Below are 57,671 nucleotides of genomic sequence, written 5' to 3' on the forward strand. Positions count from 1 at the left end.
TTTACAACCAGCTTGGTTTAACTGTACCAGCAGTTGTTAAAGAAATTTCCGCTACGGGCACGGGCAACTGGAATGCGATTCCGCTTGAGAAGCTAGCGGAGCTTGATGCAGAACATATTTTCTTAATTAATAGCGGTACGGAAACAGATTCACAAGCGCTGAGCGATCCGATTTGGAAAAACATCCCCGCTGTGAAAAACGGCAAGGTATATGAATATCCAAGCACATCCAGCTGGCTGTATGCAGGTACAATAGCATATTCCCAAGTGATCGACGATGTATTGGAAAGCATTGTGAAATAAGAGCGTTAGTAGCTAAAAGGACTGTAGTTACAGGCAATTATTGCTGTGACTGCAGTCCTTTTTTTGTATGTCCAGCCTTTATTACCACTCTATATCCATGTATAATCGTGGAAGCAAGTATGCTGGTGTGAGTGTTATACGTTGAAGTAAAAAGGAGCCTGATTAAATGGGATTCTCATCGCTGCTTTTAAATAAGCTTTTTGTTGGCATGCCGCCGATAGCGATTGACCATCAGGAGAAAGAAGCCTATGAACGGCTTATTCAACATACGGATATCCGTGCTGGAGTCGCTAGCATTATTTATGATTGTCCATATCCGAAGCATCGCTTTGTTGCGTATATGGCTGAGCAGAAAGGTATGCTCGTTCATGGCTCTAACAATCAAGCGATCACAAATTTCGAGACGAGGCGGCAAACGTTATATAACGGAAAATATGTAAATGCTGTATTTGCAACGAAGGATGCGATTTGGCCGATTTTTTATGCTGTATTCAATCGTTCTAAGCTGGTTGGAAACTTTCGAAACGGTTGCTTGCGCATCAAAGCTCATCCATACCGATATTATTTTTTCTCGTTGACAGAGCAAACGTTTAGCAACACTCCCTGGACAAGCGGAACTGTCTATTTTTTGCCGCAGCAATCCTTTGTTAGAGCAAGCAGCGCTTCCGTCTACTTCGATGAATGGGTAAGCGAACAAGAAGTATCTCCGCTTTTCAAAATGGAGGTAGGTTTAGAGGATTTTCCGTTAGTTTCCATGGTTACAAGCCACGTTAGCGAAGAATCCATTCTGAAAACGTGGCTCCTGTATAAACGTAGATTGCGAGGAAAACTTTCGGCAATTTCGAATGGAAACAGACTTTAACCTAAAGTTGGGAGGATATCATATGAATCAAATAACTAGACAAATCGCGATGGAAACGGCCATTGCGGCTGCCTACGAAGCGGGTCGGCTAACCCGGGAACGATTTGCTACGCTGGATCACTTTGAAGAAAAGGATGACCATGGGGATATTGTAACGGAAGTGGATTATTTGGCAGAGAGCCTTATCCTTAATAAGATCAGGCGGATATTCCCCACCCACCAGATTCGATCTGAGGAGGCAGGCGAGAACGGGCTTCTGAGCGATTGGCTGTGGTTGGTCGATCCGCTAGACGGTACTAACAATTTTGCAGTGGGACTCCCTCTCTTTGGCATATCGATTACGCTGGCCTATAAATATGAGCCTGTACTCGCGGTTATTTATGAGCCGATGACAGATCGATTATATGTTTCAAGCAAGGGCGAGGGAATGACGTGCAATGCACTTCCACTTAAGCAGCGTGAAGTGAAGAGCTTAACTAAAGCAAGAGTCGGCTGGATACAAGGACATGCTGTGCAAAATGAGCAGAGAGCCGTTAAGCTCAGAAACTACGTAGATGTCCATACGAAGCGGATGATGCGTCTATGGGCGCCAACGCTGCAGTGGACGATGCTCGCTAGAGGCGATTTGGATGCCATAATCGTTTATAATTCAGAAGGAGAGGATCTATACTCCGGTATTTTAATGATGCAGGAAGCGGGAGGGATCGTGATTGACTATAACGGTCGGCCGTTTAAAGGGATGATGGAACAGCCTTATTTAATTGCGTGCCGGCCGGAGCATCAGTCTTATTTTATGAACATGGTTAAAGAAGGTTTGGCATAACGCATAACAGAGAAGAGCGGTGAAAGGCTTGGCAGAGGTTAAAACTCAAATCTTTATACAAGCGCCGATTGAGTATTGCTTTGATCTGGCGCGAGATATTGATGTACATACGAAAACGGTGTGGAAGCATACTCGTGAGCGAGCAGTAGCTGGTGTGACGTCAGGTCGCATTCAAGGTGGAGAGCTGGTTACGTTTGAAGCTACGCATTTTGGGGTTAGGCAGCGGCTTACTTCAAAAATTACCGAGTATAACGCACCCTATTTATTTGTTGACGAAACCCAAAAAGGCGCGTTCAAGAGCTTAGAGCATATTCACTTGTTTGAACAGCAGGGCGAGGGTACCTTAATGAAAGATATACTTAGATTCGAAGCGCCGCTTGGGGTCCTTGGCTGGATCGCTGAGCGGCTGGTGCTCAAAGCTTATATGACTAAATTTTTGGAGCATCGGAACGAGCAGTTGAAACAATTGGCGGAACAAGGCTTGCCGGATGCATTTAGGGGTTAACGTGCAAAATAAGGAATAAATAGAAACTTCAAGTGAATAAGGAGAGAACGTATGGCCGAAGCGCTAATTGGAAGCTTTATTTCAGCAATGGCGACAGTGCTTGGCGCGATCCCACTGCTGTTTGTCAAAAGCCTCTCTGAGAAATGGAAGGATATCCTCATTGCCTTTACGGCAGGCATTATGGTTTCTGCCTCTACCTTTGGATTGCTGCCGCAGGCGCTCAATGAATCGGGTTTGATACCTTTGACCTTAGGGCTGCTTATTGGAGTAATTGCGCTGGATCTCATTGAAAAAAATATTCCCCATATCGACATTGAGCAAAAAAGAGGCATCAGCTCATTTGACAACAAGTCTCTGCTCGTCATTTTTGCATTGTTCATCCATAACATCCCTGAGGGATTAAGCACCGGTTTTAGTTATGCCAGTACAAATGGAGGACTTGGACCGATGGTGGCGATTGCCATTGGCGCGCAAAATATGCCGGAAGGACTTGTGCTTGCGATTTTTCTAATCCACTCCAAAGTTAGCAAGCTAAAGCTGATGCTCATTGTTACGTTAACCGGATTAATGGAAGTTGTGTCTGCGATTGTCGGTTATTTTGCTGCTAGCTATGTGGAAGGGCTTATAGGTTATGGACTTGCTTTTGCCTCGGGAGCAATGTTGTTTATTGTGTATAAGGAGCTTATACCGGAAACGCATGGCCATGGATTCGAGCGATCAGCGACGTATTCCTTCATCATTGGTTTGCTGGTCATGATTTACATCAGCCATTTCTTTGGTTAATGTTTACAAAATAGTGTTGAATTTTCAGCGGAAAGCATAATTCTTCAATTACGGCTTGGAATTAACCTGCTCTTTCGTTTACAATGAACGATAGCAAAGGGAGGAATTATGACATGATGGAAAAAAACAGGCTTTTGCTTGATGTAGATACGGGAATTGATGACGCTCTAGCGATTTTATATGCGTTGCTTTCACCCGAGATTAGGGTAGAGGGCATTACCACCGGTTTCGGCAATACGGATGTGGACCAAGCGACGGAAAATACGCTGCGAGTTATTCAGGTCGCGAACTGCGGCTATGAAGTGCCTGTAGCGAAAGGGGCAGCGGGTCCGCTTAAACGGGTATTCCCGGGAGGAGTACCTCATATTCATGGCAATAATGGAATCGGCGACGCGGAGCTGCCATCGTCCAAGCAGCAGCCCCTTGAAGAAACAGCAGCCGAGTTTATCGTTCGCAAAGTAAACGAAAGCCCAGGTGAGCTCATTTTGGTTACCGTTGGCAGGCAAACGAATTTGGCGCTCGCTCTGCAGCTAGATCCATCGATTGTTACGAAATTCAAGAAGGTTGTCGTTATGGGCGGCGCAGTATTCGTGCCAGGCAATATCACGCCGGTAAGTGAAGCGAATTTGTATGGTGATCCAGAGGCCGCTGCAATCGTCTTTGAATCCGAGCTGCCGCTTGTGATCGTCGGTCTGGATGTGACGCAGCAAACACGTTTAACCAAGCACCATATGGCTCATTTGGCTCGTGAGGTCGCTGAAGATAAACGCGACGTGTTAGCCTTCGTCGAAGCATCGCTAGAGCGCTATTTCGATTTTTATGCGTTTTCTAACGGATTTGACGGTGAATGCTCGATGCATGATCCATTAGCGGTTATCGTAGCTATTCATCCGTCACTGGTCAAGACGCAAATGCTAAATGCCGTCATAGATTGTGGTGCCGGTTATACGGCTGGCATGGTCATTACGGATCGCAGAGTACGCTCACTTGTTGGAAGACCTGTGGAGTTCTGCTTAGAAGTTGATTCGGCAAAAGCGATTGAGGAATTATTATCTGTATTTACCAAAGGGGAATAATAAACGATGGAACAACGGTATTCACGCGAATCCAAGTGTTACAAAACAGCAAGGGTATTTCCGCCGGATGTAAACAATCATAATACGCTGTTTGGCGGAAAATTAATGGCCTATATCGATGATATTGCTTCGATCGCTGCGACCAAGCATTGCCGGCGTTCCGTTGTTACGGCATCTACTGATTCCGTGGATTTTCTTCATCCCATCAGGCCTTCGGATTCCGTTTGCTTAGAATCCTTCGTCACTTGGACGGGTCGTACCTCTGTAGAAGTTTTTGTTAAGGTCATCAAGGAAGACTTGCTTAGCGGTGAACGCAGGGTTGCTGCGACTTCCTTCTTAACTTTTGTGGCATTGGATGAGAATCGCAAACCTGTGCCAGTACCAAACGTAGTTCCGGAGACGGAAGAGGAGCTTAAGCTTTATGAAACTGCGCCGCATCGTGCGGAAATGCGCAAGATCAGAAGAGATGAAAGTAAAAAATTCGCCGGTTTTCTCACCGTGAAGCATCCTTGGGACTAATTCCATTGATCATCGACATGAAAATGAAGCGGGAAATCGCTAATTTAGCCAATTTTGTTAAAAAAAATGCCCAAAATACTCCATGGGAATATTTGTTCTCGTTCGTTTGAGGCCGGACTTAGCCAATATGGTTCCTTTATTCGTTTTTGACTTCATTCCGCATGAAAAAGAGAGATTTTTATGGAAATGGCCAAAATACGAATAGAGAACAAATGTTCGCATTGCAGGAAAGCCCCTTAAAAGGGGCTTTTTTGATGTGTTGAATGGGTTAAACTACTCCACGATTTCATTCTCTTGAAATGAAGTGTTCGCTGCACTATAATATGTAGTGGAAGGAGAGACCTATGGAAATTAAAAATTTTAAATACGGCGAAGTAGGGTTGAATCGCTTCTTCGGTTCACTTGAAGCTAAGATTATGGACATCTTATGGGAAGTCGATGAACTTAGTATTAAAGAGGTACAATTGCGGTTAGAGAAGGACAAGCCGATCAATTTCAATACGGTCATGACCGTTATGAACCGTTTGTTAGATAAAGGCGTTTTGCAAAAAAGACTGAAGGGGCGGCTTTCATTGTTCCGCCCAGTTGAATCAAAGGAAACCTTTATTGAGCAGCAGTCCAAGCTGTTGACGGAAAATTTGTTGGATGAATTCGGCGGTGTAGTGATTAATCACATGATTGACGCGCTGAAGGATGTTGACCAATCTTTGCTTGAGAGATTGGAGCACAAAATCCAGCAATTGAAGAAGGATAAGCCTTCATGAGACTTCGGAAAAAATCTACCGTCGTCCTCACTCTAAGCTTGTTGATTGCTGTTATGGTATGGAGCCAGATGGGCATGTACCTCGCTCATCTCTTGTTTGGCGTTAACGTGAAGGTAAACTTCTTCCGCTTTTGCATCAGCTTGTTTAAAGAAAATACGCTTTATTATTTTTTAGTTATTACTTTTTTAAATTCATTGATTGCCTATGCCATTTTAATTTCGATGATCAAAATAACGCAGCAATTTTTTCTTTCGAGAAGATTTAAAGCCAGATTGATGTCAATCAGAAATATTAGCTTAACCGCTTCGGTGTTCCAAGACTTTCAACCGCAAAATCAAAATATTATCGTGATCGACCATGAGCGGGCTATGGCCTTTACCGCTGGCTTCCGGCGGCCGCTTATCGTGATTTCGAGTGGTTTAATGAACATGCTTGATCATATGGAGCTGCGGGCGGTCATTGAGCATGAGTCATTCCATCAACAAAAATTCGATGCTTTGAAAATTTTTGTGCTGCAAATTATCTCGCAATCGCTATGGTTCGTTCCCGTTACCAAATGGAGCTATAGCAGCTATAAGCTGCTAAGTGAGCTGCTAGCCGATCAATATGCCGTACAAAAGACTGGCAGTGAGCTTGGACTTGGAAGCGCATTGTTGAAGTTGATCAAGAAAGGCTTTAGCGATAATCCGACGCCTGTGTTGGTACATTTTAACGATGGCGTTGTAAATTATAGACTGCAGCAGCTTGTAGATCCAGATCAAGTGATGCCTGTACGGCTAGGCTTGATTACTATAGTGATTTCCGTTCACGTCCTGCTTTTGTTTATGGGTATGGTCTTGCTCGCTATCACTTAGTTTTTTTAAGAAAAAGCACTACGGAATGTAGTGCGACGAAGGGGCAGATATCGGAATGGAAGAACACTTGCTATTGCACGAACAAACGGGGTCTACGTATTTTTTATTGTACACAGCAGCAGTCATTTTATTATTGGCAGTCTTGGGATACTGGTACGCTTCAAAGTGGAATAAGGAAAATACGAGCCGTTTAAAAAAAGAAGAGAAAGCAGCTTTGAGAAAGAAAACGAAAAAAATGCGTTTAGCGGCTCATCTATTCTTGAGTTTATCCATCATCGTAGTTATTGTTCACTTTGCAATAGATATGGGCAAAGCCTACAATATCGATACTTTAAATCTTAAGGCAGAGATAGAGGTCAACGACGATCAGAACTATGGAGCAGAGCACTCCGACGATCCTGTTGAATATGAGATGAAAATTCCAACTTCAGGAACGCATAGCCCGCATGACATTCAATTTGGTTTTTACAAAGAAAAACCTCGTAATGAGTTGTTGGTTCACAATATGGAGCATGGGGATATTATTATCCATTATCCTAAGGATGCCAAACCCGAAATTATCGAACAGCTTAATTATTTCGTTAATTTTAGAGAAGCGGGAGCGGGCGTATTGGCGGTCCCTGACGAGAATATTCCAGAAGGCAAAGCCGTTGTTGTAACCGCATGGACCAAAACGATGGAGCTGGATGAATACGACGAGCAGAAGGTAGCGACGTTTATTTATACGTATATTAACAAAGGGCCTGAGAAGATACCTGCTCAAATTCGTCGCGGCGGCGGGACCATGTAAGCAGATCATAAGAACATATTCGAAAGAACCGGGACTGCCTTGCTGCAGCTCGGTTCTTTTTTATAGCGCTTCGCAAAATTTTTATTGCGTCTATAACCCTCAAAGAGTGTACTTTCCTCAAAAGTTTAGCTAATCTTTAGGTTACGCTTATGTAATTTTTAATGTGAAATTATATACTTATACTATCAGCCAAGATAGGAGTGAGTATAATGAATGAGCAAGTATTAGCAGGTCAAGTTCAAATATCAGAGGCTGTGGTCTCTAAAATAGCAGGTCATGCAGCACTTATCAAAAGCGATGTCGCCGTATTAGTCGGCAGCATCTCAGAAGGAATAGCGAAACGTCTCGGCGGTAAAAATATTCCCAAAGGTGTATCTGTTTCCATGGATGAACATAAGACGGCGATTGAATTGCGGGTTATTATCGCTTACGGGTCCGATATTCGCCGCGTTTGCCGAGAACTGCAACATCATGTTCATGAAGCGGTAGAGATGATGACAGGCAAATCCTTTATTGAGGTTCATGTTAAGGTGGAAGGGGTTTCGTTCAAAGGAGCATCGAAAGAAAACGTTGTACATAAGGAGATATGATGAGGTATACCATACTAATTGCTGATGACGAACCTGAAATCATGGAATTGCTTCAACTTTATTTAGAAAATGACTATGCCATTCTGCAAGCCAAAGATGGCATTGAAGCGCTGGAGCTTGTCCAAAAAGAGAAGATTGATTTGGCTATCCTTGATATTATGATGCCTGGTCTGGATGGGCGCAGCCTATTGAAAAAAATTAGGGAAACCCGAACGTTTCCTGTATTATTTTTATCCGCTAAGAGCCAGTATCATGACAAAATACTCGGACTAGGTTTAGGGGCTGACGATTATATGTCTAAGCCGTTTAACCCGCTTGAGGTTGTTGCCCGCGTACAAGCGCTGCTGCGGAGAGTGTATCACTTTGATGCTGCTGATACGAGCTCTAGCCAGAGCAACGTTTGCAAAGTTGGAGAACTCAAGCTTGATCGAATCCGCTGCTCTCTTTTCCATGGGGAGGAGCCTATTTCTTTAACATCAACCGAATATAAAATTATCGATTTATTAATGAAGGAGCCAGGTCGTGTCTTTACCCGCAAAAAAATTTATGAGTCAGTCTGGGATGACTATTACGTTCATGAGGATAGCGCCATTATGATGCATATTAGCAATTTACGCGAGAAAATTGAACGGGACCCGAAGCAGCCCGTCTATATTAAAACGATTAGAGGGTTGGGATATAAAATTGAAGCGCCAAGGGAAGAGTAGTAAAAACAGGAAACTGCGTACTTCGCTCATTTACGACTTCTTATGGTTCAACATCCTTTTGCTTCTTTTGCTTGGTACCATGATCGTTATCGGAATTATCGATTTCAGCCATCGAGCCGACCCGGCTGCTGTTAATAATAGCAGCTTGGTTTATGTTATGATCTGGGTAGCGCTGATGGCTGTTCTTATTTTTGTATACAGCTATTGGGTCGCCAGGCGAATCAACAAGCCACTGCAGCAAATTTCTATTGGATTAAAGGAAATGATTGAGGGAGATTACAGTACGCGAATTGCGTTAGAAGGGGAAAAGGAATTCGTACAAATACGCGACACCTTTAATTATATGGCAGGCATTATTGAAAAAACGGCAGCGGAAAAACAATATGCAGAAGACAGCAAACAACGGCTAATCGTTGATCTTTCCCATGATTTGAAAACGCCGATCACGAGCATACAGGGCTATGCACAGGCTTTGTATGAAGGAAGAGTAGAGGACGATGAGCGGCAAAAAAAATATTTAAGCTATATTTATTACAAATCAGAGCAAGTGACCAAGCTCATACATAATATGCTGGATCTGCTCAAAACAGATTCTCCCGATTTTCGAATGAAATTAGAGCGCAATGAAATCGGAGATTTCCTGCGTGAGGTAGTGGCGGATTTGTATGGCGATATCGAAAAAAAGGATTTTGTGCTGCAATTGAACATAGCAGAGGAAAATGTGTATGCCGTATACGATATCGATTTGCTGTCCAGCGTGATTCGTAATCTGATTGCCAATGCACTAACCTATAACCCGACACGCACCCACTTGAGGGTAGAGCTAATTCCGCAAGCAGAACATGTAATTATTGAAATCGCAGATACGGGCATAGGCATTCCAAAGCAGCTGTGGGGCAACATATTTGAACCGTTCGTACGCGGTGATGAAGCGAGAGCCGGCGAAGCAGGGACAGGCCTCGGACTATCCATTGCAAGAAAAAACACAGAAAAAATGGGGGGCATGCTAAAGCTTCGCGAACAGGCCGGGGAGCCGACCGTTTTTTCCATCCATCTGCAAAAATAATACTAAAAAGGTCAAGGAGAGACTTGTATGCTTTCATTAAATCGTTTTATTCGCTGGTGTTTGGCCATTATGCTCGTACTAGCAAGTGTTTATTTGGCCTCGCTCGTTGATTTTATATTTAAACCCATTCTTTCACTGGTCAATATTGTGATGATTCCGCTTATTTTGTCGTTTTTCGCTTATTATATGCTTCGTCCGATCGTGGATTGGATGGTACGCAAGAAGACTAACCGTACGGTGGCAATTTTAGTGATCTATCTCGTCATCGCCTTGATCGGAGTTGTCTTTCTTACCGGCGTGTGGCCCTCTTTGCGTGAGCAAATCAATAATTTGTTGAAGAATGGACCGAGCATCCTTTCAGAATTAAATTTTCAACTGCAGGAGTTAGAGAAAAATGAATTTCTCTCTGCGTATATCCCCGCTGATTTCTCTATCGTTACACAGGTTACAGATTTCTTAAGCCATGGTTTTGCATTTCTAACGGAATACATCAAAGGACTATTTTCATTCATTTCGAATATGGCGATTACCTTGTTTGTATTTCCAATCATCTTATTCTATATGTTAAAAGAAGGCGGCAATTTTGGAAAAGTGCTCGTTCGGGCGCTTCCAAAACGATTCCGTGCGGAAGGGGAAGAGATTACGGGTGAGGTTGATAAAGTATTAAGCGGCTTTATCCTCGGGCGAGTGCTCGTTAATCTTGCGCTTGGAGTACTCATGTACATCGGCTTTCTGATTATTGGACTGCCTTATGCGCTGCTGTTAACCGTAGTAGCTGTGATTATGAACTTTATACCTTTTTTTGGAGCTATATTGTCCGCTGTTCCCATCGTTATTATCGGTTTCATTGAATCGCCTTCAGTTGCAATATGGTCGATCATTATTATTTTATTGGCACAGCAAATTCAAGATAATGTGATTGCTCCTTATGTTTTTGGAAAACAGCTCAATATCCATCCGCTTACTACGATATTACTTGTATTAGTAGGGGGCGATATTTTCGGCATCATTGGGATCATTATCATTATCCCTGTATACATGATCGTGAAAATCGTGGGGGTAAAGGTTTACGAATTGTTCTTCAAACATTCATGGGAAAATATTTAAAATCGCACATCGCATATCATAATAAGAAGGAGTTTGCTGTGATTGCAAATTCCTTTTTTTATAAAAGTTGACAATTTAATTATAAGTGTTAATATATACCATCTACAGTCGAATCATAAATCTGTTAATTATACGAACATTTGAAGAAATACCAAGTTCTATGGATCCGCGGTTTCCGGCATTTTATACTCTTATTGCAGATTAAGAGGAGGTAAAAATGAACTCCAAAAATTTCGAAAAGACGCCACTGAGGATACGTTTTATACTTGGAAGTCCTTCTTTTATATTCTTAATTATAGTTTACGTTAGTTTATTCTGGCTTGCTCCACTGTTTGTTGAGCTGGGAATCCAACCTAAAGATCGTTTTGTTATTATCGTTGTAGTAATGGTTACTTTCTTAATTGGTCTTTTCACCGGAAAGCTTATTTCTTATCTAGAATCGAAATTTAAATGAATTTCTTAGTTGAAAGTCCCATGAGGCGATACCTCAGGGGACTTTTTTTGCAAAATTACCTTAACGGGAGCTTAATTGTTTGACATAGATACGTAATAGAATTAAGGCTTAGGTAACCCCTTGTTACACAGGATCTAAGGATGACTTGTTAGAATAAAGAAGACAAAACATAAGGGGATGGACAGACACATGAGAAAAACGTTGAAAGTTATTTTGAAAGTCATTGGAGCAATATTGCTAGTATTTATTCTTTTTCTGGTCATTGTTTTTGCGGTTAACAAGATTTGCAATAAAATCGAAAAAGGAAAAATTGAATCCTATGGACAGCTCGTGCCTGTAGACGGGAAAAATATGAATGTTACCATTCAAGGTACTGGCGAGAAAACGGTCGTCATGCTTCCGGGATTTGGCACAGCGTCACCTGCGCTTGATTTTAAACCGTTAGTGGACGAGCTAACTCCGTATTACAAAGTAGTCGTCATTGAGCCTTTTGGCTATGGTTTGAGTGATGTGTCCGATAAGGAAAGAACCATTGAAAATATAGTCAATGAGATTCATGAATGCTTACAAGCTTTAAAGATTGACCAATATATTCTGATGGGCCACTCCATTGCCGGCATTTATGGACTGGATTACGTGAACAAGTATGAGAACGAAGTCAGCGCATTTGTCGGAATTGATACCAGTGTTCCTTCGCAAGACAATTCGGATCCATTTCCGTCAGAAATGTATAAAGCACTTAACAATTCAGGATTCTACCGATTGATTATGAAACTTAGCCCAGATCAACTAATCACACCACAAGTAGATGAGGAAACTAGAGAGCAAATCAGAATGATTTCACTAAAAAATTCGTTTAATGCCAACATATTAAGTGAAGGAGAACATTTTGAATATAATTTTAAAGCCGTTGAAAATACAACATTCCCCAAAAATCTTCCGCTTATCTTCTTTTTAGAAGCGAATAACACGGATGTTGAAGGATGGGAACAGAAGCATGATGAACAAATTAAAGATTCCGTACATGGAAAAGTGATAAATTTTGAAGGCGAGCATTATTTGCACCATACCAAATCGAAAGAAATTGCTGAGAATTTTAGAAGCTTTATGAATGAAGTTGAAATAGGCAAGTAAAAAAATCCTTAGTTCGAACGAGACACAGTTGAGTATGTGTTTCGTTCTTTTTTTAAGGAGGAGCATTTGAAAAACGCCTTTATCTGCGAAGATTACTCTTCTGTAGGAAAGGCGTTTTTCTCGTTGGTCCTCAACGCGCTACAATACGGGTTACCATTAGAGAAAAGAAGCCGCGACTACTGCTTATGATCATATCAGCCCCAAAAGTGGAGAAATTTACGGTTAAATGTGCATTTTTTTATAAAGTTCTATAGTTTCTCTATGTTTAATCTAACAATTGTAGGGTTGTTTCCGCTTCAGGTAAGCTCTACACTTTATATATTCGTCTACTTTAATCGTAAAAGGAGAATTTTTATGACTAATAAACCAATTCCAAACAAACCGCTTGTTACCCATATTTATACGGCTGACCCTTCTGCACATGTATTTGAGGGTAAAATTTATATTTATCCTTCGCATGATCTTGATCATGATGGACCAAGCAATGACAATGGCGATCAATATGCTATGGAGGATTATCATGTGTTGTCCATCGATAATTTTGATTCACCGGTCGTTGATCATGGCGAGGTTCTGCATTTGAATAATATTCCATGGGCTTCCAAACAACTATGGGCGCCAGATGCAGCCTATAAAAATGAAATGTATTATCTGTATTATCCGGCTCGAGACCATGCTGGTATTTTTAGAATTGGCGTAGCTACAAGCCCATCTCCCGCAGGACCATTTATCCCGGAGCCAACTTATATGGAAGGCAGCTTCAGCATTGACCCAGCCGTGTTTGTGGATGATGACAATCAGGCTTATATCTATTTTGGCGGTTTATGGGGCGGACAATTAGAGAAATGGCAGACAGGTTCTTTCGAACCCGATGCAACAGGACCAGAGCCGGGAACAGCAGCGCTTGGTCCGCAGGTTGCGCTGCTTAGCGACGATATGTTGTCATTACAAGGCGCCCCGCAAGAAGTTTTGATTCTGGATGAAGACGGAAATTCGATTAAAGCCGGAGACGAGGATCGCCGCTATTTTGAAGGACCATGGGTCCACAAATATAACGGTTGGTATTATTTATCGTATTCGACGGGCACGACACATAAGCTTGTCTATGCCATCAGCCGGAATCCACAAGGGCCGTACACGTTTAAGGGAACGATTCTAACGCCAGTCATCGGTTGGACGACTCATCATTCCATCGTACAATTCGAAGATAAATGGTATCTATTCTACCACGACTGCTCGTTGTCAGATGGCGTAAACCACAAGCGGAGTGTTAAATATACGGAGCTGCGCTATAACGAGGATGGAACGATTCAGACGATTACCTATAGCGAGCTATAAAGCCATGACAAGTTCCTACAATAATCAAATTCCCAAGCTGTACGAAGCGTTTAATGGACAATTTCTAATTGGTGCTGCAGTCAATGCCAAGACGGTAGTAACGCAGCGTGATTTGCTTACTTATCATTTTAATAGCTTAACAGCAGAGAATGAGATGAAGTTCGAGCGCTTGCAACCTGAAGAGGAGCTGTATACCTTTGAGGAGGCCGATCGATTAGTGGCGTTTGCAAAGGAACACGACATGGGAGTAAGAGGCCACACGCTTGTCTGGCATAATCAGACCCCTGACTGGATGTTTGAGCATCCCTCCGGCAGAGCAATGGACCGCAATACCTTGCTAGCTCGGATGAAGTCTCACATTGAAACGGTCGTAAATCGTTACAAAGGTATGATCTATGCCTGGGACGTGGTGAATGAAGCCGTGTCTGACAGTGGAGAGCAGGTGCTGCGGCAGTCAAAATGGCTCGACATTGCCGGCGAGGATTTTATTGCAAGAGCATTTGAATACACTCATGCGGCAGATCCAAATGCAATGCTGTTCTATAACGATTATAACGAGTCAGTACCTGAAAAGCGCGAGAAAATTTATTCGCTTGTAAAGTCGCTTAAAGAGAAAGACGTTCCCATTCACGGGATCGGGCTGCAAGGCCATTGGAACTTGGAGCATCCGACTTTGGACGATATTCGCGAAGCCATAGAAAGATATGCAAGACTGGGTATGATGCTGCATATTACTGAGCTTGATGTATCCGTTTTTAATTTTGAAGATAAGCGAACAGGACTGTTGGCTCCAACAGAAGTCATGGTGGAGAGGCAAGCGGAACGTTATCAACAGTTTTTTGAATTATTCAAAGAGTATAGCGAGCATATCACGTCTGTAACCTTCTGGGGTGCGGCCGATGATTACACGTGGCTGGATAACTTTCCGGTATATGGGAGGAAAAATTGGCCGTTTATTTTTGATCAGCAGCATCAACCAAAGCAAGCTTTCTGGGATATCATTGATCTAACTCGTTAATGAACGGATTGTAATATAGGCTTATTAAAAGCTGTTCAACAGCAAGGAACCTATTTCTCATTACAGAAATAGGTTCCTTGCTGTTGGATAGCTTATATTTATTTTAGCTTAAATATGGTCGAATATTAATGACTTCATAATCGGTTGCAGCGAATAATATCGTTTACATTTTTAAATATAAGTAATAAACTTAAAAAGGCTTAAGTGATTTTAAGTGATATCATTGCGAGGTGGATAAATGACGCAGGAAGAACGACTCAAGGGTATTCTAGAGCATATAAAGGAAAACGGGAAAATTCGGATTGAGCAAATCTGTGAAAAATATCATATCTCCCGGGACAGTGCTAGGCGCGACTTAGTCAAATTGGAAGAAGCGCGGCTGATCCTTCGCACACATGGAGGGGCAGTCCTTCCTTCATCCGGTAATTTTACAGCTCCTTATCATGTTCGTTTAGAGAATCAAGCAACGAAGAAACGCATCGGCAGGCTAGCGGCTGGTTTGGTTCATGACGGAGAGACTTTATTTTTGGATGCGTCAACGACTGTTCAAGCTGCAATAGAAGCGCTCTCCGCCAAAGATATTACTGCCGTTACTAATTCGATCGATGCGGCCGCGTTTCTAGGTAAAAAGGAAACTGGAAAAGTTCATCTTTTGGGTGGTGAATATAATGCATGGAACAGAAATCTGACTGGTCCTCAAACGATTGCAATGATTCAGGACTTTCGAGTGCAGACCTTATTTCTGGGAGCATGCGCCATTACACCTGATGGGTTATCGTGCCCTCAGCTGGAGGAGGCTTATGTGAAGCGTGAAATGATTTCGAGAGCAGACAAGGTGTACGTTCTTGCAGAAAGTATCAAATTCGAAAAATCATTTCTTCATCATGTTTGTGGTCTAGAGAGCATCAACATTCTCATTACGGACAGTGAGCCGCCCGTAGCTGTGCAAGAGATACTTGATAAACATCGAATTGAGATCTTAATCGTACAAGAGGGAGATAACAATTATGAAAATTAATGTTGGTTTAGTTGGTTACGGCTTATCTGCTTCCGTGTTCCACGGTCCCATCATTCGAAGCACAGAGGGGATGAACTTACAAGCAGTTGTTTCATCAAATGCCGAAAAGGTACATAAGGACTATCCTGACGTTGAAGTATTTGCTGATATCGAGTCTTTGTTGCTGCAGAATGAAATCAATTTAGTTGTCATTTGCACGCCAAATACGATGCACTATTCTTTTGCCAAAAAAGCTATATTGGCTGGAAAGAACGTTGTGGTTGAAAAACCGTTCACAATAGACTCTAGCGAGGCACAGGAACTGATTTCTCTGGCAAAAGAACATAACGTTCAATTGGCAGTTTATCAAAATCGCAGATGGGATAATGACTTTTTAACGATAAAAGCCTTGCTGGCAACCGATATGTTAGGTGAATTATCGACCTACGAAGCGCACTATGATCGATTTAGACCAGAAGTCGGAATCCGTTGGCGCGAAGAGAACCAGCCGGGTTCAGGAATTCTTTATGACCTTGGGTCACATTTAATAGATCAGGCGGTACATCTATTTGGCATGCCTCGAACGGTTTGGGCAGATATTCGATCTGAGAGAGCCGGAAGCCAGACGGATGATTATTTTCACCTTATTCTCGGCTATTCGCATCTAAGGGTTATTTTGCACTCCGGTTCCCTTGTGAAAACGGGAGGACCTCGGTTTGCGTTGCATGGGGATAAAGGAAGCTTCATCAAATATGGAATAGACCCACAGGAAGATCAACTTAAAAAGGGAATGCACCCCGGCGATTCTGAATGGGGGGAAGATCGACCAGAGCATTATGGAAAGCTAAGCAGCGTTGTAGGCGGACTGTCGATGGAATCGGTGATCAAGACATTGCCTGGCAGCTATGAAGTGTTTTATGAGAGTATGGCCAAAGCCATTCAATCCGACATGAACGTGCCTGTATCAGCAGAGCAAGCATTAAATACAATCCGTATTATTGAATATGCAAATCAAAGCCAACGGGAACAACGTACGATACAACTGCCGAATTTTTAGATCTGATTATAGATGTGTAATCGCTTTGCAGCCGGTCGGTAATGACCGGCTTTTTGTTTATTTGAAGAGCGGCGCCAGAGAAATGTGAATTTATCATGAGTGATTTCTTGCACGCTGTAAACGCTTGTTTCCAGTCAACAGAGTGAGACCGAAGCTTAGAATCAGGACAATTCCCGCGACCACATAGGGGAAGTTCACGTTCACATCGAACAATATACCTGCTGCTATCGGTCCAATAATATTGCCAAGGCTAGTAAAGGCAGAATTAAGTCCTGCCACATACCCCTGCTGTTCTTGCGCGACCATGGACATTTGCGTGCTGATAGCGGGGCGTAAGATATCAATGGACAAGAATATAACAAAGGTAACTGCAAAAATCAGCCAATATTGATGAACGTACAACGTTAGCAGGATGAATACCCCTGAAGCGAGCAGACAGAGTGCAATGACTCGCTTTTCTCCAAAACGGTTGATGACCCAGCCAAAAATGGAAAGCTGAATTACCGCGCCTCCAATGGAAGCAAATGTGAAAATGAAGGCAATATCCTTCGGCGTGAAGCCGAGCTTATGGTCGACGAAGAGGCCGAATACTGCTTCATAGTTGGCAAGTCCAAAGGACATGACGAACACAAGGATTAAGCTGAAAAAATAGGGTTCGCGGTAAGCAAAACGCAGCTGTAGGAGCAGACTCTTTTTTTGCTTCCGAGTAGACATTGTCTTTTCGCTATTCTCATCTGCTTTTACAGTGGATGGCCTCGATTCCCGCAGTACAACTGTTGTAAGAACTGCAGCGACCAAGCCAGCGATTCCAGCAGCATAAAACGGTATACGAATGCCAAATTCAGCAAGATAACCTCCGATGCCAGGACCAATAATGTAGCCAGTCAAGAAGGAAGCATTAATAAAGCCCATCCCTTTGGCACGTTCCTTCTCATTAGTCATATCTGCCGCATAGGCAATCACTGCAGGCATAATGAACGCTCCGCTAATGCCGCCCATCATCCGTGACACAAAGAGAAGTAAAGCAGAATCTGCCAATCCGAATATAACCTCAGCGCAAGCGAAGGTCATCATTCCAGCAACAATGATGCGCTTACGTCCGAAGGAATCGGATAACCGTCCCGCCAGTGGAGAGAAAACCAGCTGTGTAAATGCGAAGGAGGCGGTAAGCAAGCCGGCGGTGCTACCGTTAATATCAAGCATTGTGATGTATTTGGGTATAACCGGAATGACGAGTCCGATACCAGCAAAGACCAAAAATAAATTAAACATCAGAAGCAGCATAGCACCCCGATTTTTGAACAATAAAGCCATCTAGATTCTCCTCTAACCCGGTTACTAAGTATTTACTTCACATCCATTTTTTCCTCAGATGCCGGATTAACCCATAATGAAGTTCGTCCCAGCAAAAGCCTTTCAAATTACAGTCGACTACTTTGTAAAGGTAAATGTATATAAAGTATTATGCAAATGTAATACACATTGTTTTCAGTGTCAATAAATACTTTGTAAAATAAATTGTTTACTATGTGGAATGGGCATTCAGAAATCCAAAAATCTTTATGGCTGTTTGCTCATAAGAAGGTATTCTTATGACATTGATCTAGAGAAGACGAAGAGATTCATTTGGCAGTTCAAGTTGGCTTTGACTATGCCATATGCGAGTATTATCGAATCGACTACGAAAGCTCTTCGCTAGGCCGTTATTCTGGCTACCGCTGTCGCTACAACTAGGCAAATCCGGCTCTCGAGTGCAGTGAAGGTGCTATCTTAGGATGATCCCATGCGGGTAAATCAGGAATTTGCAACGCTGGAAGGTCTATCGAACGGGCGAGCGGAGATCAGGGCTGGAAGGGGTTCGTTCATCGATTCGTTTCCGTTATTTGGCTATGATCTGAATGATTACGAGGATTTATTCGAAGAGAAACTGGAGCTGCTGCTAAAGATTCGCGCTACCGAAAATGGGAATTGGAGGGGTGGTCATCGTCCGGCTATTGACAATATCGGTATCTATGCTCGTATGCAACAGGAGCTTCTACCTGTCTGGATCGGTACAGGCGGAAGCGCTGAATCAACTGTTCGTGCCGGCTTGCTGGGAGTTCCGATAGTCTTCTCTATTCTGGGCGGGATGCCCTAGTTATATAGATTTAGAACTGTGAAATTGAAAAGGTATCGGCAGCGGGACAGCTGATTACGGTTTACTCGCTAGATTATGCCATGGGCACTCCGATTCGAATAGCACTTACGGCAAGAATGGATCGAAGAGAACTAATGCTGTCCGCTTTGGGATTATTTTTCGTATGAGGGGGGAATCGTGACATCAGGAGATTCTTCATGACTTATATTAAGTTAATTTTGTTGTTTTGTATCTTTTTTAACATCATTTCTATCTGATTCAAATCATTTTTCGTTTTTCGATTTCGGCTAGCTAAATGGAAGACGTGATAATAACTTCAATCTCGAGCGGCAAGGTGTTGCGATTGTCGATGAGCTATTACTTCAAGTATTTTACATATTTCGGTCTGGAACGTTGAAGGTCGGTTCTGGATACTTTTATAATACCTTAGAAGATTAGAGCTGAGATGATGCTCCCCGTAACTGCTGCTGTTTTTCAGCCATACATGTACCAAATTCTCACGGCAGCTCTGAAGGTCAATTGGCCTGGCTCGATGGGGCTTGTGGCGTTCTGCAGAGGTATAGCTGCCGCCTTGAAGAATATAGGTTCCGCCCCAGGCTGCGCTACTTCCTCGACTTTGCATGGAACAGCTGACAAGGAAACACAGAGTGCCCGAGCTATGGCGGTAGCCTTCGTCTCAGCATCTCGTACTGCAGCAATCAATGCTTCTTGTCTCGCTTTAGCGGCCTCGCTTGAATCAAACTCAATCGAATTAACAAGGTTCGCTCCATTCGCAACAGCTTCATCGATCAAACGTCCAGCTTCCGTTACATTGTCTAGTATCACTTGAAGCAGGTGGGTGACTCTGTATCCGCGGAACTCTTGTTTACCGTCTATATAATCGTATTGTGGCTCAATTTGAAATTGGGTAGTTTTGATGCTCTCACGGGCAATGCCCGAATGCTCTAGCGCGTCAATAATCGCAGCCATCTTTGTAGCATTGTCGGATTGTACTGATTCCAGCTCTACCCCATCACTGACGGTTCCCATTGTAATCAAGGTGCGGTCTGGAACTGCTGTTACCACACCTTCTCCCCACACCTCTAGCGTAAAATCACATGAAAGCTCTTTATGTTGATCCATAGTCCCTATATTCCTCCTTTATTGTCACACCTACAATTATACTATTGAATCCATATGAAGCTGCACAGTTCGGAGAATCTCAAACAACAAGACTATGGATGGTAAATATCATTACTCCAGATGGTCAATTTTACGAAAAACGTCCAACATATTTTTATATATAGGGTAGTGGCTTTATAGCGGGAGATTCAATAGGCGGTGTTCCTAACAAAGGATCGGCTCAAAATACAAATGAATTAATGGTTTTAAATTATGCTTTAGCTCTCCAATCTATACACCTATACCCGTAAAACAATTATCAGAAGCCGTCCGATTCATGCGGAAAAATGGAAAACAGAACGGAATTAAACAGAAGGCCGTTCCCGATTAAACAGGGGACGGCCTTGTATTGAGTTAATATTCGATAACCTAGAATAGCTTACACGAAAGTAACCTTGACCTCATCCTTGCCGATGAGAGCCCCAGAACCGTTATAAGCCTCAGCTATAATAACGAAGGTTCCGGCGTGCAAAAGCATGAGCTTCGTATAGCTCGAAAGAGTATGATGAATGTCGTATCCGCTGGATGGCACGTCGATCCTGCCCGAATCGTAGGTTAATGATCCATATATTCCGTTATTTTTCTCCAAAATACGAATTTGGTACTGGTAAGCCCCGCTGGGCTTTGTAATGCCAATATAGTCCGGAACTGCTCCGTAGCTATTTGGATACGGGTTAAATACGTAAACCCCTCCATAAGCAGCGCTTGCTTGGGACGCGATACCTAGCAGCAAGGTAATGGCAATCACGAGTGAAAACATCTTCTTCATTAATCATTCCTCCTCATAAGGGTTGTCGTACCCAATCCGGCCGAACAGGGTATGTACCTATGCCGAGAGCTCTCCCGATGAATATATCATCATTTAGCAGAAATAACTATATTTAGAATCTGTTATTGTATGTCTATTTCTACTGGAATTAAAGTGCGTAAATACGTGCATCGTTTACTTGGGTCAGAGCGAAGAGGAGCACAGGCTCGAGCGCGTTCCATATTTGTTTATAATGGGAATGCTTTTGATCTTTGTTAAAACGATATTAATTTATTGTTTAACGATAAAATTTCTGGTAAAGTAAAAACTGAATTTAAATAAGTGCGGTGCAGTTTATGATAAGAGGAAAAACACTCTTTTTGAAGATAGCCGTTATTCTTATCGGAGTCTCAATCCTCGCTTTTTGCCTATTTTTAGTGCCGAAAATTGGGAATTTTGCTGGTGAATTGTATCCAGAAAGGGCTAATATGAAATCTCTCGTTTAAATCGATATGTACGCAGCAGCGATTCCTTTTTATGCTGCTCTGTATCAAGTTTTTAAACTTTTAAGCTACATGGATAAGAATCAAGCGTTCTCGGAAATATCGGTAAAAGCTTTAAAGTATATAAAATACTGTGCTATCACAATCAGTGTCTTGTATCTGCTAGGAATGCCGATCTACTATCTCATGGGGAAGAAAGTTGACCCTCCAAGTTTCATCCCAATGGGAGTGGTCATTATTTTAGCCTCTATGGTGATCGCCGTTTTTGCTGCTGTTCTCCAAAGACTTTTACAAGAAGCTATCAATATAAAATTAGAAAATAATTTGACGGTCTGAGGTGGAGCACATGGCAATCATTTTGAAAAAAAGGAATGCCGACACCTAACGAGGATAATCACAGCATTTGATAAAAGCATAGTTATAGATATAATAATCGAAATGAATATTTTTTGAAGGGATGATTACATTGAAGCCAGGGATATTAGTTTTTCTAAATGGAATTCAAGTTCCGGAAAGACCTCCATATCGACTGAAATGATAAATCAGAAAGAGATTCCTTTTTATCATTTATCAATTGATGATTTTTTTAATAATTACAATGATTTTATTAATAATAAATTTCCTGATGAGCCTACTAGAGAAATAGATCATCAAGTTGTTTCACAAATACTTGATGATTCCATAATCGCAGTGTACCATTCGACAATTAAATTGTTATCAGAATTGGGTTTTAATGTAATCATAGATACCGTAATCGATAATGACAAGAGGTTTAATGAGTTTGTTGTTCAATTTTTCGATCAGCCTACGTTATTTATAGGTGTAATATGCTCGAAAGAAGAACTCATAAGAAGAGAACAAACAAGAGGAGATAGACAGATTGGACTAGCAGCTTCACAGTATAGCAAAGTATACTGCTTTGAAGAATATGACCTCGAAGTAAATACAGAAGAGATGAATCCAACAGAATGTGCCGAAAAGATATTAAGTTTTATTAAATCCAATAAAGAATACTCGGTATTTAAGAAATTAAGTAAAAGAAACGTTAGTGTTTCCTAGACGGCGTATCCAACAGATAACTTCATATTCCAAACAACCTCCAATCCATTCATTTGATTGGGGGTTGTTTGGTTTTGTTGAACAATCATCAAGCTAACCAGCAGTTTAACGTCAATGAAACATCGACCGTCTAGGGATTTATTTTCTACAGACAACGGGCCGTGATACGCGTTCTTTTCCTTCTAATTTTCCATATGTCATTGGTTCCCCTTTTGCAGAAATTTCAGTTTGAGGTTCACCAGTGCAATGCCTGCGATAATTAGAACAAGTCCAGCCACCAGTTTGGAAGTAATCGTTTCACCCAAGAAAAGGACACTGGTCATGATCGCAATGAGAGGGACTAGAAAATTAAACGAACCGACTTTGCCAGCTTCGCCCGATCCGACAAGCAGAAAGAATACGAGCCAGGTTAAGGCTGTACAGAAAACCGAAATAATCGACAAAGACGAAAGGAATGACAGATTCCAAACGATATCCATCCAGCTTTCAACGGTAGAACCAGCAACCAACAATACGATCCCACCAAAGATCATCTGAACAGTGACCAACCAAATGGCATCCACCTTTGTCGCGGTTTTCTTTATATAGATGGTACCAAGCGTCCAAGTAATCGTGCTGGCTAAACCGAGCAGAATGCCGACGGTTGAAATACTACCGGAGCCCCCGCTTACGCTGACGACAGCGACTCCAAGAAAGCCGAGTATTAAACCGACCATTTTCAAAATGGTCATAGATTCGCCTAGCCACAACCAAGCGCCGACGCCGAGCAGAACAGGCTGCAAGAAAACGATCGTCGAAAACAGTCCGGCTGGCATAGCTTTCAGTCCGAAAGTTTGAAATACGAAAAAGAGAATAATATTCAGCAATGCGGAGATTAAGTAGACACGCCAAGTATGCTTCAGATTAAGCTTCTTGTAGCGGGGTAAAGCGAAAGGAAGCAATATAAGACCCCCAATAAATATTCTCAAGCCAGCGAAAAGCAATGGCGGCGCAAATTCGAGCGCATATTTGGAAAGCGGCCAATTCACCCCCCACATTATAACTAGAAACGTTAAATAAACAATAGTACGTGTTCGCGAAAGATGCATCATGTGTCTTCAGCTCCTGTTGTGAATTTGTATTTACCATGATACAATTCCTTCTGAGATAAATGAAATGAATGTTTTCTATAGAGGAGATATCAAAACTGTTATGACCCATTCGCAACTGATGTTATTCGTGAAAATCGCCGAGACCGGCAATTTCACAAAAGCAGGGGAGCAATTGAATATGACACAGCCTGCCGTTAGCCGAGCGATCTCCACGCTTGAATCGGAATTAGGGGTCATCCTCATGATTCGGGATAAAAAGAAAGGGATCATTCTCACCGATATTGGGAACCGCCTGATTGTCATATTCAGAGAGATTTTGCACGGCTACAATAAGGTGGAGCAGGAGGTAACGGCCGAGAAAGGGTTTGAAGTCGGCACCGTCCGCATTGGTACGTTCCCAATTGTGTCCGCACACTTCTTACCGAAAATATTAAAGGTGATCGGGGAGAAGCACCCTGGGCTCACGTTTGAACTGTACGAAGGAACTATTTACGAGATTAAAGAGTGGCTGTCTTCTAGAATAATCGATGTCGGCTGGATTATTCCACCGAATGGTGAATTGGAAGGGATTCCGTTCTTTAAAGACGAGTTGTGTCTGCTCCTTCGGGACGATCATCCATTGCAAAGCCGCGCGGAAATCCATATCACCGATCTTGACAATGAACCTATGATTGTATGCAAAGGCGGGTTTGTTACTCCGATTTATGAGTTATTTCAGCAATTCGGAATCGTTTTGCGTATCAAATATGACGGCCACAACATAACCACGGCATTGAGCATGATTCAAGAAGGGCTCGGCGTCGCTATCGTTTCGACAACTTCGTTGTCGTTATCGGTACTACCGCCTAATGTCCGCGTCCGGACAATTAAACCGCAGCCGTTCAGGGAGATTCAATTGGCGGTTCCGTCTCTAATGGAGGCTCCTCATGGCGTGAAGCTGTTCCTGCAAACCGCAAGAGAGCTTTATTTATCTGGTGACCGGAACCGCTAATGTGCAAATTTTGCATAGAGTATTTGCTTATTTCGCTAAACTAGCGGGAAAGATATTTCAATAAAAATACGGAAGCAGTCGACCACAATGATCGGCTGCTTCATTATGCTAACGAGCAGGATAATGTGATGTGTATCATGAATATATTATGATAATGGATTACTTTATTAATAGAGAGGGAATAAAAATGTGGATGAACTCAAAGTTTGAAAGGAATTTTGGTCATGGTCGGCGGGCTTTATTTCTTGCCACAAGCATGGTTCAATTCATTATTCTAAGTACAATTGCAATTTCCAATCCGCTACACGTGAATGCCGCTACAAGCATCACAAATGTAGTTAACGGAAATGTCATTCAACATCCTTACTTGACCATTCAAGTCATAAAGCAGGGTAATCCAATTTCGATTCAACCAGGTATGAGCAAGCAGCAGGTGGACAAACTGCTCGGTACTCCTGTAGAAGTCGAAAGTTCCAGTTTCAAAGGCTATTCTTATTCATCTGCTATGGTGTTTGTCGGCTATATAGACGGAAAGGCGGCCTCGATTTTCACGTCGACAAACAAAGCGTCATTAAATGGCCAATTCAAGATAGGCACACCCTGGAAGAAAGTCTTAGCCAAACTCGGTCAACCTTCTCAGAAAAATGATTATCGATATGATTACGTGTTCCAAATTATTAATGGTAAACTTAAACAAATCTATGGAAAATCGATTGCTTTAGGCAAAGGTAAGTCTGACGTTTATACTCTACGGTTTGTAGAAAATACAAATGGCAACATTTCTGGGATTACTGTCGAACAATCTGCTTTTACCCAATCTATGGAGGACCGACTAACGAAGCCAGATCCGAATAAGCCGACCTTTGCTATAGAAGAAATCATTGGCATTAGAAGCGGCGATGGCAAACGGATCTCATTGGGCATGAAACGTGAAACGGTTGAAGAGCAATACGGCAAACCTGATGGACATTTTTCTTATGGTATGGCTGTCATGGATACTTACGGGACGATATCCATCTTTTATCGCGACGAAATAGTAGCGGCGATTCTCGTTGATTCCTCAGCAGACATTCAGACTAATAAAGGGCTCAAAATGCCAGCAAGCCGAAATGAAGTTCTTCGGAGCTATGGAGAACCAACTTTTAATGAGTCCGGCAGCCTAGACTATAACTTTGAACAAGTCGGAACACGGTTACAGGCGATGAACATGTTCAAATCGACCGACCGTATATTTCACTTTAACGAAAAGTATTCTCTAACCTTCGTTGCAGATGAAGATGACCCTAATCAAATGGATTACTTCATCCTAAATGATTTTGATTTCATTTATGATGAAATGAATTTACCAAAGCCAACTAGTTAAATGAAGATATTATTCATTGAGTAAACAAACAATTATTTGTGATTGTAGGTTTGGAAAGGAATTGGAAGGATAGTACCAAGTGAGGTAATATCAGGTTGAGATATTTGTCGGAGGTGTAGCTTGAAAATAAAGATTACTAGGAATAAAAGGAAAATTATTATTGATGATTACTTTTATATCGGCGGAGCCCCTGAACCAAATAATTATTGTGATAGGTGTAAAAACGGGCTTTTCTACTATGATAGATATGATGCTACTGGTCATACCCCTGTCAAGTAGGCAATTGAAAAAAACTATGCTGTCAGCGCGCACCTATATTCAATTGGTGCGCGCTGCTTCAGTTTAGATTGATACCGCTGGTAGTGATAAAAGTAAATGTACTCTTCCACAGCTTGCCGAATTTCCGTTCCTGATTTACACTGTTGAAGATACAACTTCTCTGTCTTGAGATGCGAAAAAAAGGATTCGATGCATGCGTTTTCTAGGCAGGTTGCTTTGCGAGAGTGGATGCCTTTAACGCCGAATGCTTCTAAGCGCGTGTTGTATGCCTGAGACGTATATTGGAAGCCTTGATCCGAATGGAGAACGGCTTCCAATATACGTCTCTTTTTCTTGTCCACTCTTCGACTGTATCCAGCACGAGTTGCACATCGTTGCGCGAAGACAACTGCTAAGCGACAATCTCATTGTTGGATAAATCTTGAATGACAAAGAGGTAGTGGAAGTTCGTGCCGTCGGAAATGTAGGTCATATCCGTGACCATTTTTTGTGAAGGTGCTGTGGCATGGAATTCGCGTTTAAGACGGTTGGGGTACACGACCGGTGGCGTGTACTTAGACTGTCTTCGCTTCCTTCGAATAACAAATTGAATGGACAGTGCTTTCATGAGTCGCCATACCTTCTTGTGATTAACGATATATCCTGCCACCCGTAAGGCTATCCTCATACGTGGGTACCCGAAGTAAGGGTGTGTGAAATGGATGGCCAATCTGTGCTCTTTAATCTCATGATCCCGGTCTTGTCTGTCATCACGCTGAGGCTGCGTGGATCGCCATTTGAAAAAGCTGGCTCTTGGTATTCCTGCAAGGGCTAATAGGCGTGTAATGCCATGCAGATAGCGTAGTTCTTTGACTATATTATAATTGTCTCGCTGACCTAGTGCTTCTCCTTTACTAGAATTGGATAACGCTTCTTTAAGTAATCTACCTGCGCTTTCAGATAATCTCGTTCTTCCTCAATGGTACTGAAGATCTTGCGAGGACGTCCTGTAAGAGGGTTAGGTATCTTATCTGCGCATGTCAAAGGCCTCATTGTTTTGCCATTTCTTCACCCATACCTTCAATTGGCTACAGTTTCTAATTTCAAACTTTTCAACCACTTTCTAATAGCTGGATGATCCCTTCATGTGCTCTTGTACCGCAGCCAGCTTAAATTCTTCTGTATATTGCTTAAATGTTTGTCCCACTGTAGCCATAGAAAAATTCCCTCCAAGTTCACTCTTTCCTTCATGATAACATGAGGTTTTTTTTGAGTGTCTACTTAAAGGGGATAATACTAGATCTGGGTAAGTTTTTTTGGCAATTCTTTTATTTCTTCGGTGTGCTGCCGGATTTCGCATCTTCGAACATCGTAAACCCGTTTCCGTCAGTAAGTCCATGAGAGATGACTTGTTCGGCTACGTCGGTCGTGGGCGGCGACGATTTTTTGTCTTCAACAGACGAAACGAGCTGGTTGTCCCATACCAGAACAGACGTTTTTTTATGTACAGAATATATTAAAGCGCTATCAAAACGAAGTAAACAATGGGTAAGCAAGTAAAGAGTTGCCCATTGTTGTCCATAGATCTAAAACATATAATGAAAACGCATACAATGAGAGCGCCTGGAAGACTATAAAAAATTTGGGAGGGAAGAACCTTGCCCAGCGTCTCGGCAATCAGCTGACAACTATGATGGAGCGATCCTGCTGGCCCGTGAGCACAAGAAGGATTGCCCCAATGAGGATGGATGGAGGGAGGCATGTAGCCGCCAAGAGATTAGGCGTCGAACGATGGCCCATTCGGCAAATACGATCTGCTGACAGAGGTATCATTCGTACGTTATCTGAGCGACGTGGTCGAGAACAACGGAGGGGGAGTCCTGAAGCACGAAACGTTGGAAAACAACCACCGTTGGACGGCGTGTACGAAGAAGAGCTAATTTAACATCTTAAGACTCCCTAACGGCTCCTATCAAACTGGGGGTGATTCATTTGGATGTAGGCGATAGTCATGTCGTTAATTTGTAATGAAAGGAATTGAGATAAGGAATAAGAGAGGAGTTGTAGGTAATGCTTAATAAAAAATTAAGTGTAGCTATTTTGGTTTGCTTCATTATGGCAGGTTTAATGGTATCCAGCTTACCCCTGACCAAGGCGAAGGCAGCGCCGGAACCAAACGACGCGTGGAGGCAGGTCGACCCTGCTGATGTCCAGGTTGGCAGAAGCTATCTCATCGTTTCCGAGCACGGCGCGCTTACTAACGCTCAAGCGACAATCAGCACACCAGGCGACGTCACCGGCGACACTCAGATTGGCATGGGGTCTAAGCCCGTGACGATTGAAGACGGCTTAATCACATCCGAAGTGACCGACGACATGATCTGGCAGTTTGGCCTTGGCGCAAACACTGCGGCGGCATCCGGCGGTCTTGGCGCAGGACCGGGCTACTATTTATTGAACAACGCTCCTGGCGCAGGCGGTGGCAAGGAACCCCTGAGAAGGGAGTCCAGCTTCAATGCGCAGCATGCGCCCCTCAACACGACTGGCGCAGCCATTAATGGCAACCAGCAGAGCCTGTTGCTGAATGTTCTGGATGAAGAAGAAGGCACAGTGTCCCTGTACATCTGGGGCGGGAACAACCAGTGGAACTTTGCCCTGACTAGTACGGAAGGCGGCTTCACCGCGAAGAGCAAGGCCGCGAGCACGACGAGCTCGGCTCAACTGCTTGAGCAAATAAAGGAGTCACCATCATTGCGGCTGTATGAACCTAACGTGACCGAAGGCGTTCAGCACTACGTCATGGCATCGTCCGGCGCGAACGGCAGTATAAGTCCTTCCTCCCTGGCAGGCCATGTTTGGGTGAACGATGGCGCAGACGTGACCTTCACATTTAACCCGTCGTTCGGGTTTGAAGTGGATAAGGTTACGGTTAACGACGAAGAAGTGGCCGTTACAGACAACAAATTCACTATGAAGAACGTAACCGCAAGCGGAACAAGGATCCACGCGACATTCAAGCCTGCTTCAAACGCAGGGGATTTACCGTTCACTGTGTATAACGACATATTCTCTGTCGGCAACGTCACAACAGCGGTCATCATCGACCTTGGCGAAGGCAAAGCGGCAAACCTTGCCGACCTGAGCGCCGACATGTTCACCGCGGCGGCTAGGAACACAAGACTTGATGGCTCGACCGTGATTTTCGACGGTTTGCGCAATATCAAGAGAGTATATGTAAACAATGATCCCAAGCCGCTTGGCTATATTTCGCCAGCACCGGGATCGGGCGATCTCGTTACAGATACGCCAGCGAGCGGACGATACATCATCGTTGAATTTGAGTTCTGGAATGTCAATGGCTATACATCCGGCGCAATGGTTTCGGGCAACTTGCAAAACGCATTCTCGGCGCTCCTCAATTACCGCGTCAACGTGGATCGCGAGATCAAGCTGACAGACGGCACTACCATAACTCCTAAATTCACTCAGGCATTGGTAGTAAACCCGGCGCTCGACAAGTTTGTCCCGGGCAAATCGAACCCGGGCGGCACAGACAGTATGGATATCCTGGTTTCGATCGACGAGTCTTGGGAAGACCTCGGTCCTCTCCCGCTGTTCATCTACAATCATGGCGGCGGCCGCGGTGGCCCTTCAGGGGACTTTTTCGCACCTATGCAAACAGCGAACGGCGCAGCCGTGCTTTCCAAGCGTCAACTGGAGAACCCGGGCAAGTACAATGCCCACATCATAGCTACGCAGAACCACGCGAACAATCAGGCCAACAACGAGGCCCTAATGGCATACGTGGAGAAACTGGCGGCTGAGGGCAAGGTGGATCTGGACCGAATCTACATGTCCGGCTTCTCGATGGGCAGCATGTACACAATTGGTTTCTATAACCGCAATCCAGAGTTCCTAGCGGCAATCGTTCCGCTTGCAGGAGGCAGCTTGCCAACAGTGGGACAGCTTACCGAGAACCCCGAGCTCACAAAAACTGCCATATGGGCGCATACACATAAGAATGATAGCGCTGGTAATACTTGGACGCAGTATTTCACAACAGGCGCTGGCGCCAGCGGTTTATACTCAGAAGCCAACGTGAATGTTCTGGAAACCAATCAAGCCTTTAATTTCCCGTACTACGGCTTTGACTGGACGCCGCACGAAACCGAAGCCCAAGTGTTCAGCAACCTTCTTGGCCAATCAAACGCCAGCTTCAGGTATGGCGCAAGCCAAGTAGAGTTCGCAGGTAAAAACATCTTTGATTGGATGTTCGCGCAGTCCAGAAACAAGGCTACCAGCTCAGCAACTTTGTCAGGCCCGGCTTTAGTGCAGTTTGGTGATACATTCGATGTGACCTACGGTCTTGAAAGCTTGAAACAGGAAGTGTATGCACAAGACATTACAATTGAATATGACGCTGATAAACTAGTGCTTGTTGGTCAGCCAGTATCCGTGGATTCCGGAAAGTTTGTTATTGTAGGTACAAACAGCCAAGAAGGAAGCATTCGAATTCTAGGCGTACATTTGAATGACAGCGTAAAAAATCCAAATCAGAATCTCTTTAAGCTTAGCTTCATGGCAAAGAACACAGCCGGTATTGCGGATATAGCAGTAACGCTTGTCATGCTTGCTGATGGCGAAGGAGTAGAGGCGGAAGTTGATGGAGATACTCATTCCGTTGAAATTCGCAAACCTTTAGTACCAGGTGACGTCAACGATGACGACAGAGTAACCGTTGGTGACTTGGCTCTTGTTGCGAAAGCTTATGGCAAATCTTCAAATAGCCCAGATTGGGAGCAAGTGAAGAAATACGACATTAATAATGATGGAACAATCGACATTGAAGACCTTGCCGCATTGGCTCGTCTCATTCTGACTAAGTAAATGAATACTGGATTGGGAAACAGTTTAATATCTGAATAACCTAATTAGAAATCGCATGACAACGCCCCCTCTACTGGAAGGATAGAGGGGGCGAATCAATATTCATTCTCCATAACGAAATTTTCACATAACCATGAAGCCGTCAAACTCATAATTAACGATTCCCGTAAGCTAATGTCAGACTTTGTTAACATGAACAATTAATGCTTCGTGAAGCGTTCACCAACAAAAGCATTAAGTCTCTATTGTCCTTTCTTTGGCAAGCTGAATCCTGAAGGCGCTGAAGCAGTTGCCCCCCCGTTCTCTCCACCTAAAATGCGTTCATCTATAGTGAGCTACTCATCCGATTCCTTCGATTATTCCTTTGATATGACCGATTCATTGTTGCTACAGCTAGATATGAGAGTCATGACAGCAAACACAAGATTTATAATAGTTGTAAATTCAAAAAAACAGGGTGAAAATTTGAATTCCTTTCACATGTGAATCTAGTACACTTGTATAAAGTTCCTTCTGTTATAGTGTCATGGTGATGCAGTGAAGTTATGCAGCAGCTCAAAAAGCAGCTGTTATTTGGCAAATTCACTAAACTGATGCTGAATTTTTATGGAGAGCTTAAAGACTTTAAGTGTTTGAATGAAATGGCTAGACGTCTCAACTATAGCTATTTTGAAGGGAGGGGAAATCTAACCGGACGGTGTCAAGCCAGTATATCGCTACGGAATGCAGAATTGAAGAAAAGTTTCTAGCGATGAATTGAAAGGATTACTCGGTGAATATTAGAAAGCGCTTTCTCCAAAAGCTAATTACTAGGTATAGGAACGTTACAGAGGGTAAATGTCATTTTCCACCAAATTAAAAAAATATATCGTAAGGGAATTACTATTACTGGAGTAATAAGTTAGTTCAGTAAGAGGACGAGCAATGGATTGAATCTTTAAAAAACTAATTTTGAAATGTGAACAGGAGGATATTATGAGAGCGGTTAACAAAAGATTGATACCATTGATTACTGGATTTGCACTGTTTTTCGGATTACTGCCGGTTGGAATTAACGAGGCGCCTTCGGTATCCGCTGCAGCGAATGCTATCACAAATGATAGTCTTTCTGCTACAATCGGGGATTTAGGACAGATCGAAGTACTAAATATCAAGAATAACCCATTAAACAAAAAAAATGCTGTTGTCAATTTTGTTTTGCCAAACTCTACATCGCCACAGAACGACGTCCAGCACCAATGGATGGGCGAAATGCTTTTTTCTTACCGTACCGGTGACACGGCAGTATTCCCTAACGACAGAGTTGGCTTTGTAGAAGTTGATACAAATAAAACACTTGCGGCTGGTGGATCGACTAAATATACAACCATCAATGCTAGTAATCAATATTTTACGAAGGTGGCTTCTTCAGACGGCAAGAAAGTAGAAGTCAATTTTATCGGACAAGCTCTTACTTCTACAGCTGCTCGCGTGATGAAAGGTTTTGACGTGAAGTCTGTATTTAACATGGATACTACTGATGGTTCATTGCAGTGGGAAATCACCTTGAAAAACAAAAGCACCAAATATATTGAATTCGGTGATATCGGTTTGCCGATGCCATGGAATAATAAGTATTTAAGTACATCAGATACCTATGACAACCGAGTGACTGTGCATAATTTCGCCGGTGCTGATAGTGGGTATTCTTATGCCATCCGCACGAGCGGCGAAGGGAATTTCATGATGTTCTCCCCAGTGCCGGAAAGCGGCGCACGCATCGAATATGTTGATTATTGGTTGGGTGACGCGGGTGAAGTTCGTGCTGGATCTTTGTACTCGAACTGGGTTGGTGACAGTGGCGGCTGGTTCCCGGGACTAAGTGTTCTATATATTCACTCAAAGGATATATCAAAAACAGGTCGTGGATATTTTACTGATGCCTCTAGCTTAGTTTTGGCGCCTCAAGCGGAAAAAACATATAAGTTTAAGTTTTCAGCGGTACGCGCAGGAGACAACACACCGCAAGTAAATGCCGCAAGTTCAAATAATGCTTCTACTTCTATGGAAGACCGTGAGAAAAACCTTCGTTCCATTCTATACAAATCAGGGATGATTGACGCAGTGGCGTTGCCTGGCTTCCAGGCTGCAATCAATATGCCTGTCAAGCTGGATTTGCATTTCGACAATACAAAAATAGATTTTCAGTCGATAGAGATTCAGAATATCCTCCAGAATGATCCATATGATGCAGCACATATCCCGGTTATTAAAGGTACGAACAGAGCCGCTGTGGTCAACAATACTCGTACCGGACGTGGTTTACCTTCTGGGAACCCAGGCTATACAAAATCCGCAACGTTTGTGGAAACCAAAATAATAGACGGTGAACAGCATCATATCTATGCTCTCACTTTTGACAATATCGGCAATAACAGCGTTCGTGTGAATTATAAGCTAAAATCTGATCCTGTAGGGGTGAATAAATTTACCCAATTGGAATTCAATATTCTAGCTGAGCTTGACCAAACATCACAAGCCCACAGCCAATTTATGGTAGATAATACACAGGATAAGGTCCCAACTAGTCCTACCTTCGGTATCTACCGTGACTGGTACCTTACAACCGGTCTTGATACGACGACCAGCCATTGGGGAGATGACTGGAGCCACGATAACATCAACTTCATGACGATGAAGAATTATCTCGATCCAAACGCTAATGAAATTCGATCAATTGAAAACTACCTGATCGACTTTATGTGGAAAAATTATATGAAATATACGCAATCAACGTTTACGGTTGCGAACTATCTCAATGCTTCAGGTATTTACTCAACTTCAAGTGCGCCTTATGTACGTACATTTTCTGAAGCGATGGTGGTGAGTGGCTTCTTCAATATGTATCGGATCCAAAAGGCATATCCCAATATAATAGAGTATCGCGAATCTCCGCAATTCTATCTGGAAAAGGCCTATGGCATTTACTATAACCGTGTCGGCAACGGAGCAACCGGATTCTACGGTGAACAACAAATTCCAGATTTAATTGAGGCACTTAAAGAAGAAGGAATGCTAACTCAGCATAATAATCTAAAAACGAAGTTTGCCCAAAATAAAGCAACGAGCATTCTAAACGCTGCTTATCCTTACGGGTCAGAATTTGAATACGACAATACTGGTGAAGAAGGAGCCTATGCAGCAGCAAAGGCATTGCGCACTTACTTCCCACTAGACTCGAAGGTAGCCAAAGCTTTGGAAAGCATGAAAGCAGATGACTTGAAGACTCGTGCAATGCGTGGTATCCAGCCTACTTGGTACTTCTATTCCGTACCGGCATTCCGTGCCGGCGAAAGCTGGTGGAATTTCCAATATACCGCGTCTTTAGCTGGATCCATTATGGATGATATGCTTCGCTATCAGGCTGATGGCAGGACAGCAGATCAAACGGCTGTCGCACAGCAGCGCAATTATGCTGCGAAGATTTCAAACTTTAACGCCATTAATATGGGGCAGATATCAGCTCAGTCTGTAGGAAGTACCGCTTGGAGATTTAATGCTCATAAGGGCGGAACAGGTACTAAAGACGTATACGATGGTGGTACTCGCGTTATGAATAATGGCTGGCAGGACTTTTCTGGAGAATCAGAGGAAGGACTCTATGGCTCGCTATTGCGTATCAGTTCTGATATTGTCATCGATCCGGTATTTGGGCTTTTCGGGTATGGGGCTACGGTCACTGACGCAAACAACAAATACAATATCACTCCAAAAGACGGTTTTGGCAAGCGTATCAACCTAATCAAAGAGAAAATTTACTTGGTTTCGGAAAGCGATAAAATTCAAAATGCGATAATTCAAAAAGACGGCAAGGCAATTACCCTGCAAATCTCGAATCTTGCTCAAAAAACGCACGCATCAAGAATTACTCTCGATGGGTCAGGAGTAGAGAATGGCTATTATACAATCAAGCTGAACGGTGCAAATGCCGGACAGTTCTATGTGCAAAATAACAAAGGTGTTGCCATGTTCCAAATGAGCAGTCCGCTAACAACTGCTGAAGTGATCATTGAAAAGTCACTTACAGGATCAAATCAAGCACCACAGGTTACTACAGAGGTGGTAACACTAAGCCCGTCGGTAAATCTTCCGATTTTATTGAACGGAATTGTGACAGACGACGGCGCACCGAATGGAGCTACGACTTACCTATGGGAAGTTGTCAGCACTCCGTCAGGTGGCCAACTAAGCTTTACCAATAATAAAGCAGCAGTCACAAAAGCTGTAGGTACAATAGCAGGCTCCTATACAGCTAGGCTTACCGCTAATGATGGTGCATTGAGCACCTCTAGCTTACTGACCTTTGTGCTCGGTGGTAGTGGTACAGGTAACGTAGACAAGACGGAGCTGACAAACAACTATAACTTCGCAAATTCATTAGTAGCTGCGAACTTTACCGGTCAAGGACTTACACCGATTGCTGCTGCAAAAACGAGCGCATCCGCTGTGATAGCAAACGCATCGGCTACACAAGCTGAAGTTACTCTAGCGAATGATCAGCTGCTGGCAGATTTGCGATTGCTCACTCCGCTCAATAATAATATGGCGTTTGCAGCGAGTGTCTCAGCCAGCTACACTTCAACTTGGGAGAGTCTACCTGCGGTTAAAGACGGGTTAAAAACAGCTACAACCAACCCGCATTGGGGTAGCTGGGGCAATGCAAGCGCTTCGGAATATGTGCAATATAATTGGCCACAGGGAGCAACAATCGGAAGCTCAAATCTGATGTTGTGGAATGATGGACAAGGTATAAAAACGCCTACAAAGATAGAATATTCATACATTCCGAAGAATAGCAGTACGAATGCATGGGTAACTGCAGGGACCATTACCACAGGCATCGTAGCTTTAAATACGCCAGTGGGTTCCTCAAATATATTTAATATTAACCCGTCTTTAGAAGTTAAAGCACTGCGTGTTACAATTACAAAACCAGCAAATGATAGTACTGGTGTTGGCTTATGGGAATGGGAAGTTATCAAGGGGTAACGGTTCGTCCATCCAGTAATTATGCATCTCACTGCAGCAGATGATGCAAGTGGCGTTGAAGAAATGCACCTCGTCAAGTAGACAGTAGAAATAGTAAGTTAGTTAAGCGGCCTTTGTCCTGAATTCCATAGGACTGAGGCCGTTTAGTTTTGCTTTGTGACTGAAGAAGACTAGACCATCAAAACTGTTCATCAGAAAATTTAATAGCCAGGAGGTCGTCATATTTGGCACGCGGCGTCTACGATCAACTCATTAGAGATTTTGTGGCCAGAAAAATTCCTTATGACCAGATGGAAATTTATATTCATCCCAATTTTTATGGCGCAAGAGCTGCGTGAGTTCGTATGAAGAAAAGAAGAAACATTCATTTGAATTAGGGGTTAAGGCGATTAATCTACTAGTCAAAGAAGGGGCAGCTGTTTTATATCGAACAGTCTTCGACAAAACGAAAGAATTTGACCCTGAAGGAAAAGGTATTCATCCCAATACTATACGTAAAAACAAAGAACTTCAAAGCTATTTTCTTCCATACATTACTGCTAAGGCTCCCAAACCTCGCTATGGCTCTCATATTGCCACTGAAAATGATTTTGATGCATTCAATCAGATTTAAAGCACGATAGGAATATTGCACGCGTTAGGGCATATGTGACAAACATGTAAGCAGACAGCTTAGTTTTAATTAAGCTAGCTGAGATGAAAACGAATGATTATCTCATCAAAAAAATAATGGTTGACTATTCCAATATATGTTTTATAATTGTGTCAAATAGTTGAATGGTGGGATAGGTGCAGTGATGATGATGATGGTGTTTCTGACGGAAATTAAAGGTTAATCTAACCTTATATTACATGAGCGTGACTGAGGCACACTACTTAACTAGGTAGGGTATGCTTTGATATGTCTACGTTTCTGTACTCCGTTATGAAACAAATCATCATCACTGCTTCCATATGGGATGCTTTAGAACGGCGACAGCTGGTTCTTCTTAGGCATGTCTACGGAAAGAAAGCCGTGAGTGAACGAATTGTTCATTCACGGCTTTTCTATTTCCATTTACTATTTTATTTCAATTGAAACCTCTTGAATGAAAGGTTTCATTCAAACATTCCAAAAAGCTGCATCTGCTAAAGTATGTCTGTCTAAGCTATAGATTTGGGAAGATGCCTTCCCAGAATGTAAACACACGTAATAAAAGGAAGTTAAGCGTAGAGAAAACTAAAAGCACTAAGGAGGCAGTAACATGGGACCTAACAAGCCAGATATATCTATTACAACTGTTCAAACTGTATTGCAGCAACACTGGGGGTGTCCTGCTCAGGAAGTATCCGCAGTTGGCGAACATGGAAATCTTAGTACCGTCTATTACTTTACAATGAAAGAGTCTGAGTATGTCATTCTGTTTAATCAAGCCGAGGAGGGAGGTTACCTAAGGGAGCAGTGCATTGCTGACTTACTCTCCACTCAAGGTGTACGCTATCCAAAAATGATAGGGCAAGGTACTGTGGGGAGATATCGTTACTGCATTTCAGAGCGTATACCAGGTAATGTGCTGGCTGATTGTTTACCCGAACAGAAGGTTAATATGCTTTCAGATTTAGTTCAATCAATTACTGTAATGAATCAGGTTCGATTGCCTGAAACAACAACCGGATTCGGGGCAGTGAGGGAGGATGGCAACGGAGATTTTTCCTCATGGCTAGACTATATCCAGACATTTTTTGCTGAAGATCAGACAGGAACGTTTTGGGAAAACTGGCATAATCTCTTTCATACCACCTGCTTGGAACGAGACGTCTTCAATGAATGCTTCGGCCGGCTGCTAACGTTTAGCAAATACAATGCACCTTACCGCCACTTTGTTCATAACGATTGTCATGCTTGGAACATTCTATCAGATGGTAAAAGGATTACGGGCATTATCGATTCCAATCCGTTATACGGTGATTTTCTCATTGATATAGCGACGATTGAAGATGCTGTTTCAGGGAGAGATGTGGCAGAGGCATTCCGTATTCATGCTGAGCAGATAGGCAAACCGATTCATAACTTTGAAGCGAGGCTTACCGGGGCCAGATACTTCATGGGTCTGGATAGCATGCGATTCTATGCCAAAATGGGCTATACGGATGCCTATACCGAATTTCGTGATAGCTTGCTAGCCCTTCCAACGGAGTTTTAATAGTGGAATACATGTATGAGAAATACGACCAAAATTATGAAGACTTCGCAAGTGGAAGGGTACTGTACAATGCCCATGGATTAACCTCGTAATTGGGCTAATGCACGGTCATCGAATTAATAATATTTATGCTTCCGATGTTGATCGTGAGGTTCTTCAAGTAGCTGAACGAAACATATCTTTACTAACTCCAATTGGATTAGCTCAGCGTAAAGAACAGTTGACCCAATTAGCTGCTTTATTTCAGAAAAAATCACACGAAGAGGCTTTAACAAGCTTGGAGAGACTATATGAACATTTGGCACAATCAATTTTAGAAGAAACATTTGTGTTTCAAGGCGATATTACCGCAACCGAAAAGAGCAATTCTCATAGTGAAATTAATATAGTTATCACAGATCTACCTTACGGTAACAAGGTCAACTGGAGAACCGATAGCCCAAACTCAATTTCGGACTTTTTTGATCAGATCTTGAAACGGATAAATCCGGATAATTCGGTTGTAGCAATTATTGTGAATAAAGGCCAGAAGCTAAAGCACAAAAGGTTTAAAGGCTGCAATATTTCAAGATAGGGAAAAGACAAATCGGAATATTTGAGCTAATCTCTTTTTAAACTTGATGATGAGCAGAGCTGAACCTGCAAAAGATTGTGATGTAGTGGCTTGCCGATAATCAGTAGCCTGTTGAAATGCTAAAAGAAAAGTCTTTATAAAAATTATAAAATTTGGAATTGAAAAGGTGGACTATATATGGTAAATGAACGCAACTCTCTAATGGTGAAAAAAATACCTCTATTTATTGTAACTGGTTCAAGTGGTTCAGGAAAAACCTACGTTATTAATGAGCTTCGAAAAATATTACCTGATTTTGATATCTTTGATATCGATAATCTTCGCGAAGTGGGTATTTCTGACGAGCAGCAAATACGAGAAGTTTGGCTTAGGGTTGCACGAAATACAGCTGAAAGTGGACGGATGACAATAATATGCGGAACAGCAATGACATGGGATATTGAAAAATGTGTTGACTATCCCTATTTTAAACATGTGTATTATTTGAATTTACACTGTAATGATGAAACCCGTGAGAAGCGATTACGTGAAAGAAATTGGCCAGAAGAAACGATTCAAGACTATAAGGAATTTGCAAAATGGTTGATTGATAATGCAGAAAAAGAATATAGCCCACCAATGCCTATTGTCGATACTACGATTGCCGACGTAGCTGTTGTAGCAGCTCGAATTAAGGAATGGGTGTTACAATACACATAAGCTTAATTCATAAAAGATGGACAGCTAACCCGCAGCTGTCCATCTTTATTTTAACTAATAAGTGTGTTATACAGCATATAAAAACACTAGGGTTTAGAATGTAAGAAGATGGGATTTTCCTGTTATGATGGGATGAGTGGATGGACAACCTTAGCTCGATTCATCTTGCAGACCAAAGGACATAAGCTTTCTCGATGCCATACACACATGGAAGCCGGTCATCCCATTTTTCTAGGTCGTACTTTCGGCTCAAGTTATGACTGCTGACCATTGAGACGAACCTTTCCGAAAGGGGACTAGGTCCGCAGCAGGGCCAAGAATGCGTTTATTGGGCAGCCGACACTGTTTGCTTAAGCAGTTCAGCGAATGCGTCCAATTGCTTCATCGTGGACAGCGGGTCCGTCGTGAAATAGGTGTCCCAATCCAGCTCGACGACGCGATTGCCGATGGATGCAGGAAGGTTTTTCCAGATGGCGCCTTTCGTTATTTCCGCTGCCCGCTCAGTTCCGCCGTCGTTACCGAGTACGGACAGGAAGATGTAGTCCGAGCTGGCGTATTCAGGCAGCAGCTCGAGCGATATTTCCAGCTGCCCGAGATCTGGCTCTATCACTTTCTGCTGTACGATTTGCTCTGCCTTAAGTCCGAGGAGATCATAGATGACATAGCCACCCATTGCTTTGTTGCCATAGATGAACTGATTGGCAGGACGGATGTTGAATATTGTTACGGTCTCGTCTTTGCCAATGATGTCGGAGACTTTTTGTTTGGTTTTCTTGACCTTGGCGTCGAATTGGGTGAGCCAGCTTTCCGCTTCCGACTGTTTGCCGAGAATATCCCCGAACAGTTCGATTTGCTGAGGCGGATTATATTGAAGCCAAGGGATCCAGAGGGTTGGCGCGATTTTCGACAGTTCCTCATACGTATCCTCGACATGGGTAATAATTAGATCGGGATTCAAATCCACGATTTTTTCCAGATTAAGACCGGTCCAAGGATCTCCTACATGTTCAATTCCGGACCATTCCTGCTCCAGCAGCGGATATTTGGACCATTCGTTGTCCGCGCCGACAGGCTTGACGCCAAGCGCCAGCATGGCTCCAGTATATTGAATAGCGACGATGCGCTGCGGCTTGACGGGAATGACAGTAACGCCTTTGCCGTGTTTAAATTCCCGTGTTGCGACTTTGTCGCCGTCCGTTTCTTCCACTGTCGGCCCTTCCGTTACGACAGTAGTGGCTTCGGGAGAGACAGTTGGAGAGGGTGACGTGTTAGCCGCGGGAGCTTTGTTGCCGGAGCAGGCGGCCAAAACGACAGCTAACAGCAGCATAATTACGACCGAGCCTATGGATTGTTGCAGTTTCAATGAAAAAACCTCCTGATATTGATTCTCATTTTCAATAAAAATCATACCAAAGAAGAGGTGGAGGGAACCATGGTATGGCGTAAGATTTTATTTGGACTTTGGTATGCCGCCTAGACGTTCAGGAAAACCATTTCATAATATCGGTCATCTGCCACTGGATGGAGAGCGGATCGTAGCCATGCCACCGCCGCATATCGGCACGATGGACCCGGCCGCCACGAGCAAGATAAGATTGCCAAAGCTCGCTGTCCAGCAAGTCCTCGGCTCTGGCCTGCGCAGCAGGAGACGGCGGGACGATAATAAACATATGATCGGCTTCGTACCGGGGGAGAATATCACCGAGATTGATTGGCACGGATGCCTGATTCGTGATAGCCGCGCGAACCTCGGGAGGCGGAGCTAACTTCAGTTCGTCGTAGACGACCTGGCTGCCCATCCCCCTGTTCAAGTAAAGGAAGGCGGCTTCGTCCCGGATATTCACAATTGTGGCGGTCTGCCGTGCAAGATCGGAGGCTGTTATCTGCCGCCGTAAAGCGGAGATTTGATCTTGAAAACGGGCTAGCCACTCCCGCTCGCGCTCGGTGCGTCGGCATACCTGAGCAAGCATGCGGAAGTGTCCTTTCCAGTCGCTGATATACCATGGCACAACTAGGGTAGGTGCCAGCTGCCGGCAATCGCGCAGCCTAGCATTTTCCAAATTGTCGATGCCGATGATCAGCTCGGGACGCAGCTCGGCCAATTCGGGCTGCGTATAATCAATGGTCCAATCACGGCATTCGCAGCCCGCAGCCTGCAGCATAGTCTCGTATTCGCCGAAGCCCCACGGATACGACGCTGTAGCGGCGGGCACAACGCCAAGCGCCAATAGGTGCATGGTCAAATGAGGATTAAGCGAAACAATCCGTTTGGGGGATTGGACGTATTGGGTAGGCGATACCCCAACCTCATGCTTGAAACGACGGCTGACGTAATATTCATCCTTGTAGCCGACTTCCCGTGCGACATCGCCGAGACGCGTACCGGCGAACAGCAGCCTTTCCTTGATATGCCGGATGCGAAGCGCGGTTACGTAGTCCGTCAGACTGCAGCCGCTGATCGACTTGAACAGGGCGGAGAAATATTCGGGACTAAAGCCAGCCATCTGTGCGAGGACGTCGCGCTTCAGCTCCTCGTGATAATGAAGATCGATATGCCTTATGACGCGGCGAATCGCTTCTTCGTTGCCTAATGTCTCCTTGACCGGATAGATGTTGGCTCGAGCGAGCTCATGCATCCATTCGTGGAAGAGACGGTCCCCGTAGGCGGTGTCGGGCGGATCAACGCTAGTGCCGGTATGGAGCAGTTCCGCCGCGAGATGGAGCAGGCGCTCCGGAAGTCCAACCGACAACTCTCCCCAGGGGGCGAAGCCGCTTCGTTCGCGTAGGAATCGTACTGTGTCGGCGCTGCGCTCTTGAAGGACCAGCCTTTCGAAGCAGATGACAATCGCCGTTATTTCGTTAAAATAAGGCTCCACCGACAGCGGCATACCGGGAAGGGCATAGTAACAGCGCCCGGCTGATACGGGGGAGGTGCGCCCGTTCAGGGTAAGAGTACCCATGCCGTTCTCCACGATCAGGACGGTATGATAATGCTCGTGATCGAGCAACAGTCGGTCTCGAAAGCAATGACGCTCGGCGGAATAAAACGCATTTCTGGTAGGGGCGGATAGCCGGGGCAGTTCCGCGGGAAGTCCATGATCCATCGGGTCAACCTCTTTCTTTTTAATACCAACAGTATATCACAACGGAAGGGAGCGGTTGGGAGTTCGCAAGCCACGCGTTCCCGTATCAAGTGAAGACTAAGCAGCGGTACATCAACAATGAGTCTGTCTTGTTTCTTACATTCTAGGGAATTTATAGTGTTATTGAAAAAATGGTATGCCTATCAAAAACGAACCGACCTAAATTTGGGATACTCATACTTATTTTAGTAAAGTGGGTTACTAATTTTTTCGTCTTATGAATTACACAATGATAGCTTTCGTTTATGGAGGCTGGTGATCGATGTGCTATTGGAGAAGAGATCATGTAACTGACTGCACGGGGTTAAATGATAGCACTGTGGGCTTCGAAATAGCGGTCACGGACGTAATTGTTGCGACGTATTCGAATCCAATTCTATGGTGTATAAAGGGATTATGTTAAGTTATAGACATATGTATAAAATACTATATAATATTAATTTATAAGTTTTGTAGACGAGTCTATGTTTCTACTGTATTTTCATATAGTGTTACACATCATATGTGGACATCCGTTTCATTGAAACGGAAATGTCCTTTTTTTGTGTAAATGAAGATGGAGGTTGTAGAGGAAATGGCTTCGTTTTTTCATGCATATTGTCCTGAAGGAGTGAACAGCAAATACCGTCTCATTGTTTTTGACGATAAGAAGGAGGCGTTCATTCCTCTTACAGAGTTTTATCACGATCAGTTCAACAGGATCAGTGAGAGTTCCGTAATCGCTTATTTAAACACCTTAGAGCCATTCTTTTATTGGTTAAAGTACAAAAGCTACTACAAGGCCAGAAAGGTCTGTTGGAATGATGAGTAAGAGGCTGTTAAGGAAGCTGTAAGACAATATTTAATTGAACAGATGCATTGTAAGATTCGTGGCAGAGATGGGCATGAAGGCGTGTACTTAACGAGTAAAAGTTCCAAAACGGTTCAACTGTTTCTGTCCGCTATTAAAGGTTTTTATAAGACCATGATTCGTTTAAAGAAGTATAAACAGGCCAATCCACTAATCGATTTAGAATATAAAGTTAGTGTTTCTGAGCAACCAGGGGAAAGGGGAAATAGACCAAGGATGCCACAAGCGGCAGGTACCGAGGAACCACTATCTTTCAGAAAGCAAACGGATTCTTATTTTAAAATCATTAATGAAGAATGGGTACCTGAGATCATTGGTGATTGGGATCTGCCTTACCGCATTTACCAAGCTGGGGACACTCAGGGATGGCGGTTACGGGATGAAGTAATAACCCGGTTTATGTTTGAGACAGGGGCGAGAATATCTGAGATATTAGAACTTACTGTTGGAGATTACAGGAAACGATCAGATATCCACGAACTAGCCGCTACGAATAAAGGCAGCTTTAAGCGACGAATCAAATTTATTAGAATATCCCCTGAAACATTGAAATTATTAATCAAATACGCGAATTCAGAGCGACGTCATTTTGCAAGTACACAAGTAAAATTCAACGACTTGCCTGATGGCGAACCATTATTTTTATCAACAAGGGGTACTCCATACACATACTCAGCTTTTTATTCAAATTGGTCTTCCATCATCAAAAATGCCGGGATCAAATTAAATCCGCATAAAGCGAGGCATTGGTTTGTGACTTCCATGTTGCGCGGCATTTATGAGCAATCTGAAACAGCTGCCCAAATCGAAGACAAGAAGAAGCAGCTTATTGAATATATGAAATGGCGAGACCCAGAGACATTAAGCGTGTATGAGCATTATTACGATGAACAGAAATTCCGAGATTTGCATGAGAAGCTTCAGGAAAGCTACATGCAACGCGAGAAAGAGTACTTTTGCACTCGACATTATAACATCCTCTGGTGCCAGAATTAATGAACTGCTGCAAATTAGTTATGATAAAGACTGCTGTGTGGTAACGGTAGATAAAAGCGTTAGTCCACCAAGAAAAAACTACATTTTCCGATTGATCCTTAAAGGAAGGGAAGAGCCAGAAAACTACTATTTGCCTGAAGAAGTCTTTAAGTTTATGTCAGAAATTCTGAATATGCTTAAGGAATCCTATAAGTCCGATTCCATTCCAGAGGTCGAGTATGATGTTGATAGTAGAAAACATCTATTGCCACCGAAAAAATATATTTTTCAGTACCAATTGAGACACATTAACGTTATAACACTTAATGCGATCCTTCGTTTTCTTTTGCACGGTATTGTGATTCAATCTGCAGAAGGCAATCAAGTTGTTTTGAAAGCTCATCTGTTGAGACATGCATTTGCGACTCATGCGGTTCAAACGGAAAAAATACCGATCGACATTGTGAAAACGCTGCTCCATCAAAAGGACATTGAGGTGACTTCATACTATTCTGCACCCACAGCTCAACAGGTTTCCGAATCAATAAACTCGCTTCACGAAAACTGGATTTCATATGTCGATATCCAAAAGGGGATTCTTAGGGGACCGGAAGAGCTTAAAGAGATTTATGAAGATTACCGCTAAAAGGTAGGAACCATGTCAAAGGTAGTGGGAGGTATATGTACTATTGACTCTGTATGCCCGACTAAAATGGCTTGTGTCGGATGTGGAGCAAAAGTTCCGCGCCCGGAATTTAAAGACGAAATAGCCGCCTTTTATAATTGGGCGGACGAGAGTGAAAAACGATTTGAGCAGTTGGGTCTACTCCTTGAAGCAAAGAAAATGAAAATTGCAAAAAATAGAGCTAAAAACGAACTTAAGGAGATCCAACTGATAGAGAAATCTCAAAGGGATGTGACATATGCGCCGGAAATCCGTATCTCAAACAAATGAGCTGGAATGGCTTCAAGCATCGTACGACAAGAAGAAGAACCGATCACTTGAACTTGGTGTAAAAGCGATTGATACGCTTATCAAAGAAGGTAAGACGATCTCGTACCGAACTGTTTCAGACAAAACAAAAGCTATAGATCCAGAACGAATAGGTATCCACCAAAATACAATTCGTAAGAACCAAGAGCTTCATAATCATTTTCTTCAGCACAGTACTACAAAGGCCTATAGGCCTCGTAAAAGGTCACGTAAGCCCTTGGACGATGATCTAGATGCATTTAAGCACATAAAACAGGATCGCGACATAGATCGAGTCAGACAGCGTTATATGCAGTTAACCAAGCCAGAATTGGTTGATTTGATTATACGGATGGAGCAGTATATTGGATATCAGAATCAGAATTGGCTTAAAAATGAGTTTGAAAAGCATCGGTAAAAGTTCATCCGCTAAGAATAAGACATGCTGGAGATCAACTGGAAGAAAAAGATCTAAGGATTATTGACAGGAAGATATTGTTAAATATAAGATTAAACTAATATCATCAAAACGCAAAGATTGGGAGTATTAAGGAATATACCTGTTGCTCAGAGAACTGTCGGGAGGTGTGAGACAGTGTACAGGTTCCCCAACTCACCCATGAGCGATAAGACTGAATATTATAAGGTCTTAACGGTTAACCTCCGTTATCAGGTCCAAAGATGATTCGTTGTATTCAATCACGAATCAAGAAGAGTGGTACCGCGCTTGGTAAAAACCTATCGCCTCTTTGCAGGCAATAGGTTTTTTTTATTTGGATTTTAAACTGAGAATAAGGGAGTGGATATTAAAATGATGTCTTCAAATGATTGTTTTGTATGCCGCAAACATAATGGTGAACTTAAAGTAAATGGTGGGTGCATTTATGAAGATGAATTTGTGTATGTGGGACACATTGGGTCTAATGAGCCATTGATTTATCTGGGTTACCTTATAGTGGATTTAAAGCGGCATGCAGCTGGCTATGGTGATATGAACGATGATGAAGCGCGTGCTATTGGCTTTACTTTGAATAAGTTAGGTAGAATATTAAAAAACTCAGAAAACGCCGAACATGTATATAGCTTTGTACATGGTGATGCTTTTCCTCATTTTCATATTCACCTTATCCCAAGGTATCCTGGCACACCTAAAGAATTTTGGCACCCAACAAATATCAAAAACTATAAAGCAGTACATGGTACAGTTAATCAAGTAGAAGAGGTCTGTTCCCGATTGAGAGGAGTTCTTCAGCGTGAAATCGAATAGTTTAACAAATTTAAACTGGATCGGATCTGAACAAGCATATCTCAATTTGCCATCAGTAGAGAAATTTCAACACATAACTATCGGTAGGTATGGTGGAAACATTGAGAGTGGAGCACATAAAAATGAGGATGGTTTATTAGTTTGGCAAAGTATTTCATGGGAGTTTGTAACATTAATTGATGCACATAGCTCTTGTGATAGTGCAGAACTGATTATTGTCACGCTAAAGGAAAATGAAAATTCGATTAAAGAGATTCTCGATTCAAAAATAGATGTTTTGTTTGATCAAATTGAAATATTACTACTTCAAATATTTAAATCGGATAGGTTTATTGATAAATGCCGTTCACTAAAAGGTGAAGCATCTTGCTTAATCTGTATTCGAAAAGAGAACGTTCTTTGGTGGTTTTCCGTTGGTGATTGTCAGTTGTTTCTAATTCATGATGATTTAGAAAAATGGGGTCAAGTGAGTTTAAACCAAAGAAATTTTTACGAATGGATAGGTAAAGTAAATACGTTCGAAAAGGTAGTACCAAGTTATTCTCTTGGACGTAGGGAACTTAGAACAGGAATTAATTATATTTTGTTGATTACAGACGGATATCTTGATGCAAAAGAGACTACCATTTCAATTCCTGAGCTTTGCCGCTCGGAGAGTTTGGTTGTATCCTTTCTGAATAGCTTACATTGTCAGCAAACCGTAGATAGTACTACATTAGTACTTTGGGCTGTAAAGAATGAGCTAGATGCAGCATTTCCTTCAAATTGATAATTTAAAAAATCAAGCCGCCATTGGCGGCTTTTTCAAACTTATTTTTTATAAAATCAAAAAGGGAGAGATATAGTGTATGACACTAAATAGATTTCAAGTCTGTATAATGGATATAGCTGATTTGTAGACATATGTATAAAATACGAGTTTTGTGAATATGTATGTGAAAATCCGCGAACCGCTCGGATTTATCGCTCTATGTTATCTACTGCTTTCTTCATCTCCTCATCTGTTAGATGTGTATATATCATTGTTGTTTGTATCGATGAATGACCTAATTGATTTTTTAATCTCGGAACATCATTGTTTTCTAAATGGTATCGTGTCGCAAATGAATGTCTTAATGAATGTACGGTTAAAGCTGGTTTTCCAAAAGCGATTGCATATTTTTCGATTAGTTTTTCAATTGACCTTTGTGTTAAGCGTCGACTTTTTCCTTTACGACCGATAGGAGCTGCTATAAACAAAGAAAGTTCAAGTTTTTCTGGTTTATATCTTGATTCTCGAATTTGTAGATAACTTTCCACATCTAATCGTGCTTGCTTGCTGAAGTAAACGTATTGTTCTTTGTTACCTTTGCGTATAACCCGCACGATAGCTTTACTTAGATCCAGATCTTCCAGGTTAATTCCGGCAACCTCAGAAAGCCTAAGTCCTGAGCCTAAAATTAGAGATATGATCGCTGTATCCCGTTCACGATTAATTTGATGAAAATGAAATATTCGTTTATTCTTTTTATTTACTTCTCCGAAGTCATGGGCTACAAATTGTCTAAAAGCCTCAAATTCGTCTTCTCTGAGAATTTTCCCCTCAATACGGTTCGCAATGGTTTCCTGGCTTTCCTTGACGACATTTAACTCCATTTTGGCCATAACATTACGTTGAATATAGGGCTTCAACTCAGAGGTTTCAGCCTTGTTCTGCAAGTAATCAAATAAGGATTTCAGTGACGATAATTTGCGATTGATTGTGAGATTAGTATTACCCAACTGATACTCTAAAAAAGATAAGAAATTCTCTACTTCACGAATTGTCAGTGTTTCCAATGAAGTTAAACTAATTTCTGTCCGGTTGGCCGTTGTTAAGTTTTCGGCAACTAACCAATTAAAAAATATAATGTAATCATGGCAATAATTAAGAAGTGTTGTTGGAGAAAGCTTGCGCTTACGGCTATCAATAAATTCAGTAACGAACCATGGTAATTGATTTAGCTTTTCATCAATGCGGTTCATGTAATGAAGCTTCATTTGTTTATCCATATGTAAGAACCTCCTGTAGTTAAATATAATCTTTATATAATTATTCGTCAAATTATTATTTTACGTAATTATAATACGGTGACCATAAAAACCAGTAACTCCTGTTCTTCTCTCCATCTGTTTTACATGTATCAATATTTCTCTACCCTTGATCAACCCAATCGTCCCAACGGAGATGAATCCTCCCTATCTTCACCTGTATTGTAGTAAGTTGCATAGGCAACACATTGTTCGTCCCTATGTAATGAACGGTCTGGGGCTGGTATCGCAATAACGACGATTACAGATGAAAAACGAGCTTGGTCAGATAGGAACGCTGGTGCACCATGCGCTACATACCTTTCTATGTTTGCATGGTTGGCCGACACATCTGCCCGTTCTATGTCGGCAGCATCGTCTTGGTGAATATTAAGTTATAGTTTCCCAATAGCGTAATCGTCACTCGATACCTACCTTTTAATTGTCTTATATTCAGTCGAATTCCTGTATAGATATTTATCACAATTTACGCTTCAAATCCACGTGACCGATGAATTCCCGGATTGACTGTCGTCTATATAAACGAAGGCATAAATAAACACAAACTAATTTGACGAAGAGGTGTTTTGAAAATGGCATTAACGTCTGCATTCACGAGCTTCAACCTGCCTGTAAAAAATGTGGAACAATCGAAAGCGTTCTTCACCGGACTCGGATTCGAGCTCAACCCGCAATTCCCCGAGAACGAGAATTCGGTAGCCATCGTGATCGGCGACAACCTGCAGGTCATGCTGATCAATCAAGCATTCTTTAATACACTCACGGAGAAGGAATCCGTCGATACGAGCAAGTATGCGCAGATGACGATCGCATTGGCCTTCGAGAGCCGGGAAAAGGTCGATGAAATCGTGAATACCGCGGTCTCTTTAGGCGGGAAATTGCACGCTGAACCTGAAGATTATGGGTCCATGTATCATTGGGGCTTCGTGGACTTGGATGGTCATCTGTGGGCCATTAACTACATGAACTCGGATGCGGCAAAAGGTTAAGGCAAATGGATAGCACTCTCCTACTAGTGCTCAAAAAGAAAGACGCTGGGCATCTTCCCCGGCGTCTTCTTCGTGATGATTCGTTTTGTTTGGTAAAGGCTTTGAAATTGTACACGATCGCTTGCCAGCCTGCTTGCTGAAACTCAACGGGATTGGAGCTTGTAAGCGTCGAACGTTCCAAGGACTTCCTCTCATTCCCTTGTTTCCATTTTAAATAGACACCTTTTTATGATATTCATCGTTTGTTTATTCTCAATGTTATAGACGTAAGCCAGTGACGAAATTTATTGTTCAATTCGCTCAGGCAGCCCAAATCGCGAAAATAACGTCGTATGTATGAAGTTTTGAACGTGCAGGATTTGATTTTCTTTGGTTTCGATGACGTGGATGCCCCAGGGTACCAGGCCAGAGCCCTCTTTGCCCGGCATGTACTGGGCCAACGCCGGATAACCGCCATTCACCGTAATGGGCACAAATCGCGAACCTTCGCAATGCCAGCGAGTAAGCGAATAAAAGGCGGACAAATCTTCCTTACCGCGGATCCACATCTCGAAGGGCGGCATCGACATGCAGCCTTCCTCGCGGAACAACGTGACGAGCGCAGCAATATCAAATTGCTCGAAGGCGTCCACATACCGGGACAGCAGCTGCTGCTCCGGTTGAACGTCCATGCTGCTGAGTTCATCCGAGCGAAGCTGCGCCTTGTCCATCGTCTCTCGGGCTCTTTGCAAGGCGCTGTTCACCGCTGCCGGCGACATCGCCAACGTTTCCGCGATCTGCTTGGAGGACCATTCAAATACATCCTTCAAAATGAGTACCGCGCGCTGCCGCGGAGGCAAGGTCTGCAGGAGAGCGATAAAGCACAGTCGAATGGTTTCTCTGCGGACGAGCCGATCCTCCGGATTGCCCCCAAAGTCGGGAGACGGCCAGATCCAGGCAGAGTCCGGCAGCGAGTCGCGCGGCTCGATGATGGCAACGGCCGGGTCGAATAGGTCAACGGGAAGCGCGCGGCGTTTGGATTGTCTTAGCTTGTCCAAGCACAGGTTGGAGGCAATCCGATAGACCCAAGTTTTGAACGAGGAATCCTGTCTGAACATGCTCCAGCTCTGCCAGACCCGAATACTTGTCTCCTGAACAGCATCGTCCGCATCGTCCATGGAGCCTAGCATTCGGTAACAGAACGAGGTTAAACCCGGCTTCAAGCTTGCAAATAATGGTTCGTCAAATACGGTCTCGTTCACGGCGGCCTCCCTTAACTATCTCCCCCGAAGGGTTGTACCTTCATTATATGCAATGAAGCGGACAGGCTCAATCAGTTATCTACCGCCTTTCTCATTTCTTCATTTATTAAAGTTGGTTTTTCAAAAAAAAAAGACCGTGCCCATGGCACGGTTTAATGTAACAGGATTTTGTAAAGTTAAGGCTGGTAGCAGCCCAGCGGCAATCAATTGGGAACATGCTCTAATTTCTTTAAGCAGTTAATGGATTTGAATAATCACTACGGCTAAGGATGGTTCAAATCCTTGATCGCCTCAAGCGGGACCTTCAGCTTGCGGTTTTCCTCAAGCATGCCGTTCACTTCTTGCTGAACGTCGGTAATTTGCGTATAGCAGTAGCCAACGATGTAGTCTGTTGCCTTAACCGCCTCATGAAGCCCCTTCAGCCGATTCAGGAATGTCTCCTCCGACGCCTCCTGATTGCCATAGCCCCATCCTGCGTCGTTCTTGAAGGCAACGCCTCCGAATTCGCTTAGAATCACCGGCTGTCCGCTATATTGGTAACCGTCGGCATAGGCGTATTTCTTCTTGTTGAAAGCAACCTTGTTATGCACGATATGATCCTTGTTGCTGTAGCGCTGCCGGAATTCCTCCCCGGTCTCAACGTAGTCATGAAGCGTCAGAATATCCGATACTGTATGCTCCCAGCCGTCATTCGACACGACGAGCCGCGTCGGGTCTATCGATTTGGTCAGATAGTAGATCGATTCGGTGAATGCTTGTTGCCTGCGGTCCTTGGCCACATTCATGATGCCCCAGGATTCATTGAACGGCACCCATGTAATAATTGAGGGATGATTGTAATACTGGCGAACAATTTCAATCCATTCACTATTAAAGCGCTGAATGGCCAGATCGTTGAACTCGAAGGTTGCCGCCATCTCTGACCACACCAAAAGCCCTTTTACATCGCACCAATAGAGAAAGCGGGGATCTTCTACCTTCATATGCTTGCGTACGCCGTTATAGCCCATTGCGAGAATGGCATCGATATCCTGAAGGATTGCCTCCTCCGACGGAGGCGTAAGGTGGCTCTCTGGCCAATACCCTTGATCCAGAAGCAGCCGCTGGTAGATCGGTTCATTGTTCAGCAGGATTTGTCCGTCCCTGGTGGAGATCTTCCTCATGCCGAAGTAAGAATGGACATGATCCAGTTTCTCATCCCCTTTGTACAATACAAATTCTATATCATACAAATGAGGAGTCGCAGGCGTCCAGTAGCTCATCTTCCACGGCCCGTTCATTTCATGCAGCAGATCGATGTCGAGCTCCAGCCACGCCCTGTCAATCGAAAGGCTGAACTGCTTTACGCGGTCTCCCTTCAGGCTAATGATGGTCTCCAGCCGAATGTCTTCGGAATCGAGATCGCCTCGAATCTGATACTCCAGCTTCAAGCGTCGGGTGTCGACGTCTGGCGTCATCTTGACGGCTTCAAGATGGACCGGATGAACATACTCTAGCCATACCGATTGCCAGATGCCGGTCGTCTGCACATAGAAGCATTCGAAGCTGTCTTTCGTCCAGCGCTGCTTCCCGCGCGGCTGGGCGGCGTCCATGCTGTCTTCGGCCTTGACGGTCAAGCTGTTGCTCTCGCCGAACGTTACATAGGAGGAAATATCGAAAGAGAATGCGCTATATCCCCCTTGATGCCTACCGACATAACACCCGTTCACCCATATCATTGCGACATAGTCGACCGCTTGGAAATGCAGGATAACGGCTTTTCCTGTTTTTTCTTCTGGAATGTTGATTGATCGTTGATACCATACCTGGCGATGATGCTCAGGCTCGCCGATGCCGCTAGCTTCGGTCTCATAGCTAAACGGTACGATAATGGTGCGGTCCCCGCCGAATTGCGAAGGCCAGCCATCGCGTTCGCCAGAGTTCTCATCATCGAATCCGAATGCCCACTCTCCGTTCAAATTCGTCCATTCATCCCTCACGAACTGCGGCCTGGGATAATCTTTGATATAGCTGCTTGTCGTCATCTTCGCATCCTGTACTCCTTTGTCTAAGTCTATCGATCGTTGCAGCCGGCCGCTACCCCTTCACACCGGTCATCGCTACTCCCTGCACGATATGGCGCTGCAAGATAATGAAGATGATCATGGTCGGAATAGCCGCTATCGCACTTGCAGTCATAATTGTGTTCACATGCAGCACGTTATTGGCAAGGAAAGTAGGCAGCCCTGTCGCGAGCACCATATTTTCTTCCGTATTGATAGCGATGTAAGGCCAGATAAAGTTGTTCCATGACATGATGAAATAAAAAATTCCAATCGAAATCATCGCCGAACGCGTCAGTGGCACGTAGATCGACCACCACATGCGCAAATCCTTGCAGCCGTCTATTTGCGCTGCCTCCTTGTAATCCTTCGGAAGTCCATCCATGAACTGCTTAATAAGGATCAATCCGAGTGGATTCGTCAAGCTAGGCAGAATAATTCCCCAAATATTGTCCATCAATTGAATATGCAGCACCGTCTCGTAAAGCGGAATCAGCATAGCTTCCGTCGGAATTAGCAGACCGGAGACGCATAGCAGAAACCAGAAACCTTTGGTCTTAAACGATTTTCGCGAAAAGGCAAAAGCGGCCAGCGAGCTAATTGCAATCGTGATGACGGTCGTAATGATACCGATTACCAAGCTGTTCCATGTCCAGGTCAGAATTTGGGACTCCGTCAGCACCTTGGCATAGTTGCGCAGCGTCAAATCCGAGAAATCTACCCATTCTTTGATTGTGATGGCGGATACGCCTTCAGGTTTAAAGGATACGATGAACATCCAGACTAGCGGAGTCACAAACACGACGGCCAATAGCAGAGTTAATAGATAAATCAAGATACGCGCCATACGCATTCCCTCCTTCTAATCTGTTTTGCGATTCAAGAAAAAATATTGAACGGCTGCGACGAGCAGCATGAATAGGCAGAACATCGTAGATTGTGCGGCAGCTAGGCCGAACATATCTTTTTTGAAGCCAGTAACGTAGATGTAGCGAATAATGGTATTCGTCGCATCGCCAGGCCCGCCGTTCGTCATAATTTGCACTTGGCCGAACAGCTTCAGACCGGCGATTATCTGGAAAAATATCTGAATCTTCATCACGGGCATTAGACCTGGAAGCGTAATGTAACGGAACTTATGGAATGCCGATGCGCCGTCGATATCCGCCGCTTCATACAAGTCGGGCGAGATCTCCTGAAGACCGGCAAGGAACAGAACCATTACAAATCCAACAGTCCACCAGACGCTAGCGATCACAATCGACCACCACGCAGCGCCTGGGCTGGTCAGCCAGTTGACCGTCGGCAAGCCGAGCGTATCCAGTATGACATTCAGCAGCCCGTTTTTGGAATCAAACATTCGCAGCCAGATGAAGCTGATGACGGAGACAGACAAGACGTACGGCAAGAAGTAGATGGAGCGGAAGGTCGTTTGAAGCGGAATCTTCCGCTGGACCAGCAGGGCTAGCAGCAGCCCTAGTGTGATAATAATCGGTACGATCAGTAATACGAAATAAAAACTGTTCCATAAATAATGGAAGAAATCGCCGCCTGTCAGCAGCTTCTTATAATTGCCGAGCCCAACGTACTTCTGCATGCCTAGAATGCTCCAAGAATGAAAGCTAATCCATACGCCTCGCAGCAGCGGCCATATATAAAAGAGCAGCAGCGGAATCAGGAACGGAGCTAAAAAGGCGAGCGCCGACAGTTCAAGCTTAAGATATCCCTTCCACCTGAAGCCGGCTCGTTGCTGAACTTTCATGGTTATTCTCCTCCAATGGCCGGCAAGCCTAATCTGTCTCTGTAAGATGCTGCTGCGGAGCGCATCGCTGATGATGGGGTCTCCGCAGCAGGCAACCCATTAGTTTTGTATAATCTCGTTAATCTCTTTCTCCATGCCCTTCAAGCCATCTTCAGGCGTGATCGTCTTAAAGATGATGCCTTGCAGCACTTCCTTCACGACCGTATCGATTGCATTGTATTGATCAGTATTCGGCGCATATTTCACCGTCTTCTGAGACTTAATGAATTCATCGCGATAAGGCAGGCTGAGATACTCGTCGCTTGCGATAACAGCCTTGCCAGCAGGCACGTGGCCTGCTTGGCCCCATATCTTGCCGCCTTCCATCGTGAAATATTTCATAAACTTCATGGCGGCGACCTTCTTCTCATCTGCAGCATATTCCGGAATGACCAGCGTATGCGAGCCGGACCAATGAGACTCGCTTCCAAAGAACGCAGGAATGGATGTAATGCCAACATTCAACCCTTCTTCGCCCAGATGCCAGCCTGCTTCCCACACGCCGCCGAACCAAGTAGCGGACTTGCCGCTGTGGAACGTATCCCAAGGCGTCTTGTCGTTAATGTCGCTGAGGCCTTGGTCATACAGATCCAGGTAGAAATTCAGCACGTTCAGCGCATTCTCGTTATTTAGCGCCGATTGGCTCAGATCGTCATTCAGAATGCTTCCGCCAGCCTGATAATAAAGATTGTAGAACGGCTCGTGGAAGTAAGGTGTATTGACGCCGAATGGCGTAACGCCTGGTACCTTGTTCTTGATCTCAGAGAGGAACTGCTTGAAGCCTTCAGGCGAGATGTCGCCAAACTTCGGCGTGCCGTCTTCGTTCAGTAGTCCTGCCTGCTCCAATAGGTCCTTATTGTAGTAGAACATATGGAAATGCGTATCAAGCGGCACGGCATAAGGCTTGCCGTCATAGCTGACGCTCTCGACGTTCGCATCCGTAATTTCAGAGAAGTTGAAATCCGCTTGACCAGCAAGCTCGTCAAGCGGGCTAAGCTGCCCAGCCGTCACGAACGGAGCCAGTCGGTCGGCGTGAGCGACGGCAACGTCTGGGCCTTTTCCCGAAGCAAGCGCTGTGCCGAACTTGGCGTAATATTCATTGGATTCAAGTCGTAAAGTCTTGACCGTCACTTCCGACTGGGATTCATTGAACCCACTCACAATTTGATCGACAAAATCGCCTTCCCCGCCGCCAAACAAGTTCCAGAACGTAATCTCGACCGGCTGGGCGGATTCACCGCCACCTGCGCCGCTGTTAGACGCTGACGGCGAAGGACTGCTCGTATTTACCGGTTTGTTGCTGTTGCCGGAGCAGCCCGCCAACACTAGCATCACGGCAAGCGCTGTCAGAAGCATGTTGACCCATTTTTTCTTTCCTGTCATGGATGTTCCCCTTTTCCTTTTCGAATTCGGTTGCGCGAATTCGCTGCACCTCTATGGTGTAAGCGCATCCATCGCATTCCTGTAATCATCATAACGGCTCAACTGATATGCAGGAACGTTAGGATCAACGCAATTTGTCGTAATATCGCATCAAACAAACAACGCACGAACCCTCATCGCGATCCGTGCGGTGGAAAATCTATCGGTAGGTGTCAAATCTACAGATGAGTCGGCACTTGGACCGCTTCGCGGTATTCGCTCGGTGTGAGGCCTGTCATTTTTTTGAACAGCTTCGAAAAATATTTGGAGTCCGGTATGCCGACCTTCTGACTAATATCAGCGCTTCGCAAATCTGTACCCCGCAGCAGCGACTTTGCCCGGTCGATACGAACCCGCGTAATAAAGTCGATGACGCCTTCGCCCCTCTCTTTCTTGAACAGATGAGCCAAGTAGTTTTTGCTGAGATGGACGTGAACGCTTAATATTTGCAGGGACAGCTCCTTGTCGTAATTCTGCTCGATATATGTAACCACTTTCGAAATCGTGCCTTGATCGCTTGAGTAGCCGCTGCGAACTTTAAGGATAAGCTCCTCATACACCTGGATAAACCAATGTTTCCGGTCCGCAAGCGTTTCAAGCTCCTTGATTTGTTCGTACAACTCCTTCTTGCGCTCATACAGCCATTCATGGTCATTCGTCAAATCGGCATACATATTGGTCAGGTTAAGAAGCAGCTCTATGGAGATCAGCTGGGCGCGCTCTACATCCAGCCTGGTTTCCGCGTCATTAAAGACATGGTCGATGTATGTTCTCATGGCTTCGCTATCGAGAGAATACAAATAGTCGTTCAGCTTCTTGTTCGCAAGGGGAACAGGTTGTTCCGTTCTATGTGCTGAAATCATGACATCGGCACGAATGACGCTTCCGCAGCCCAGGAAAAGCTTCAAGCTATAGGCTTGCTCCGCCTCAAGATAGGCATCACGCAGCTTACTTACAGCATGAAATATGCGGCTCATTCCAACTGATACAGATAAGTTCAAGATTTCCGAGATGCGGTGTATAACGGCTTGGCCAAGCCATTCTGCCATCTCGTCATCGGCATTCCTAAGAAGGATAGTCCACTCCCCCGTTCGGCTTGAGAACAGTTCCATGCCATGCTCATCCGCAAAGCAAACATGTCGTATAATAGTGGCTGCTTCGGTATGCAGCCTGATAAGATCATGCTCGGACAGACGCTGCGCTGCATGCTCCATATAATCGAGGCCGATATGCAGAAGTACCAGCTCACCCTGTGAATGCTGCAATTCCATTGACTGAAGCATGGCTTCTGTCTGGCTGGTTGACAACGTGCCATGCGCCAAGCCCATGAGGAAGGCATCCAACGCCATAGTCTCACGCGCTTCCAAGGCTACTTTGCCTGCCTCTGACTGCCCCCCTTGCTCTCCGCGTTCATGATCCAGCATGGCCTTCAGTTCCAGCATGACATTCTCCATGTCCTGCGGCATCATG

48 protein-coding genes, 5 pseudogenes and 1 other annotated feature (2 of these 54 only partly in view) are annotated in these 57,671 nt (G+C 43.8%); of the genes and pseudogenes, 38 read left to right on the forward strand and 15 right to left on the reverse strand.

The features are described from left to right. The 19 genes from FJQ58_RS28575 to FJQ58_RS28665 form a co-directional block, all read left to right on the forward strand. Nucleotides 1-302 carry the end of an ABC transporter substrate-binding protein gene (locus tag FJQ58_RS28575; protein ID WP_140000181.1) on the forward strand. Its footprint begins 691 nt before the window's first position, so the window shows 302 of its 993 coding nt (coding positions 692-993); its start codon lies beyond the left edge, outside the window; the stop codon is at nt 300-302. 166 nt (nt 303-468) lie between these two features. Then, entirely contained in the window at nt 469-1,164 is a 696-nt protein-coding gene (locus FJQ58_RS28580) for a hypothetical protein (protein ID WP_202915345.1), read from the forward strand. 22 nt (nt 1,165-1,186) lie between these two features. Beyond that, nucleotides 1,187-1,987, forward strand: coding sequence for an inositol monophosphatase family protein (locus FJQ58_RS28585; protein ID WP_139998692.1), 801 nt, complete (start codon nt 1,187-1,189; stop codon nt 1,985-1,987). A 28-nt stretch (nt 1,988-2,015) separates the two neighbouring features. Continuing rightward, nucleotides 2,016-2,492, forward strand: coding sequence for an SRPBCC family protein (locus FJQ58_RS28590; RefSeq protein ID WP_139998694.1), 477 nt, complete (start codon nt 2,016-2,018; stop codon nt 2,490-2,492). A 51-nt stretch (nt 2,493-2,543) separates the two neighbouring features. Then, the gene (locus FJQ58_RS28595) at nt 2,544-3,275 is read left to right on the forward strand and encodes a ZIP family metal transporter (RefSeq protein ID WP_139998696.1); all 732 of its coding nucleotides are present in this window, start codon (nt 2,544-2,546) and stop codon (nt 3,273-3,275) included. Nucleotides 3,276-3,388: 113 nt separating this feature from the next. After that, nucleotides 3,389-4,351 carry a nucleoside hydrolase gene (locus FJQ58_RS28600; RefSeq protein ID WP_139998698.1) on the forward strand — a complete coding sequence of 321 codons (963 nt, stop codon included), beginning with the start codon at nt 3,389-3,391 and terminating at the stop codon, nt 4,349-4,351. 6 nt (nt 4,352-4,357) lie between these two features. After that, entirely contained in the window at nt 4,358-4,870 is a 513-nt protein-coding gene (locus FJQ58_RS28605; RefSeq protein ID WP_139998700.1) for an acyl-CoA thioesterase, read from the forward strand. A 344-nt stretch (nt 4,871-5,214) separates the two neighbouring features. Next, complete coding sequence (locus tag FJQ58_RS28610; protein WP_139998702.1) at nt 5,215-5,634, forward strand: BlaI/MecI/CopY family transcriptional regulator; 420 nt, start codon at nt 5,215-5,217, stop codon at nt 5,632-5,634. Next, nucleotides 5,631-6,488 (forward strand): M56 family metallopeptidase, encoded by an 858-nt coding sequence (locus tag FJQ58_RS28615; RefSeq protein WP_139998704.1) that lies wholly within the window; start codon nt 5,631-5,633, stop codon nt 6,486-6,488. Before FJQ58_RS28610 ends, FJQ58_RS28615 begins: the two co-directional genes overlap by 4 nt. 55 nt (nt 6,489-6,543) lie before the next feature. Beyond that, nucleotides 6,544-7,278 carry a DUF3105 domain-containing protein gene (locus FJQ58_RS28620; protein WP_139998706.1) on the forward strand — a complete coding sequence of 245 codons (735 nt, stop codon included), beginning with the start codon at nt 6,544-6,546 and terminating at the stop codon, nt 7,276-7,278. A 209-nt stretch (nt 7,279-7,487) separates the two neighbouring features. Beyond that, complete coding sequence (locus FJQ58_RS28625) at nt 7,488-7,868, forward strand: Asp23/Gls24 family envelope stress response protein (protein ID WP_139998708.1); 381 nt, start codon at nt 7,488-7,490, stop codon at nt 7,866-7,868. Further along, a complete protein-coding gene (locus FJQ58_RS28630; RefSeq protein ID WP_139998710.1) occupies nt 7,868-8,575 on the forward strand; it encodes a response regulator transcription factor in 708 nt (235 codons plus the stop codon). The genes FJQ58_RS28625 and FJQ58_RS28630 overlap by 1 nt, the downstream gene beginning before the upstream one ends. Next, a complete protein-coding gene (locus FJQ58_RS28635; protein ID WP_238404376.1) occupies nt 8,553-9,641 on the forward strand; it encodes a sensor histidine kinase in 1,089 nt (362 codons plus the stop codon). The genes FJQ58_RS28630 and FJQ58_RS28635 overlap by 23 nt, the downstream gene beginning before the upstream one ends. 27 nt (nt 9,642-9,668) lie before the next feature. Then, nucleotides 9,669-10,748: an AI-2E family transporter gene (locus tag FJQ58_RS28640; protein WP_139998712.1), complete on the forward strand. Its 1,080-nt coding sequence runs from the start codon at nt 9,669-9,671 to the stop codon at nt 10,746-10,748. Nucleotides 10,749-11,391: 643 nt separating this feature from the next. Next, nucleotides 11,392-12,336: an alpha/beta fold hydrolase gene (locus tag FJQ58_RS28645; RefSeq protein ID WP_139998714.1), complete on the forward strand. Its 945-nt coding sequence runs from the start codon at nt 11,392-11,394 to the stop codon at nt 12,334-12,336. A gap of 354 nt (nt 12,337-12,690) precedes the next feature. Then, complete coding sequence (locus tag FJQ58_RS28650; protein WP_139998716.1) at nt 12,691-13,674, forward strand: glycoside hydrolase family 43 protein; 984 nt, start codon at nt 12,691-12,693, stop codon at nt 13,672-13,674. A gap of 4 nt (nt 13,675-13,678) precedes the next feature. After that, nucleotides 13,679-14,692, forward strand: coding sequence for an endo-1,4-beta-xylanase (locus tag FJQ58_RS28655; RefSeq protein WP_139998718.1), 1,014 nt, complete (start codon nt 13,679-13,681; stop codon nt 14,690-14,692). A 238-nt stretch (nt 14,693-14,930) separates the two neighbouring features. Continuing rightward, nucleotides 14,931-15,710 (forward strand): DeoR/GlpR family DNA-binding transcription regulator, encoded by a 780-nt coding sequence (locus FJQ58_RS28660; RefSeq protein WP_139998720.1) that lies wholly within the window; start codon nt 14,931-14,933, stop codon nt 15,708-15,710. After that, nucleotides 15,700-16,746 carry an oxidoreductase gene (locus FJQ58_RS28665; RefSeq protein WP_139998722.1) on the forward strand — a complete coding sequence of 349 codons (1,047 nt, stop codon included), beginning with the start codon at nt 15,700-15,702 and terminating at the stop codon, nt 16,744-16,746. Before FJQ58_RS28660 ends, FJQ58_RS28665 begins: the two co-directional genes overlap by 11 nt. Nucleotides 16,747-16,839: 93 nt before the next feature. Here FJQ58_RS28665 and FJQ58_RS28670 read toward each other — a convergent pair whose 3' ends face one another. Next, complete coding sequence (locus FJQ58_RS28670; RefSeq protein WP_139998724.1) at nt 16,840-18,060, reverse strand: MFS transporter; 1,221 nt, start codon at nt 18,058-18,060, stop codon at nt 16,840-16,842. Between the two features lie 300 nt (nt 18,061-18,360). On the opposite strand from FJQ58_RS28670, the pseudogene FJQ58_RS28675 reads away from it, so the two are divergent. Together FJQ58_RS28675 and FJQ58_RS33090 are read left to right on the forward strand one after the other, a co-directional pair. After that, nucleotides 18,361-18,880, forward strand: a pseudogene (locus tag FJQ58_RS28675) (LLM class flavin-dependent oxidoreductase); the annotation flags it as partial. Nucleotides 18,881-18,915: 35 nt separating this feature from the next. After that, a pseudogene (locus tag FJQ58_RS33090) lies at nt 18,916-19,047 on the forward strand (MFS transporter); the annotation flags it as partial. 310 nt (nt 19,048-19,357) lie between these two features. On the opposite strand, the gene FJQ58_RS28685 reads toward FJQ58_RS33090, so the two are convergent. Together FJQ58_RS28685 and FJQ58_RS28690 are read right to left on the reverse strand one after the other, a co-directional pair. Next, the gene (locus FJQ58_RS28685) at nt 19,358-20,005 is read right to left on the reverse strand and encodes an SIMPL domain-containing protein (RefSeq protein ID WP_139998726.1); all 648 of its coding nucleotides are present in this window, start codon (nt 20,003-20,005) and stop codon (nt 19,358-19,360) included. A 418-nt stretch (nt 20,006-20,423) separates the two neighbouring features. After that, on the reverse strand, nt 20,424-20,813 hold the full coding sequence (locus FJQ58_RS28690; protein WP_139998728.1) for a hypothetical protein: 390 nt from the start codon (nt 20,811-20,813) through the stop codon (nt 20,424-20,426). 335 nt (nt 20,814-21,148) lie between these two features. Between FJQ58_RS28690 and FJQ58_RS28695 the strand changes: the two are divergent. Next, nucleotides 21,149-21,631 (forward strand): annotated as a pseudogene (locus FJQ58_RS28695) (DUF2975 domain-containing protein). Between the two features lie 130 nt (nt 21,632-21,761). After that, nucleotides 21,762-22,354: pseudogene (locus FJQ58_RS28700) on the forward strand (chloramphenicol phosphotransferase CPT family protein). Nucleotides 22,355-22,551: 197 nt separating this feature from the next. Here FJQ58_RS28700 and FJQ58_RS28705 read toward each other — a convergent pair. After that, nucleotides 22,552-23,445, reverse strand: coding sequence for a DMT family transporter (locus FJQ58_RS28705; protein ID WP_139998730.1), 894 nt, complete (start codon nt 23,443-23,445; stop codon nt 22,552-22,554). Between the two features lie 100 nt (nt 23,446-23,545). Between FJQ58_RS28705 and FJQ58_RS28710 the strand changes: the two genes are divergently transcribed. Together FJQ58_RS28710 and bamE are read left to right on the forward strand one after the other, a co-directional pair. After that, entirely contained in the window at nt 23,546-24,436 is an 891-nt protein-coding gene (locus tag FJQ58_RS28710; protein WP_139998732.1) for a LysR family transcriptional regulator, read from the forward strand. A gap of 187 nt (nt 24,437-24,623) precedes the next feature. Next, nucleotides 24,624-25,799 (forward strand): outer membrane protein assembly factor BamE domain-containing protein, encoded by a 1,176-nt coding sequence (gene bamE / locus FJQ58_RS28715; protein WP_162341817.1) that lies wholly within the window; start codon nt 24,624-24,626, stop codon nt 25,797-25,799. Nucleotides 25,800-26,092: 293 nt separating this feature from the next. Here the strand turns inward: bamE and FJQ58_RS33450 are convergent, their stop codons facing one another. Both FJQ58_RS33450 and FJQ58_RS33265 read right to left on the reverse strand, forming a co-directional pair. Beyond that, entirely contained in the window at nt 26,093-26,419 is a 327-nt protein-coding gene (locus FJQ58_RS33450; protein WP_139998736.1) for an IS3 family transposase, read from the reverse strand. Nucleotides 26,420-26,469: 50 nt separating this feature from the next. Then, complete coding sequence (locus FJQ58_RS33265; RefSeq protein ID WP_139998738.1) at nt 26,470-26,934, reverse strand: IS3 family transposase; 465 nt, start codon at nt 26,932-26,934, stop codon at nt 26,470-26,472. Nucleotides 26,935-28,127: 1,193 nt separating this feature from the next. Between FJQ58_RS33265 and FJQ58_RS28735 the strand changes: the two genes are divergently transcribed. The 6 genes and pseudogenes from FJQ58_RS28735 to FJQ58_RS28760 all read left to right on the forward strand — a co-directional run bounded on the left by FJQ58_RS28735 (nt 28,128) and on the right by FJQ58_RS28760 (nt 39,428). Then, nucleotides 28,128-30,944, forward strand: a complete 2,817-nt coding sequence (locus tag FJQ58_RS28735; protein ID WP_162341821.1) for a cohesin domain-containing protein — start codon at nt 28,128-28,130, stop codon at nt 30,942-30,944. A gap of 975 nt (nt 30,945-31,919) precedes the next feature. Then, nucleotides 31,920-35,972: a DUF5695 domain-containing protein gene (locus FJQ58_RS28740; RefSeq protein WP_139998740.1), complete on the forward strand. Its 4,053-nt coding sequence runs from the start codon at nt 31,920-31,922 to the stop codon at nt 35,970-35,972. Nucleotides 35,973-36,306: 334 nt separating this feature from the next. Further along, on the forward strand, nt 36,307-36,585 hold the full coding sequence (locus FJQ58_RS28745) for a hypothetical protein (protein ID WP_139998742.1): 279 nt from the start codon (nt 36,307-36,309) through the stop codon (nt 36,583-36,585). A 631-nt stretch (nt 36,586-37,216) separates the two neighbouring features. Then, the gene (locus tag FJQ58_RS28750) at nt 37,217-38,155 is read left to right on the forward strand and encodes an aminoglycoside phosphotransferase family protein (protein WP_139998744.1); all 939 of its coding nucleotides are present in this window, start codon (nt 37,217-37,219) and stop codon (nt 38,153-38,155) included. Between the two features lie 11 nt (nt 38,156-38,166). Then, nucleotides 38,167-38,729 (forward strand): annotated as a pseudogene (locus FJQ58_RS28755) (hypothetical protein). A 177-nt stretch (nt 38,730-38,906) separates the two neighbouring features. Further along, nucleotides 38,907-39,428, forward strand: coding sequence for an AAA family ATPase (locus FJQ58_RS28760; RefSeq protein ID WP_238404378.1), 522 nt, complete (start codon nt 38,907-38,909; stop codon nt 39,426-39,428). A 325-nt stretch (nt 39,429-39,753) separates the two neighbouring features. Here FJQ58_RS28760 and FJQ58_RS28765 read toward each other — a convergent pair whose 3' ends face one another. Both FJQ58_RS28765 and FJQ58_RS28770 read right to left on the reverse strand, forming a co-directional pair. Continuing rightward, nucleotides 39,754-40,791, reverse strand: a complete 1,038-nt coding sequence (locus tag FJQ58_RS28765; RefSeq protein WP_162341823.1) for an ABC transporter substrate-binding protein — start codon at nt 40,789-40,791, stop codon at nt 39,754-39,756. A 118-nt stretch (nt 40,792-40,909) separates the two neighbouring features. Next, entirely contained in the window at nt 40,910-42,064 is a 1,155-nt protein-coding gene (locus FJQ58_RS28770; RefSeq protein WP_162341825.1) for a helix-turn-helix domain-containing protein, read from the reverse strand. Nucleotides 42,065-43,535: 1,471 nt separating this feature from the next. Between FJQ58_RS28770 and FJQ58_RS28775 the strand changes: the two genes are divergently transcribed. The 6 genes from FJQ58_RS28775 to FJQ58_RS28800 all read left to right on the forward strand — a co-directional run bounded on the left by FJQ58_RS28775 (nt 43,536) and on the right by FJQ58_RS28800 (nt 47,405). Further along, nucleotides 43,536-44,417 carry a tyrosine-type recombinase/integrase gene (locus FJQ58_RS28775; protein WP_238404379.1) on the forward strand — a complete coding sequence of 294 codons (882 nt, stop codon included), beginning with the start codon at nt 43,536-43,538 and terminating at the stop codon, nt 44,415-44,417. Beyond that, nucleotides 44,332-45,042: a site-specific integrase gene (locus tag FJQ58_RS28780; RefSeq protein ID WP_162341827.1), complete on the forward strand. Its 711-nt coding sequence runs from the start codon at nt 44,332-44,334 to the stop codon at nt 45,040-45,042. Before FJQ58_RS28775 ends, FJQ58_RS28780 begins: the two co-directional genes overlap by 86 nt. A 12-nt stretch (nt 45,043-45,054) precedes the next feature. Continuing rightward, complete coding sequence (locus FJQ58_RS28785) at nt 45,055-45,351, forward strand: hypothetical protein (protein ID WP_139998752.1); 297 nt, start codon at nt 45,055-45,057, stop codon at nt 45,349-45,351. Beyond that, complete coding sequence (locus tag FJQ58_RS28790; RefSeq protein ID WP_139998754.1) at nt 45,320-45,787, forward strand: hypothetical protein; 468 nt, start codon at nt 45,320-45,322, stop codon at nt 45,785-45,787. Before FJQ58_RS28785 ends, FJQ58_RS28790 begins: the two co-directional genes overlap by 32 nt. Before the next feature lie 107 nt (nt 45,788-45,894). Beyond that, nucleotides 45,895-46,121: a binding site (T-box leader), on the forward strand. Between the two features lie 59 nt (nt 46,122-46,180). Beyond that, nucleotides 46,181-46,636 carry an HIT family protein gene (locus FJQ58_RS28795; RefSeq protein ID WP_139998756.1) on the forward strand — a complete coding sequence of 152 codons (456 nt, stop codon included), beginning with the start codon at nt 46,181-46,183 and terminating at the stop codon, nt 46,634-46,636. Beyond that, nucleotides 46,623-47,405, forward strand: coding sequence for a PP2C family serine/threonine-protein phosphatase (locus tag FJQ58_RS28800; protein ID WP_139998758.1), 783 nt, complete (start codon nt 46,623-46,625; stop codon nt 47,403-47,405). The genes FJQ58_RS28795 and FJQ58_RS28800 overlap by 14 nt, the downstream gene beginning before the upstream one ends. A gap of 191 nt (nt 47,406-47,596) precedes the next feature. On the opposite strand, the gene xerS is transcribed toward FJQ58_RS28800, so the two are convergent. Continuing rightward, a complete protein-coding gene (xerS, locus tag FJQ58_RS28805) occupies nt 47,597-48,667 on the reverse strand; it encodes a tyrosine recombinase XerS (protein ID WP_139998760.1) in 1,071 nt (356 codons plus the stop codon). A gap of 611 nt (nt 48,668-49,278) precedes the next feature. Here xerS and FJQ58_RS28810 point away from each other — a divergent pair. After that, entirely contained in the window at nt 49,279-49,695 is a 417-nt protein-coding gene (locus FJQ58_RS28810) for a VOC family protein (protein ID WP_139998762.1), read from the forward strand. Nucleotides 49,696-49,979: 284 nt separating this feature from the next. On the opposite strand, the gene FJQ58_RS28820 is transcribed toward FJQ58_RS28810, so the two are convergent. From FJQ58_RS28820 to FJQ58_RS28845, 6 genes are all read right to left on the reverse strand, one after another. Next, on the reverse strand, nt 49,980-50,936 hold the full coding sequence (locus FJQ58_RS28820; RefSeq protein WP_139998766.1) for a sigma-70 family RNA polymerase sigma factor: 957 nt from the start codon (nt 50,934-50,936) through the stop codon (nt 49,980-49,982). Between the two features lie 263 nt (nt 50,937-51,199). Beyond that, on the reverse strand, nt 51,200-52,960 hold the full coding sequence (locus FJQ58_RS28825) for a glycoside hydrolase family 2 protein (protein ID WP_139998769.1): 1,761 nt from the start codon (nt 52,958-52,960) through the stop codon (nt 51,200-51,202). 52 nt (nt 52,961-53,012) lie between these two features. Next, entirely contained in the window at nt 53,013-53,825 is an 813-nt protein-coding gene (locus FJQ58_RS28830; RefSeq protein ID WP_139998771.1) for a carbohydrate ABC transporter permease, read from the reverse strand. Between the two features lie 15 nt (nt 53,826-53,840). Beyond that, nucleotides 53,841-54,740: a carbohydrate ABC transporter permease gene (locus FJQ58_RS28835; RefSeq protein WP_139998773.1), complete on the reverse strand. Its 900-nt coding sequence runs from the start codon at nt 54,738-54,740 to the stop codon at nt 53,841-53,843. A gap of 99 nt (nt 54,741-54,839) precedes the next feature. Next, nucleotides 54,840-56,162 carry an ABC transporter substrate-binding protein gene (locus FJQ58_RS28840; protein WP_139998775.1) on the reverse strand — a complete coding sequence of 441 codons (1,323 nt, stop codon included), beginning with the start codon at nt 56,160-56,162 and terminating at the stop codon, nt 54,840-54,842. A gap of 218 nt (nt 56,163-56,380) precedes the next feature. Beyond that, on the reverse strand, nt 56,381-57,671 hold the 3' portion of the coding sequence (locus tag FJQ58_RS28845) for a response regulator (protein ID WP_139998777.1). The gene runs 320 nt beyond the window's last position; the window shows 1,291 of its 1,611 coding nt (coding positions 321-1,611); its start codon lies beyond the right edge, outside the window — the gene reads right to left on this strand; its stop codon occupies nt 56,381-56,383.

The sequence above is a fragment of the Paenibacillus paridis genome (genome assembly GCF_006345825.1).
Taxonomy (GTDB): Bacteria; Bacillota; Bacilli; order Paenibacillales; family Paenibacillaceae; genus Pristimantibacillus; species Pristimantibacillus paridis.

Excerpts from the sequence above, each read along its gene's own strand:
- FJQ58_RS28585 (WP_139998692.1), top strand. The coding sequence starts at position 1,187 with ATGAATCAAATAACTAGACAAATCGCGATGGAAACGGCCATTGCGGCT.
- FJQ58_RS28645 (WP_139998714.1), top strand. The coding sequence starts at position 11,392 with ATGAGAAAAACGTTGAAAGTTATTTTGAAAGTCATTGGAGCAATATTG.
- FJQ58_RS28740 (WP_139998740.1), top strand. The coding sequence starts at position 31,920 with ATGAGAGCGGTTAACAAAAGATTGATACCATTGATTACTGGATTTGCA.
- FJQ58_RS28615 (WP_139998704.1), top strand. The coding sequence starts at position 5,631 with ATGAGACTTCGGAAAAAATCTACCGTCGTCCTCACTCTAAGCTTGTTG.
- FJQ58_RS28735 (WP_162341821.1), top strand. The coding sequence starts at position 28,128 with ATGCTTAATAAAAAATTAAGTGTAGCTATTTTGGTTTGCTTCATTATG.
- FJQ58_RS28580 (WP_202915345.1), top strand. The coding sequence starts at position 469 with ATGGGATTCTCATCGCTGCTTTTAAATAAGCTTTTTGTTGGCATGCCG.
- FJQ58_RS28620 (WP_139998706.1), top strand. The coding sequence starts at position 6,544 with ATGGAAGAACACTTGCTATTGCACGAACAAACGGGGTCTACGTATTTT.
- FJQ58_RS28650 (WP_139998716.1), top strand. The coding sequence starts at position 12,691 with ATGACTAATAAACCAATTCCAAACAAACCGCTTGTTACCCATATTTAT.
- FJQ58_RS28670 (WP_139998724.1), bottom strand. The coding sequence starts at position 18,060 with ATGGCTTTATTGTTCAAAAATCGGGGTGCTATGCTGCTTCTGATGTTT.
- FJQ58_RS28750 (WP_139998744.1), top strand. The coding sequence starts at position 37,217 with ATGGGACCTAACAAGCCAGATATATCTATTACAACTGTTCAAACTGTA.
- FJQ58_RS28640 (WP_139998712.1), top strand. The coding sequence starts at position 9,669 with ATGCTTTCATTAAATCGTTTTATTCGCTGGTGTTTGGCCATTATGCTC.
- FJQ58_RS28830 (WP_139998771.1), bottom strand. The coding sequence starts at position 53,825 with ATGGCGCGTATCTTGATTTATCTATTAACTCTGCTATTGGCCGTCGTG.
- FJQ58_RS28655 (WP_139998718.1), top strand. The coding sequence starts at position 13,679 with ATGACAAGTTCCTACAATAATCAAATTCCCAAGCTGTACGAAGCGTTT.
- FJQ58_RS28625 (WP_139998708.1), top strand. The coding sequence starts at position 7,488 with ATGAATGAGCAAGTATTAGCAGGTCAAGTTCAAATATCAGAGGCTGTG.
- FJQ58_RS28810 (WP_139998762.1), top strand. The coding sequence starts at position 49,279 with ATGGCATTAACGTCTGCATTCACGAGCTTCAACCTGCCTGTAAAAAAT.
- FJQ58_RS28770 (WP_162341825.1), bottom strand. The coding sequence starts at position 42,064 with ATGCATGAGCTCGCTCGAGCCAACATCTATCCGGTCAAGGAGACATTA.
- FJQ58_RS28795 (WP_139998756.1), top strand. The coding sequence starts at position 46,181 with ATGATGTCTTCAAATGATTGTTTTGTATGCCGCAAACATAATGGTGAA.
- FJQ58_RS28775 (WP_238404379.1), top strand. The coding sequence starts at position 43,536 with ATGATTCGTTTAAAGAAGTATAAACAGGCCAATCCACTAATCGATTTA.
- FJQ58_RS28595 (WP_139998696.1), top strand. The coding sequence starts at position 2,544 with ATGGCCGAAGCGCTAATTGGAAGCTTTATTTCAGCAATGGCGACAGTG.
- FJQ58_RS28690 (WP_139998728.1), bottom strand. The coding sequence starts at position 20,813 with ATGAAGAAGATGTTTTCACTCGTGATTGCCATTACCTTGCTGCTAGGT.
- FJQ58_RS28840 (WP_139998775.1), bottom strand. The coding sequence starts at position 56,162 with ATGACAGGAAAGAAAAAATGGGTCAACATGCTTCTGACAGCGCTTGCC.
- FJQ58_RS28760 (WP_238404378.1), top strand. The coding sequence starts at position 38,907 with ATGGTAAATGAACGCAACTCTCTAATGGTGAAAAAAATACCTCTATTT.
- FJQ58_RS28605 (WP_139998700.1), top strand. The coding sequence starts at position 4,358 with ATGGAACAACGGTATTCACGCGAATCCAAGTGTTACAAAACAGCAAGG.
- FJQ58_RS28790 (WP_139998754.1), top strand. The coding sequence starts at position 45,320 with ATGCGCCGGAAATCCGTATCTCAAACAAATGAGCTGGAATGGCTTCAA.
- FJQ58_RS28660 (WP_139998720.1), top strand. The coding sequence starts at position 14,931 with ATGACGCAGGAAGAACGACTCAAGGGTATTCTAGAGCATATAAAGGAA.
- FJQ58_RS28780 (WP_162341827.1), top strand. The coding sequence starts at position 44,332 with ATGAGAAGCTTCAGGAAAGCTACATGCAACGCGAGAAAGAGTACTTTT.
- xerS (WP_139998760.1), bottom strand. The coding sequence starts at position 48,667 with ATGGATAAACAAATGAAGCTTCATTACATGAACCGCATTGATGAAAAG.
- FJQ58_RS28835 (WP_139998773.1), bottom strand. The coding sequence starts at position 54,740 with ATGAAAGTTCAGCAACGAGCCGGCTTCAGGTGGAAGGGATATCTTAAG.
- FJQ58_RS28610 (WP_139998702.1), top strand. The coding sequence starts at position 5,215 with ATGGAAATTAAAAATTTTAAATACGGCGAAGTAGGGTTGAATCGCTTC.
- FJQ58_RS28630 (WP_139998710.1), top strand. The coding sequence starts at position 7,868 with ATGAGGTATACCATACTAATTGCTGATGACGAACCTGAAATCATGGAA.
- FJQ58_RS28685 (WP_139998726.1), bottom strand. The coding sequence starts at position 20,005 with ATGGATCAACATAAAGAGCTTTCATGTGATTTTACGCTAGAGGTGTGG.
- FJQ58_RS28665 (WP_139998722.1), top strand. The coding sequence starts at position 15,700 with ATGAAAATTAATGTTGGTTTAGTTGGTTACGGCTTATCTGCTTCCGTG.
- FJQ58_RS28825 (WP_139998769.1), bottom strand. The coding sequence starts at position 52,960 with ATGACGACAAGCAGCTATATCAAAGATTATCCCAGGCCGCAGTTCGTG.
- FJQ58_RS28785 (WP_139998752.1), top strand. The coding sequence starts at position 45,055 with ATGTCAAAGGTAGTGGGAGGTATATGTACTATTGACTCTGTATGCCCG.
- FJQ58_RS28600 (WP_139998698.1), top strand. The coding sequence starts at position 3,389 with ATGATGGAAAAAAACAGGCTTTTGCTTGATGTAGATACGGGAATTGAT.
- FJQ58_RS28705 (WP_139998730.1), bottom strand. The coding sequence starts at position 23,445 with ATGATGCATCTTTCGCGAACACGTACTATTGTTTATTTAACGTTTCTA.
- bamE (WP_162341817.1), top strand. The coding sequence starts at position 24,624 with ATGTGGATGAACTCAAAGTTTGAAAGGAATTTTGGTCATGGTCGGCGG.
- FJQ58_RS28710 (WP_139998732.1), top strand. The coding sequence starts at position 23,546 with ATGACCCATTCGCAACTGATGTTATTCGTGAAAATCGCCGAGACCGGC.